Below are 57,671 nucleotides of genomic sequence, written 5' to 3'. Positions count from 1 at the left end.
CCGTGCTGCTCGATGAAGTCATCGCCATCTCACAAGAGCATCAGCGGCAGCCGCTACACATTGCCATTGCCTGGCTGCGACAGAAAGCGGCCCATTCCAGCACCAGTCTGATCCCGATTCTGGGCTCCCGTACCCTGAATCAGTTGGATGATACTCTGGCGGCTCTGGAGGTGACGCTCACTGATGAGCAGATGGCGCGCCTTGATAGCGCCAGCGCCATCTCACCCGGCACGCCGCACGATCAGATAGCAGGCAGTCTGCCCCGCGCTCAGGGCGGTGACAGCGCGCGCATCGCCGCGCTACGCCCGCCACGCGCCTGAGCCGTTTGATCATTATTGATGAAAGGCATCATCTATTGAGTCCGGTATTTTCATGCCCTAAGATGATGCCTGCCTAAGATAAGGAGAAAGCAATGGCCCGTGTATCAAAACAGCAGATGGCGCGAAACCGCGAAGAAATCATCCAGGTTTCGTCGCAGCTCTTTCGTGAACGTGGCCTGAATGGCGTTAGCGTGAATGACTTGATGGCGGCAGCGGGATTAACCCACGGTGGTTTCTATGGCCACTTTACCTCCAAGGATGAACTGGCCGCTATCGCCAGTAACAAGGCGTTCGAAGATATCGATAGCCACTGGCAGGCGCTCGGTCAACAGCCGGGGCAAAACAGCCTGTCTGCGCTGGTGGAAAACTACCTGTCTGCCCGCCACCGTGATGCCGTCAAGGACGGGTGCGCCATCACCGCCTTAGCCGGTGACGTTGCCCGGGAAAGTGCAGAAAAACCGGTACGTGAGGTATATCTCAATGGTGTGAAAGCCATGCTGAGCAGACTGGAGTCCCTTTGCGACACACAAGACGATGAACAGCGCAGGCAGCAGGCGTTGACGCAAACCGTCCTGCTCGTCGGCGCACTGATGCTGTCGCGCGCGACGGCCGGAGATCCGCTGTCGGATGCCTTTCTCGCCGCCGCCCAAACAGCGCTACTGAGCGAAGCGTAGTACATCGGGCCGTTACATTAACGCGAGCGTATACTGCGTATCCCGCAGCGTAAAATGGCAGTGGCGCTGCGAAGAGAGAATAATGCGTTGGTCGTGGGTGACGAAAATCGCCTCTATTTCCGGGTGCTGCGACAAATAGGCCAGCCCTTTTTCCACGCCCATGCCATACAGCAGCGTGGTGTAGATATCCCCCTCGATTGAGGCATCGGAAATAATGGTGACGCTGAGTAGTTCGTTATCCAGCGGGTAGCCGGTTCGCGGGTCAAAAATGTGGTGATAGCGCCGCCCGTCGCACTCGAAATAGCGCTCATAAATGCCGGACGTCACCACCGATTTATCCACAACCTGTATCACCCCGAGCAGTTCACCGTTCGCACCAAACGGTTTTTGCAGCCCAATCGACCAACCGGCCTGCATTGTATGGCGAGGGCGGCCAAGGGTTTGCACGTTGCCGCCCAGATTGAGCAGGGCATGGTAGCAGTGCTGCTGGTATAAAAACTGTTTGATGACATCCGCCACGTACCCCTTCGCTATCGCCCCTAAATCCAGCTCCATCCCCGTAAGCGCCAGAAAAACCGACGAGGCCTGCTCATTGAGCACTATCTGTCGCGGGTCGGTCAGCGCCAGCGCCGCGCTTAACGTCTCGGCTGCGGGCACCCGCTGCCCCTGAAAGCCGACTTTCCAGCACTTCACCACCGGCCCGATGGCGACATTAAAGGCGCTGTCGGCAAGCAGGCTGACGTCACGGGCGCGTTTTATCAGGTTAAACAGCCGTTGGCTCACCACCACCGGGTGCTGGCCCGCCGCCCGGTTAATCGCCATCACCTCGGAGTGTTCACGGTTCACCGTCAGCGCGTCCTCGAGCTGCGCGATGCGTGCAAAAACGCGCTGCGCCAATGCCGGGTCTGCTTGCGGTAACGTTAAGTGAATCGGCGACCCCATCAGCACCGTGGCATAGGTACAGGCACCGGCGTGGTGGCAAGACAGGTTATCCGGTGACATGGCAAGACCTCCTGATGGATGCGAAAACGGCGGCCTGCCTGTCGCGTGCAAACAGCCTTGCAGAGACGGCCCCTGACGCCGTTACGGTGCCAGGGGCCGAAGTCCGGCTTACAAACGGGCGTAAGAGGCGGCGTTACGGCCCGCCTGAATCCCGAATACGATGATATCCGCCACCGCATTGCCGCCAATACGGTTACCGCCGTGGATACCGCCGACCACCTCACCGGCGGCAAACGCGCCACGGATCACCCGCTTTTTGCTGTCCAGCACGGCGGTATCGCTGTTAATCACTACCCCGCCCATGGTGTGATGCACGCCCGGCGCAATACGAATGGCGTAAAACGGCCCCTGATTGAGCGGGTGGCGCAGCGCCGTCTTACGGCCAAAGTCACCGTCATGCTGCCCGGCAACAAAGCCGTTATAGCGCGCAAGCGTTGCCGATAACGTCTGTGCGTCCATTGCCAGTTTCTCAGCCAGTTCAGCGCAAGAGACCGCACTCACCACAAAGCCACGGGCCAGGTATTCGTCGGCCGCTTTATTCTTCAGCCTGACCTGCTCATCAAACACAATGTAGGCGTATTTTTCCGGCAGGCCGATAATGGCAGCCGACACCTTGTCGCGGGTTTCCATTTCGTTGAAAAAGCGCTGCCCTTGCTGATTCACCAAAATCGCCCCGCCGCCGCGAATCGACTCGGAGATAAGATAAGAGGTGCCTTGCTCCACCGTTGGGTGAATCTGAATTTCGCCCAAATCCACCGTATCCGCGCCGACTTTCCTGAGAATATGAATACCGCTGCCGGTCGCGCCCTGATGATTGGTGGTGACAAAACCGGCCAAGTCCGGGCGGTATTTCACTACCATATCGCGGTTAGCGCTAAAGCCACCGGTGGCAATCACCACGCCTTTGGCGGCAATCGTCAACTCATCATTATCTTCATTACGCACCCGCACGGCACAAATCGCGCCGTCGCGGTGTTCAATATCGATAAGCGACGTGTCCAGCATCACATCGATATTGCGCTGATTGATGTTTTTCACCAGCCCGCTTATCAAAAAGCCGCCGACCGCCGAGCCATCCGCCGGGCGGTGGGTTCTGTCCACGCTCATGCCGCCGGTGATGGTGATATCGTTCAGTTCGATGCCGCGCTCCGCCAGCCACTCAATCGCCATCGGCGCACCATCGACGAATCGTTTCAGCAATTCGGGATTATTTTTATGCTTACCGCCTTTCAGCGTCTCCTCGTAGAAGTGCGTGGGGTTATCGTCAATGCCTTTCATCTTCTGAAAACGCGTGCCCGCCGCATTCATCCCGACCGATGCCTTAATGGTGTTGCCGCCAATCGTTGACATTTTCTCGACGATCAGCACACTCGCGCCATCATCGCTGGCCTGAATCGCCGCCGCCAGACCTGCGCCACCGCTGCCGACCACCACCACATCATAACGGTGCATTTTTGAAGGGTTGCCGCCTTCGGCGAGGATGGCCGCCTTGGTCGATTTCGCCATGGCGCGGGACACCGCTTTTTTCACCGCTTCACTCTGGGTGGTCGCGCCGGACACGGCATCCACATGCGGGCTGTTGGCCTCAAGAATGCGCTGACGGATCACCGCAAAATGCTGGCGAAACGCCGGATCTTGCGCCGTGTCTTGTTGCAGTACGACATCGGCAATGCGATCGGTTTCCAGGCTGACGCTTATCACCATCTCATGGCTTTCATTCGCAACCGACTCCTCAAACACGCCTGCTTTGAACTTCTTCGCAGACAGGCTCATGTCGCGGATTAACGCTTCTAGCAGCGAAAAACGCCACAGCGGTTCAGGAATGGTCAGGGCTTCGCGTTGGGTGCTATCCATCACCAGCTCAAGCGTGTTGCCAGCGGCGATACGGGCTGCCCAATCCGGGTAGGCGATGCAGGCTTTACCCACCGCCACCAGCGAGTAGCCGTGCTCCAGCGCCACTTCAGCGTCAATTTTATTCACCACGCCACCCACGCCGACAACCGGCACCTGAGCCAGCGTATCTGAGCGCATGGCGCAATATTTTTTGATTAATGGCGTCGGGTCAGTGGTATCAACGATGGACGAGCGCAGCGTATGCCCCATTGAGAAGTGCAGGTAATCCAGGCCGCGCGCCGCCAGTTTTTCCAGCAAATAGAGCGTATCGTCAAAACGAATGCCCGGCACTTCCAGCTCTTCGGGGGAAAAACGGTAGCCGATAATAAAATCCTTCCCGGCATACTGGCGCGCCATCTGATGCGTGATATCCAGCACGGCCAGCGGAAAGCGGGCACGATTATCGCGGCTGCCGCCCCATTTATCGTCACGCTGATTAGAGTGTTCAGAATAGAACTGCTGGATAAGGTAAGTATTGGCACCGTGAATTTCCACCCCGTCAAACCCGGCGGCAATCGCCCGGCGCACGGCAGCGCCAAAGCGGGCGATGGTGGCCTCAACTTCGTCGCCACTGAGCGCACGCGGCACCACCGCGCCCTCGCGCGGTGCGGCAATGGCGCTTGGCGCAACCGGCGTGCGCCCGCCAATCAGCTTCGGCTCCACCATCCGGCCACCGTGATAGATTTGCACAATCGCTTTTGAGCCCTGGGCTTTAATCGCCGAGGCAATTCTGGCCAGGCCATCGATTTTGTTGTCGTTATCAATGCCAATCGCCCCCGGAAAGGCCAGCCCGCCGTCATCAATAAAGCAGCACTCCACAATCACCGCGCCCAGCTCACCGGCGCGTACCTGATAGTATTCCACCAACTCTTTGGTGACAGACCCATCATAAAAGCCGGTGCAGGTGGTCATCGGGGCCATCAGCAGGCGGTTTTTCAGCTCAACGCCGTTGGGCAAGATAAACGGGCTGAAGACCTGGTCATGATTCGTCATAAATAGACTCCGTAAATTAACAATGTTTTATAGGCTTGAAATGGGGTATCGGTTTATTGTTTTTGATTTTGCTTAGTGGGCCGATGTCATAACGTTAATATGAGTGTCTTTTTAGTTTATAAATAATCAAATTAGTTAATTAACTAATTATTCAGCACAATGTCACTATGTTGTTTAAATCGTGATTCAGTAAAAAATAACTTAGTCACATTCACTCAAAAGGGCGTAACGTTTTATTTACCTGAGATAATGGCGGGTATATACAGTGACGCGATAAAATCGGTCTTGTTATGCGAAGGTGCCGGGAAAAAACCTTAAAAAACGAGACACTACAGAAAAACCATCGTATTTATCATGACATAAATGACGAAAAATCGCGCAAGGCATATTCCGGTTAGACAGAAAATGAAGAGGGAAAATCAGCAAATAAAAAAGCAGCGTTAAAATAAAAAATAAAACACAGGTTTATATTTTAATTTACCGTACAATCATAAAAGAATCTGACAGATAAAAAGACCATAGGGGCGGCAGCCGATATTCTTTACCGCATGCGATTATTCGGCGCATGTTTTCCGATGCGCCTTCACCGTGAAGGTGAAGGCAAAACATCAGCAGAGAATACCCATCACGCCATATTGCCCGTTCTGCTCTCTCTAAGCGTGCAGTGCAACGATAGCTTATCAAGGCGACGGCAATAAGAACGCTTTAAACTGCGGCGTCATCATCGTTTCAAAGCCTTTATCGGTCTTGGTAATCAGGTAAACCGCCAGCCCCTGCTGTTTGGCCAGTTCCAGCGCTTTTTCCGGGCCCAGCACCATCAGGCCGGTGTCCCAGCCATCCGCTTCCAGCGCGGTGCGGGCGATCACCGTGGCTGAAACTAACTGATGGGTAATCGGCCGCCCGGTGGCCGGGTCTATCACATGAGAATAGCGTTTGCCGTCTTGCTCAAAGTAGTTGCGATAGCTGCCGGAGGTGCTGATGCCGTAACCCTGTAAGTCAACGGCGGCTTGTATCGCGTTCTCTTTATCGGTCGGTTTCTGAATGGCCACCCGCCAGGGTTGCCCCTGCCCGTTTACGCCACGGCTGGAAATGGCCCCGCCGACGGAGACCAGATAATGGCTGATGCCGTTGCGGGTCATCAATTGCGCCAGCAAGTCCGCGCCATAGCCTTCGCCAAGGGTGGACAAATCCACATACAGATCCGGCAAGTCTTTCTGGAGCCACTCCCCCTGGTGATTGCTGATAAGCCGCAGGTGCGCCAGCCCGACTTTACGCCGCGCCTCATCAATTTGCGCCTGTGTCGGGATAGTCACAGGTTGCTTTTGCGGGCCAAAGCCCCACAGGTTAACCAACGGCCCGACGGTAATATCCATCGCGCCGCCCGTCGCACGGCCAATACGTTGCGCCGCCAGAATGATATCCGCCATGCCGCTGGGAATTGGCTGCGGGTCGCTGCCGCTGTAGCGATTAAAACGCGATAGCACCGACTCACTGCGGTAGGTGGAGATATCGTTATTCGCCTGTTCCAGCACGGCATCGATATCATGCTGCAATTGCGCGCTTTGCACCGGCAACTCGCCGCTGATTTTCACGCTATAAAACGTACCCATCGTTTTACCTTCAAACACCGTCAATGGGCGTGATACTTCGGTGGTTGCCGGTTTACAGGCACTTAACAGGCCGATAACAGCACACAGCCATACCGATTTAAGGGCGCTCGTCGCCATGAGAAAAACTCCTGAATCACAATGACGCGCTATTGATAGAGCAAGCGGCAGCGATTGGAAAGTAACAAATGGCGAAAAGTTGTTTAAACGCAGAACAAAACAGGAAGGGAGAGCAAACGGGCGCGAATCAACGCGCCCGCACAGGGGGTCAGCGTCGGGTTTATTGCGCCGCTGGCGGGGTTTTCTCTTTCAGGCGTTTAGCAAAATTCTCGTTAAACTGCTTTTTCTGCTCCGGCGTCAGCACATTGTACATTTTATTCTGAATTTCCAGGTGTTTGAGCATTTGAGCTTTATTGGCCTGCGCCATTTGGTTAACCACGCTGTCAGCCTTGGCTTTATCGAAACTGTCCGAGGCAATCAGACTGTGCCATTCGCTGCGCTGTTCAGCCGAAGGACGGGAATTGTCTTTTTTAGCGTTTTCAACGATGTCTCGCATTTTCTGGCGTTGCTCGTCGCTCAGGTTCAGCCCTTTAAACATCATGTCATGTTCCATGCCACGCTCACCGCCGTGGTGTTTCATCATACGCCCGCCCTGTTCGGGTGGGGTGTTATCCTGAGCATAAGCCGCGCCAGCACTTCCCAACGCCAGAACAGAGGCCACCATAATCGCAGTTAATTTAGACATAAAACATTCCTTCACATTGCGGTTTTCGTTATCAATGCACGGCTGTGCATCAACCTTTGTGATGAGTATAGGCCGCTGAAGTTCAGTAAACCGGGGGCGTGGGTAAAGCTGTGCAAGGGCGATATTCACAATTCGGCCAATTGTGGAGAAGGTGACAATATTGCGTAAGCGCGGCGCGATGCGGGAATAAAAAAGGCCGTTGTCCTGCGCGGTTCGCCAGACAAACGGCCAGAGCAATAGCGGGCGTAGCGCCGGGCGGCATCAGCCTCACCCGGCGATAGCGGTTTCATTATGCTTGTTGTGCCTGCAACAGGCGTTTTTCACGCCGGATTTTGCGCTCTTCCATGATGGCAACCATCGCCATCAGGATGATGCACCCGATTGCGGCAGTATCGAGCGCGGCAAAGGTGCCCGCCCAGCCGGTCAGCCCAAAGATGGGCTTGCCATCGGCAATCATGCCAAGGCCGAGTTTGGCAAAGCTGTCGCCAATCAGGTAGGCGAAGGTGCCTTTGATGCCGTCAGCGGCGCTGATGGCTTTCTTCGGCACGAACCCGACCGCCGCCACACCAATCAACAACTGCGGGCCAAACACCAAAAAGCCGAGTGCAAACAGGGAAGCCAGATAGACATACTGATTGCTGGCATGTTGATACACCCCGAGCGTGGCGATAATCAGCGCCAGTGCGACACAGGCCACCAGCCCGCGACGACCATTGGCCAAATCAGACAGCCAGCCCCACAGTAACGTGCCCACCAGCGCACCGACTTCAAACAGGGTAAAGCCCTGAATGGCGACGTCTTTGGATAATTTCAGCACCTGATAGGCATACACGGTAGACCATTGATCGATACCGATGCGCACCACATACAGGAAAATATTGGAGAAGCATAGCAGCCAAATCACTTTGTTTTTCAGTACGTACTCAACGAAGATCTGCCATTTGCTCATGCTGGCGTCTTCGGCTTCCTGATCTTCTTCAGAAATGGCTTCATCAAACAGCTCTTCTGCTTTACCCAGCCCGTAAGATTCCGGCGAATCGCTGCCAAAGCGCAGGCCGATAAACCCGACAATCAACGCAATAATGGAGGGGAAAACGAACATGCCGATAACATGGCCGTTAAACAGGTAGTTGGCACCGAACAACGCGACGCCCGCCGCCCCGGCACCGCCCAGATTATGGGAGATGTTCCACAGCCCCAGATAGGTGCCCCGCTTGCGCCGCGGTGTCCATTTGGTAATGGTGGAGTAACTGCACGAGCCGCCGGTACTCTGAAAGAAGCCGCTCAGGGCATAGAACGCTATCATCAAAAACAGGCTGACCGAGCCGGTGCCCATGCTGGCGCTAAAACCCAGCATACAAATGGCGGAGAGGATCAGCATAAACGGCAGAAATTGTTTGGTATTTTTGCCATCGGCGTAATAAGACACCAGCGTTTTCCCCACCCCATAGGTGATAGAGAAACCAAGGCCAATCATGCCAAGCTGGGTCATGCTCAGGCCATAGGTACTGATCATGTCATTTTGAGCGATGTTGAAATTCTTGCGGATCAAGTACATGGTCAGGTAGCCAATGAACACCACCAGATAGGACTGCATGAAAGGCTTGAACCACATCTTGCGCCGCGCCTCGAGCGGCAGATCCAGCGTCGGCCGACGCACCTGGTTTAAAAAATTGAGCATGAGATTTCCCCTTACAGGACAGGCGCTGTTGTTGTTATAGCGAATCGAACGGTTGTCATGCGAAATTGTAAAAAACCGCGCGCTGCCAGGCCTGAGGGAACGTCCTGCTCCTGCTAGGAAATTTTCCCGGTTTTGGCGCTATTGACGGCAAACAGTGAAGCGAATCACGCCAGAGGGGGGACGGGCGTGGAGAGGAGGCGCGCAAGAATGGCAGCAGCAACAGCGCAGAAACACCGGCCGCCACCGCGATAACGGCAAAAAAACCCGTCCAGTGCCAGACTTCCATAATGCGCGCCAGCGGCCAGCCAGACAGCGATGCGCCCAGATACGCAAACAGCCCGACAAACCCGGTCGCAGCACCGGCGGCGTCTTTGTGCGAACACTCTGCCGCCGCCATGCCAATCAGCATTTGCGGGCCGAACACGAAAAATCCGGTAGTGAAAAAGCAGGCGGCCTGCATCACATAGCTGGCAAACGGCATCAGCCACAGCGACCCGACGGAGAGCAAAATACCCGCGGCAAAAATCAGGTTCATCGGCCCGCGATTGCCATTAAACAGCTTGTCAGAGCCCCAGCCCGCGACCAGTGCGCCGATAAACCCGCCCAGCTCGAACATGGTCACGGCTGAGTTTGCCGTCACCAGATCAACGCCAAGCGTTTCCGACATATACAGATTGCCCCAGTCGTTGATGGCCGCGCGCACCACGTACACCAGCACGTAGCAGCAAGCCAGCAGCCAAATATAGGGGTTGGTAAACACATATTTGCGCAGGATCTCGCGCCGGGATAACCCTAGGCCTTCTTGCTGCTGGGTTATCTCCAGCGCATCACGACGCCACTCGCCCACGCTTGGCAAACCGAGCGTCTGCGGGCGGTCGCGCAGCCGCCAGCACAAAAACAGCCCGGCGACGATGGCAAGCCCACCCGCTATCATCATGCCCGCACGCCAGCCGTAGTGCAGTGCCGCAGCACCAATCATCATCGGGATAAGCGCTCCGCCGACGTTATGCGCCGTGTTCCAGACAGCCCACCAGCCGCCGCGCTCCGTGCGTGAGTACCAGCTGGTCAACAAGCGGGCGCACACCGGCGCGCCCCAGCCCTGAAAAAAGGCATTCACCATCCACAAGATGGCAAACGACCACAGCGAAGAGGAAAAGCCGAACAGAATATTGACCACGCCGGTTGCCAGCAAACCGATCCCCATAAAATAACGGGCGTTCGAGCGATCGCTGACGATGCCTGAGACAAATTTTGATACCCCGTAGGTGACGTAGAACAGCGTCGCCAGCAAACCGATATCGGTACGCGCCATCAGCCCGCTGGCGAGAATTTCCGGTACGGCGGCATTAAAACTCTTACGCGTGAAGTAGAACAACGCATAGCCGAGATAGAGCGTAATCAGAATATGGCGTCGCCAGTAGCGATAGGTGGACTCGATCGCCGCCGGGTCGCGCAGCGCGGGCGCACTGGCTGGAATGTTCAAAAAACCGCGCATCAGGACACCCCGGTATCAGGCAGTGGCAGTGTGACCGTCAGGCGGGTGCCGTGCGTACACGAGAGCTGTAACGTGCCGCCCAGCGCGGTGACGCGCTCGCGCATGCCAAGCAAGCCAAATCCGTGTGCGCCGGAGCCCGGCGGCAACCCGCAACCATCATCTTCAATCACCAGCGTCAGCCACTGCCCGTCCTGCTGCACCTGTAGCGTCACCGCACTGGCATTGGCGTGTTTGACAATGTTGTTTAACCCTTCCTGACAGACGCGAAACAGCGTCACCCTCACCCCTTCACTGAGTGAGGTTTCATCAATTTGCCAACGCAGGTGGCTGACGATGCCATAGGCTTCCAGCTCCATTTCACGCAGCAATGAGCGCACCGCCTGCTCCAGCGTCAGGTCATCAAGCTGGCGCGGGCGCAGGCGTCCCATCAGGCGGCGCACCGAGTCATAGACACTGAGCGAGAGTTTTTCTATCAACGCCCCGCTTTGCCGGGCGCTGGGGTGTACCGGCGTCAGGCGCAGCAAAATACCGGCCTGGGTGCGAATTGCCGTGATCGTTTGACCGATATCGTCATGCAGCTCGCGCGCCACATCCCGGCGCACGCTCTCCTCGGTTTCCAGCAGCCGCTCCGCCAGCCGGCGGTTACGCAGCAGTTGGTTTTGCAGCGACAGGTTTAGCTCGCGCAGGCGCTGAATGCCCGCGCCCAGCAAGAGCCCGGTGAGACTCTGGGCCAGCAGCGAAAGCAGTAAATCCACCGGGTGTTCATGCCAGGTCTGGCTGGCTATCAGGGCAATGGCATTCATCAGCGTGGCGATGAGCGCCCCTTGCCAGCCGTAGTGCCAGGCCAGCGCGATAATAGGCAACGCCAGACAAAACGGCGTAAAGCGCGACAGTTCGGCCGGTAAACCCAGTTGCAGCCACAGGCTGATGACAAACAGCAGCAAATACCACAGCAGATGACGCCCGCGCCAGTTCACCGGCTGGGAAACCAGCGCCGGGCCGAGCGGCAGCCAGGTGGCACTGGACAGGTAGTGCCAGATAAGCAGGCAGGCCGGTGACAGCGTTAACCCGCCGGTCAGCGTCAGCAGCAGGACGGTAAACGTCTCCTCACCCCGGCCAAGCCACGGCAGCGACTGCAACAGCGCCGCCGTCACCAGCGCGCCGCCTTGCCACAACAGCGTATGCCAGTCATCCCGACGCGGCAGGCGCGATACCAGCAACACCGGCAGCAAGGTCAACAGGCTACCGAGCAGCAGCAGCGACGAGTGCGCCAGTTTCACTTCCGTCACCAGCCAGGCAGTAAGCCCCCACTCGCTGGCCAGCAACACCGGCCAGAAACGGCGCGGCGCTTGCAGCATCAGCCCGAGGCGCAAGCCAAACGGAAATAGCAATATCGCCAGATCCGGGCGCACCACCAAATGCAGGCTGATGCTCCACAAACAAAACCAGGCGGCGGAAAAGGTAAAACCACTGGCCAGTGCGGCGATAAGTCCGGTGACAAACACGCCCGTCACCACCCCTCAAACATACGGCGCGCCAGCTCGACATCATTGCTGACACCCAGTTTTTCCATCAGATTCGCCCGATGGACATGCACGGTTTTCGGCGACAGCCCAAGCTCGGCGGCGATGGTTTTCACCGCCATGCCTTGCGCCAGTTTTTCCGCCACCTGCCGCTCACGCCGGGTCAGCGGGTCTTGGCGGCCAGACGCCAGTTTCAGTGCGATGTCCGGCGTGAGGTAGCAGCCGCCACCGGCCACGGTTCGCACCGCCGCCACCAGCTCATCAGGGCTGCACCGTTTCGAGAGAAAGCCGCGCGCGCCGGTATTGAGCGCCTGCTCAATCAGCGCCGGGCTGTCGTGTACGGAGAGCATGATCACCGCCATGCCTTTGGGCAGTTGGCCGAGCAGTTCAAGGCCCGACATATCCGGCATGGAAATATCACAAATACACACCTGCACACCGCGCCCCGGCAAACCGGCCAGCGCCTCACGCGCGCAGCCGAATTCGCCTACCACCTGCATATCTGGCTCAAGCCCCAGCAACTGGGCAAAGCCAGAGCGCACAATGAGATGATCGTCAATCAGGGCGAGGGTAATCATGATGTAACCAGGACAAGCAAAGAGGCGCTTACCTTAGCGTTAAGCCCGCATGTGTTCAAGCGCTGAGCAATGGTCAACCCTCGTTCTGTGAGCCTGTGCGCGAACCCAGCGCGAAAAACCGGCACCAGCGCGTATTTCGCCATCCTGCTGCCACGCTTGCCGTGCAATCAGGGCACCGTCAGGTCACAGCAAGGAACGGTGAAAGGCAGCGGCTTCGGCCGCTAACGCCTCAATATGGGCGCGGATCAGGCTAACTTTCTGCAACAGCGGATTGCGCTCGGGCGAGACATCCATCAGGTTGACCCGGCTCACCAGCTCGTTAAGACGCGCGCATAACTCCGCCTCTCGCTGGCGCGCCTGAACCAATTGCAGATGAAGATGCTGATAATCACGTTGCCAGACCTGTTGCTGGCGGCCCACACTGACTTCCAGCGCCTGCAATGCACTCTCCAGCCGTGCCTGCAACTCGTCAATACACATAACCCTTCCTTCGCTGATATACCCTGCGGATTATACTGGCAGGCCCGTATGACAACAAATGCCCGACGGACGTGCCGGGCCAGCCCGCGCTTAGCGTGAGCCTGACGCAGTTTTTACCGCGCGCAGCACCACAAACTTCGCATTGCTGGCCACATTCTCACAGTTGCCAAACAGGCGCTTGAGCTTGTGGAAATAATCCAGATGACGATTGCCGACAATGCGCAGTTCCCCCCCGGTCATCAGGCAGCGGCGCGCATCGAGAAACATTTGCCAGGCGACATCATCGGTCAGCGCCTGTTGTTGATGAAACGGCGGGTTGCATAGCACCGCCTGGAGGCTCTCTTTCGCCACACCGGCCAGCGCGTGGTTGACCACAAAGCTGCTGCGCGCCCTATCCTGTGGCCGATTTTCCTCTACATTAAGGCGGCTGGAGGCGATCGCCATATAGGATTCATCGAAAAAGCTGACATACGCCAGTGGGTTAAGTGCCAGTGCCGCCAGACCGATGACGCCGTTACCACAGCCCAAATCGGCGATTTTGCCCTCGATCTGGGTTGGCAGATGCTGCATAAAAAAACGGGCACCGATATCCAGACCGCTGCGGGCAAACACATTGGCATGGTTGTTGATGCAATAACCGCTGTCATCAAGCGTCCAACGGGTGATAACGGGCGTGGCCCTGGCGCTATCGGCCTGCGGCTGACAGTGAATCAACCGCGCTTTCTTCCAGGCCAGCGACGTGCGCGTCGGCCCCAGAATCTGCTCGAACAGTTCAAGCGTAGAGGTGTGAATATCGCGCGCTTTGGCTGCCGCTATCACCACCGTGTGCGCTGTCACCACTGCGCACAGCTGGCGCAACTGGTGCTCAAGCAGCGCCAGCGTTTTGGGCACCTTTATCACCACCAAGGATGGCGCATCCGGCAGGGCACAGAGGCTATCTTGCAGCGTGACCGACTCTTCAGGATAGCCATTGAGGGCCAGATTATGGCGTGTCGCCAGTTGGCTGAGATAGGAATCGCTGATGCTATACGGCGCTTGCGCCTGTAACGCACAGGCCAGCGCGCCGAACGCATCGTTAAAAATCAGCGTCGGCCCCGGCCCGGAAGGGATGGTCGAAAGCTCCCGTAACAGATATTCATCCGCGGCGTCCCACGCCTGTAGCGTCGCCTGACGCTCCTCGTGCGGGTAGCGCACCAGCGTCAGTGAGGATGTTTCCAGAAATAGTTGGCTCATGGCCGCTCCTGCAAAGCAAAATCTGGCGCTGTTTATCCCTTAAAACGACGCCACAGTAAATGATTTTTCTGCCTTGATGCCACCGCACCCGCTCAGGCTACCGTTTTCCCCACACCAGCGACGATAACAAACCAAAAAGCACACGTCTTTTTAGCCAGGGGGTTGCCCTGCGCAATAGTTGACCCTATGGCGTAACTCACCTATCTTTAATCATGCAAAGGGGAGTAACTTCTCGCTGGTTAATCGTCATTACAGTGCGGCTGCACTCGGTTACCAGGCAACCTTAATGACGCTGTTCACATTAAGTTGTAAGTAAGACCTTGCCAGAAGGCGAGGTTCATTTGCAGCATAGTCATCGCAAACGGCCTGTGCCTTCTGACACAGGCCGTTTTGTTTTCTGATAAGACGGTTTTCTGATAACAACATGTTCTGATAACGACATGCTCTGACGACAACATGATTGATGAAAACGCTCACCGGCTGGCATGCGCCGCTGGAATACGGGCTAAGGGAGAGTGCTATGGTAACGATAGGAACCCCCCTGATGTGGGGTAGTTTTGCGATTATTGTGTTGATAATGCTGGCTATTGATTTGCTTTACCAAGGCAAAAAAGGCTCAACGGTGATGAGCTTCAAACAGGCGGCGGTCTGGTCGCTGGTGTGGGTGACGCTCACGGTGGCGTTTAACGCCGGTTTTTGGTGGTATCTCACCCACACGGCCGGGCGTGAGGTGGCTGATGCCCAGGCGCTGGCCTTCTTTACCGGCTACCTGATTGAGAAAGCGCTGGCGGTCGATAACGTTTTTGTCTGGCTGATGCTGTTTAGCTATTTCGCCATTCCGGCCCAGTATCAGCGCCGGGTGTTGATTTATGGGGTGCTGGGCGCGATTGTGCTGCGCACGATAATGGTGTTTGCCGGAAGCTGGCTGGTGTCGCAGTTTCAGTGGCTGCTGTACCTGTTCGGCGCGTTCTTGCTCCTCACCGGTATCAAAATGGCGCTGGCGAAAGAGGACGGCACCGCCGTGGGTGAAAAACCCGTCGTGCGCTTTTTACGCAGCCGCCTGCGCATGACGGACAGCCTGCACGGCGAGCGCTTTTTCATCCGTCAGAATGGATTGCTGTATGCCACCCCGCTGTTTCTGGTGCTGGTGATGGTGGAAATCAGCGATGTTATTTTCGCGGTAGACAGCATTCCGGCTATTTTCGCCGTCACCACCGACCCGTTTATTGTGTTGACCTCAAACCTGTTTGCCATTCTGGGGCTGCGCGCCATGTACTTCCTGCTGGCCGGTGTGGCGCAGAAGTTCTCGATGCTGAAATACGGGCTGGCGGTGATCCTTATCTTTATCGGTATCAAAATGATGCTGATAGACCTGTTCCACATTCCTGTCGCCATTTCACTCAGCGTGGTGGCGGCGATTTTGCTGGTAACTATCCTGCTCAATATCTGGGTTAACCGCCGCGCCGGGCGCTAACGCCTGCTGACAACATCCTGCGTAAAAATACGCCCCGCCTGTGGCGGCGGGGCGATGTCTCAGGCGCTTTTGGTCGATGACTGCGGGTCTTCAACCCGAAACGGGTCGATGCCGTTACGCTGCATCCGCCAGAAACGCATGATATTAAAGCCGTTTATCACCAGAAAGCTCGCTTCAATCAACGACCCGCCAATCGACCCCAGCCAAATATTATGTGCGACCCACAGCGCCGTGGAGCACCAGATGATGCAACGGGTGGTCAAACCATGGGCGCGAAACAGTGCCCAGGTACTGCACACGGTGCCGATAATCGGCAACAGTTCCATCGGGTGTTTCACGCCCGGCAGGCCGAGTGCCAGCGTCAGCGCAATAAACACAAACATCACCGCGATATTGCTGGTTTTCAGGGTGATCAGGGTACGCCCGGAGTTCAGCATGGCGCTCATGCCCGCAGCATTCGCTCCCATCAGAAAGAAGTGACAGGCAATCACCGCGCTATAAACGGAAAGCTGTATTTTGAATTTTTTGTCATTGCGGTTAAAAAACATGGTGATACCGACCATAAAGGCCAGTACGCCAACTGCCTGGGCAAATACATAAGAAGTCATGATCCCCGCCTTAAAGTAGGGCCGTAAAAAAACGGCGCTCATAAAAAATGAAACACCGTTTTATTTTATTTGGAACCATGCGGATTTTCAACGCAAGAATACCGAATACCGACATTCCCGCGTTTTCAGTCTTAAAACGTCAGGCCTTATAACATTATTATTTATAAGGCCATTGGCGATGGGCGACAGCAAACCCCCGATAGCCCAACCCGCTTACAGCGTGACACCGCTTTTGAAGATAGCCAGCTCACGGAAATCATTGATCTCGTTTTTCGCCAGTTTGCCGTTGGCAATCTCGACAATCAGGTCAACGAATTGCGCGAGCAGGTCATCCATCGGCACATCGTGAATCAGGCGACCGGCATCAAAATCAATCCAGTGCGGTTTCTTCTTCGCCAGCTCCGTGTTGGTTGCCAGTTTGACCGTCGGCACAAAACCACCGTAAGGCGTGCCACGGCCGGTGCTGAACAGCACCATATGACAACCGGCCCCGGCCAGCGCGCTGGTGGCAACCGCATCGTTACCTGGCGCACTCAGCAGGTTCAGCCCCGGCGTGTGCAGGCGCTCACCGTATTTGAGTACGTCCACCACTTTGCTCTGGCCCGCTTTCTGGGTGCAACCGAGGGATTTCTCCTCCAGCGTGGTGATGCCACCGGCTTTGTTGCCCGGCGACGGGTTCTCATAAATTGGCTGGTTATGTTCAATGAAATACTGTTTGAAATCATTGACCATGTGCACGGTTTTCTCGAATGTGGCCTCATCGCGGCAGCGGCTCATCAGAATGCGCTCGGCACCAAACATTTCCGGCACTTCGGTCAGCACCGTGGTGCCACCGTTGGCAATCAGATAATCCGAGAAGCGCCCCAGCAACGGGTTCGCCGTGATACCAGACAGGCCATCCGAGCCGCCGCATTCCAGACCAAACTTCAGTTCGCTCAGTTTACCCGGCTCGCGCGCGTCATTGCGCATCGCCTGATACAACTGATGTAAACGTTCCAGACCGGCTTCGACTTCATCTTCCTGCTGCTGGCAAATCATAAAGTTGACGCGCTCGGCATCAAACTCACCCAGCGTGTCACGAAAGGCAGACACCTGATTGTTTTCGCAGCCCAGACCAATCACCAATACCGCACCCGCATTCGGATGGCGCACCATGTTTTGCAGCATGGTACGGGTGTTCTCATGATCTTCACCCAGTTGCGAGCAGCCAAATGGATGAGTGAACAGGTATACTCCGTCGATCCCTTCCGCGTTGTTGGTTTCTTTCAGGAAACGCTGCTGGATCTGGCGGGCAATCCCGTTGACGCAACCGACCGTCGGCAGGATCCACAGCTCGTTACGAATGCCCACATCACCATTATGGCGGCGATAGATCTGCACCTCACGATCGGCCATCTGTGCGGGCAGGCTGATGAATTCCGGCTGGTACTGATACTCATCCAGATCGCTCAGGTTGGTTTTGGCGTTCTGAGAGTGAATGTGCTCACCGGCGGCGATATCAACCAGCGCATGGCCGATAGGCAAACCGTACTTGACGACCATCGCCCCGGCGGCGATCGGTTGCAGGGCAAATTTATGCCCGCGAGCTACCGGCTGCGGCAATGTCAGCGAGACATCACCTGCGAAGACAGTTTCATCCTGCGCCAAATCGCGCAGGGCCACGGCCACATTGTCCAGTGAATGAATTTTGATAATGCTCTGCATAGATAGCACCTTCGCGATTAGCAGTAGTTCACTAGCGCATCACGCATACCGCGCTCAACGATAGCCTGCAATTGTGCCGTCACCTGTTCAGCCAGACCAGGCACCTGGGTCAAGTCCTGCTCCCAGTGTTCGGCATCCGCCAATACGGTGTTCACCAGTTGCGCAAGCGTGGTGCTGCCTGCCGCAACACCGCCCCACAGCGTGGCATAACGTTCCAGCCAGTGCGCATCATCCTGCAACGGATAACGCTCGCCATGACGCTCGCCACGGTAGAAGGCGATGAGCGCCGCCAGCGCAAACGTCAGGCGCTGTGGCAGCTCGCCTTTGCTTTCGCGGTAGGCCAGTAACTGCGGCAGGATGCGGGTGCGGAATTTGGTCATGCCGTTAAGCGCGATAGACAGCAACTGATGCTGGATGAACGGGTTTCTGAAACGGCTTAATACCGCCTGAGCAAACGACACCAGTTCATCATGCGGCAAGTCCAGTACCGGGACGATTTCATTGGCAATGGTGGTTTCTACAAACTGGCTAACCTGCGCGTCATTCATTGACTCGCCGACCGTATCCAGCCCGGCCAGAAACGCCACCGGTACCAGCGCCGTATGGGCACCGTTCAGAATCGCCACTTTGCGCTCTTTGTACGGTTTGATGTCATCAACGATACGGATATTCAAATCCAGCTCATTAAGGTGCAGCTCGTTTGCCAGCCACTGCGGCCCCTGGATCACAAACAGGTAGAAGTATTCGGCGGTATCCAGAAAGCCGTCCTGATAGCCCAATTCCTGTTGCAGCGTCTCGACTTCGGCACGCGGATACCCGGTTACGATGCGGTCAACCAGCGTCGAGCAGAAAGTATTGTGCTCATTTAGCCAGGTCGTAAAGGCGGCAGGCAGTGCCCACTGTGCGGCATAACGCAGCACCAGCTCTTTGAGTTTTTCGCCGTTGTAGTCAATCAGCTCGCACGGCAACAGCACCCAGCCTTTATCGGCGGCACCGTTAAAATGGTTGAAACGCTCAAACAGCAAGCGGGTCAGTTTCGCCGGGAAGCTGGCCGGTGGCGTATCCGTCAGTTGGTCATCGGCGTGGTAGCTAATACCGGCTTCGGTGGTGTTGGAAAACACAAAGCGAATATTGGCGTCGTGTGCCAGCGCCAGATAGTCGTCAAACTGACGGTACACATTGATTTCACGGTTCACCGAGCGAATCAGGCGCGGCTCGCGTACCGCTTCGCCCTGCTCGTTCAACCCACGAATAATGGTGGTGTACAACCCGTCTTGCGTATCCAGCGCAGGCGGGAAGTCGGTATCAATCGGGCGAACAATAACAATACCGGCATCCAAAGCGGTATGTTCATTGAGCAGATCTAACTGCCAGTCAACAAAAGCGCGCAGGAAATTACCTTCACCAAACTGGATAACACGGTCAGGATGATGACGGCCAGGAAAATCACGACGATTCAGCGTTTGCATTAACAAGCTACCTCAGAACACGACAATTCGGGACAAACGCCAGTCGGTACAACCATCAGATAATGAAAACAGCGTCTGGTCAGCACGACAGCGTCAGGGCGGTGGATTGAGCACCCTGCGCCAGCCCGAAATCACAACATTGACAAACGGGCCCGTCGTGGCACCCGCTCTCCCTTTTTTCTTATAACTCGATGCCGAAATAGTTTTTGGCATTATCAAAACAGATGTTTTTCACCATCTCGCCCAGCAGCGGTAAATCGGCTGGCGCTTCGCCATCGGCAACCCAGCGGCCAATCATCTGGCACAGGATGCGACGGAAATATTCGTGGCGGGTGTAAGACAGGAAGCTGCGGCTGTCCGTCAGCATACCGACAAAACGGCTCAGCAGACCGAGCTGCGCCAGCTGTGTCATCTGACGTTGCATACCGTCTTTCTGGTCGTTAAACCACCAGCCTGAACCGAACTGCATCTTGCCCGGCATCCCTTCGCCCTGGAAGTTACCGATCATGGTGCCCAGCACTTCGTTATCACGCGGGTTCAGGCAGTAAAGGATGGTTTTCGGCAGCAGATTCTCTTCATTCTGCTTGCTCAACAGGCGTGACAGTTCTTGCGCCATCGGGCGGTCGTTGATGGAGTCAAAGCCCACATCCGGCCCCAGCAGCTTGAACTGACGCTGGTTATTGTTGCGCAGTGCACCAATGTGATACTGCTGCACCCAGCCGCGACGCGCGTATTCCGCCCCCAGCCATACCAGCACCGCTGTTTTGAACTGCGCGACTTCCAGCTCGACAAGGCTTTCACCAGACAGGCGACGCGCCAGAATGCTGTCTAGCGTGCTTTCATCCGCTTCAGCAAACAGCACCACGTCCAGCGCATGGTCAGACACTTTACAGCCGTGTGCGGCAAAGTGATCGAGACGTTTGGCCAGCGCGGCTTGCAGGTCGCTAAAGCGGCGGATATCGGTATCGGAGACTTCGCCCAGCTTCGCCATGTAATCGTTAAAGCTGTCGAGTTCGATATTGAACGCTTTATCAGGACGCCAGCTCGGCAGCACCTTGACAGAGAAGGTTTTATCCTGAGCCACGGCTTTGTGATGTTGCAGGTCGTCAATCGGGTCATCGGTGGTGCCGACCATTTTCACGTTCATCTGCTGCATGATGCCGCGGGCAGAAAATTCATCACGCTCCAGCAAGGCATTGGTGCGATCCCAAATCTCTTTAGCGGTAGACGGCGACAGCACCGTGCCAGTGATGCCGAACGGGCGGCGCAGTTCCAGATGCGTCCAGTGGTACAGCGGATTACCAATGGTATGCGGCACCGTGGCAGCCCAGGCTTCAAATTTTTCCCAGTCGCTGGCATCGCCGGTACAGAAACGTTCTGGTACACCATTGGTGCGCATGGCACGCCACTTGTAGTGATCGCCTTTCAGCCAGATGTCATACAAGTTTTTGAAGCGATAATTTTCAGCGATCTGCGCAGGAGGCAAATGGCAGTGGTAGTCAAAAATGGGCTGATCCGCAGCAAAATCATGATACAGACGACGGGCGAATTCAGTATCCAACAAAAAATCTTCACTTAAAAACTGGGGCATGTTTGTTTCCTCACACGACATTTGCCAATCAAACACGGTCACGCTTACAAAGATATCACACCAATTATCGACGATAACTGACACCATTAGTGAGGTCATGATCGCAAAAATGGCAGAAACCACTTCCAATTCCGGCTTTTTTACGCTTACACCCGGTCACAGAGCCCTTTTTACCGCCCGATTTCGTTTATTCCCCAGCAAATTCGTGGTTTTGTGATATCACTCAACTTTTAAATTGGTATGACAAATTATTGTAGCGCTGCCTGATGAGGGGATTCAATCTCAATATCGTCAACAGAGTTGATGTTCCCGCTGGAAAACAATAAACGCGCGCGGCGGGATTGCCGTCGCGGCCCGCCCGTCAGCCGTATCCGGCGGCAGGGCAACCAGTCAGGCGGCAACTCCCGCTGAGGTGACCAAGACATTCGTCTCTTGTCACGCTCAGTGTGGTCTATACCTATCGCAGCAGACGACTGACAGGTTTGCCGCGATACTTACACTCGGAGAGATATTTAACATGCTCAAGATCAAAGGCTTGCGCTGGTACATGATCGGACTGGTGACCGTCGGTACCGTTCTGGGTTACCTGACGCGTAACGCAATTGCCGCCGCAGCGCCCACGTTGCAAGAACAACTTCATATCAGCACTCAACAGTATTCCTATATCATTGCCGCCTATTCCGCCTGCTATACCATCATGCAGCCGGTAGCCGGTTATGTACTGGACTTACTCGGCACCAAAGTGGGTTATGCCATGTTCGCCGTGTTGTGGGCTGTCTTCTGTGCCGCCACGGCGCTGGCGAACAGCTGGGGAGGCCTGGCTATCGCGCGTGGTGCGGTAGGGATGGCGGAAGCCGCCATGATCCCGGCCGGCCTGAAAGCGACCAGCGAGTGGTTCCCGGCCAAAGAACGTTCTGTTGCCGTGGGTTACTTCAACGTCGGTTCCTCTATCGGTGGTATGTTGGCTCCGCCGCTGGTGGTGTGGGCAATTATGGCGCACAGCTGGCAGATGGCCTTTGTCATCACCGGTGTGCTGAGCCTGATGTGGGCAATTGGCTGGTTGTATTTCTACAAACACCCGAAAGATCAGGACAAACTGAGTGATGAAGAGCGTGACTACATCCTGAGTGGCCAGGAAGCGCATCATCAGGTCGGGAATGCCAAGAAGATGTCTGCCTTGCAGATCCTGCGTAACCGCCAGTTCTGGGGCATCGCGCTGCCGCGTTTTCTGGCTGAGCCCGCCTGGGGCACATTTAATGCGTGGATCCCGCTGTTTATGTTCAAGGCTTATGGCTTTAACCTGAAAGAAATCGCCATGTTCGCCTGGATGCCGATGCTGTTCGCTGACCTTGGCTGTATCGTTGGCGGCTATCTGCCGATGCTGTTTCAGAAACACTTCAAAGTGAACCTGATTGTGTCGCGTAAAATGGTGGTGACCATGGGCGCACTGCTGATGATCGGCCCCGGCACCATCGGCCTGTTCACCAGCCCTTATGTGGCGATCGCCCTGCTGTGTGTCGGTGGCTTCGCCCACCAGTCGCTGTCTGGCGCGCTGATTACGCTCTCGTCTGACGTGTTTGGTCGTAATGAAGTGGCCACCGCAAACGGCCTGACCGGTATGGCCGCCTGGACGGCGAGCACCCTGTTTGCCCTGGTTGTGGGCGCGCTGGCTGATACCATCGGCTTTAGCCCGCTGTTTGCTGTACTGGCTGTATTTGACGTACTGGGCGCTATCGTTATCTGGACGGTACTGAAAAACCACTCCGCCAATGACGAAAACAGCAACCATTCTGAGCTGAAAACCGCACAACAGAACTAAGCCTGTCGGTGACAAGGGTGCACATTTGCGTACCCTGATAAGACAAATTTCTGCTTCACCCTGTTCATCCGGTATCATGAGATACTGGATGAACACATTCTCCCGGTTGTTATACCCAAAATCATCATACCGTGCAGGAAGACGGTGACATGGCGCAGCCAGGCTTCTATCCTGATAATGGCCGTCAGATGGCGCACTCGTATCCATTACTCACAACGCCTGCCTATCAGTAAGCGGGGATTCCGGGCTGAAAACTGTTAACTGTGACAGACATGTGGGTTACGGCGTACCGCAAGTGGTATAACAACTCTATTCCAGAGATACCATCTACATTTTAACAAGATAATCTAACGAGATAGTTGTAGTGACGCACATGGCCTTAGGGAGCGTCCATTATCTTAAGAGCAGGCATCATGGCACTGACAGAATCCAGGCGACTCTACCAACAGTTAGCCGCAGAATTGAAACAACGTATTGAGGGCGGCGTTTATCCGGTGGGTGATAAGTTACCGGCCGAACGCAATATTTCCGAAGAGATGAACGTCAGCCGTACCGTGGTACGCGAGGCTATCATCATGCTGGAAGTGGAAGGTTACGTGGAGGTGCGCAAAGGTTCGGGCATCCATGTGATTTCCAACCAGCAACGTCACCTGCTGGCAGTGAACAGCAGCGATGCTGACTTTCTGACCGCCGGGCCGTTTGAGTTATTGCAGGCCCGCCAGTTAATAGAAAGCAATATCGCGGAATTCGCCGCCACCCAGGTGACGCGGCAAGACATCGTTCAGCTAATGGAAATTCAGGAAAATGCCCGTCAGGAAGACCGCTTTCGTGATTCTGAGTGGGATCTTAAATTTCATGTCCAGGTAGCCCTGGCGACGCAGAACTCAGCGATGGCGACCATCGTGGAAAAAATGTGGAGTCAGCGAATTCACAATCCCTACTGGCGAAAATTGCACGAACACATCGATGACAAGTCGATTGAGAGCTGGTGCGAAGACCATGACCAGATTCTCAAAGCGTTAATTCGCAAAGACCCTTACGCGGCCAAGCTGGCAATGTGGCAACATCTGGAAAACACCAAGCAAATGCTGTTTCGCGCCACGACGGATGATTTCGAATTCAATGTTGACCGCTATATGTTTGCAGAAAATCCGGTCGTTCACCTCGATCATCTGGCTAACAGTAAATCCTGACAACCTGTGTGTGATCACGTACTTTTGCCTCCCGGTTTCGGGGCAAATAGCGTGATTCACTGTCGAGTTCTGTCAACAAGTGTAAAATATGACAGAAATCACAATCTCCCCTAAAAAAACAGGTCGTTATACGTTTTTAGAACGTGATATTTTCCTATCTCACCTGCGGTGCTTTTGTTACAGTTAGAGCACTTTTTTTACGTTTAACCGCTCGCAGTACACCTTATCTGGTAAAACGACCAAAAAGTCATGTTTTACAGCAGAAAAAGACGCTGCAAAGCCGCCCGCTTTTATCAGGTTATACGCTGAATTATCTCCCAGGCAGCGGGTTAAACGAATGGCATTGCAGGTTTGCCAGAGACAGCGTGACCTCATCCTTCGCCCTGTGCGTACTGCGCGCAGTTAGCGAGGGGTTTAGCCTCATCGTACAAACACATAACGATGTATGCGCGTGAAGGAATACGCACCCGAAAAACAGCAATAACCGCTCTGTTTACCGGGCCTCAGCGTTACTAATCCGTCGCTGTAGTGGTTACGCCAGTGACATCGACGCTGCCAGCAGGTTCTCAGCGAGGTTCTTCCAACGCCGTAGTACAGGAATACCAGATGGATATAATGAAAGAACTTTTGTATGCGCTCTGGCACCAGAACTTTGATGTCCTCGCCGATCCCAAAATGGTGGGGGTGATTTACATCACATTGTTTTTAATCCTGTTTCTTGAAAATGGCCTGCTGCCTGCTGCCTTTTTACCCGGCGACAGCCTGCTCATTCTGGTTGGGGTAGTGATAACCAAAGGCACCATGAGTTATCCGCTGACGATCGTACTACTGACTACAGCCGCCAGCCTTGGGTGTTGGGCCAGTTACCTGCAAGGCAAGTGGCTTGGCAACACCCGCACGGTGCAAAGCTGGCTGTCACACCTGCCTTCCCACTACCACCAGCGGGCACATCAGTTATTCCATCGTCATGGCTTATCAGCACTGTTGATTGGTCGTTTTCTGGCGTTTGTCCGTACTCTGCTGCCCACGCTTGCTGGGCTTTCCGGGCTGGACAATACGCGTTTTCAGTTCTTCAACTGGATGAGCGGCTTTCTCTGGGTGATCATTCTGGTTTCTTTTGGTTTTGGGCTGGGCAGCTCGCCGCTGTTTCTTCAATATGAAGACCGGCTGATGTCTTGCCTGATGTTATTGCCACTGGTGCTGCTGTGTGTTGGCCTGGTAGGGTCATTGTGGGTAGTCTGGCGCAAAAAACGTGCAGCGGCGGGAAAAGGAATAAAATAATGCCCTTTCCTCGAATAAAGCTACGGCCGCTCTGGCGGCTGTTACTGTTGCTGTTACCTTTGGTGGTCTTACTCACCACCTCTTCACAACAGCGGCCTGATGAAGTCATGCTCCACATCAGTGCTCGTCATCAGGGCACGCCACTGCCGGATGGTTTTTACATTTATCAACAGCTCAACGAACGCGGCATCGCCATTAAAAGCATTACGCCGGGGCACGACAGCATTATTGTGCGCCTGTCATCGCCGGAGCAAAGCGGGGCCGCACGGGAAGTGTTAAGCGTAGTGCTACCCCAGGCACTGGTCATTGCCCAGCGCCTAAATATGCCTAAACCAGAGGCGCGCAGCTAAGCCTCCCATCGCGGCGGCATGATACGCAACCATTCCCCATCACACGCTTCGTTGGCTAATACCGCCCGCCGCGGGCATAGACATATGCCATAACGTCAATTTTTCTGACAGAAAACAACAATTTTACTTGCTGTCATCCAGGCATTTTCCTCTCTAGTATGCCTCTTATCGGTGACGCACTTTTACCTTAGATAAACCTTTAAACAGTATGCCGGGTGCGCTTGTAGCGACGTTGCGCCGGCCACGAACACACAACTGGAGAGATGATGAAAAGTTTTGAAAATGCCCTGCTGATGATTGCCCGTATCCTGCTACCTATTCTGTTTATCGCTGCCGGTTATGGCAAGCTGGGCGCATCGTATGCCGCTACCCAGCAATACATGCAGGCGATGGGTGTTCCCGGTGTGCTGCTACCGCTGACCATCCTGCTGGAGCTGGGGGGGGTCCTGGCTGTGCTGTTTGGCTTACTGACCCGTACGACTGCCATCATCACCGCGATTTTTACCCTGTTAACCGCGTTTATCTTCCACAGTGATTTCGCGCAGGGTGCCAACCAGTTGATGTTCATGAAGAACCTGTCTATCGCGGGTGGGTATGTTCTGTTGTTTGTTACCGGGCCGGGTGCATTCAGTCTCGACCGCCTGCTGAACAAAAAATGGTAAGCATCAGGTCAGGCACAGCCTGACTATTTCATGGCAGTCAACAGCCCGCTGTTGGCTGCCATTGTCGTTATTCTGGGAGGAGACCGTTATGGGATTGTTGGTTGAAGGCGTATGGCACGATACATGGTATGAAACCCAGTCCTCGGGCGGGCATTTCAAACGACCAGAGACCTTTTTCCGCAACTGGGTGACTGCCGATGGCAAACCTGGCCCAACGGGCACCGGTGGCTTCAACGCAGAGCCCGGTCGCTACCACCTGTATGTTTCATTGGCTTGCCCCTGGGCCCACCGCACCTTGCTGATGAGAAAACTCAAAGGGCTGGAGCAACACATCGGCGTCAGCGTGGTACACCCACTGATGTTAGAGCATGGCTGGACATTCGAAACCGATTTTCCACAGGCCACTGGCGACACACTTTACCAACACGACTTCCTGTATCAGTTGTATTTACATGCCAAAGCCGATTACAGCGGACGCGTTACTGTCCCTGTGCTGTGGGATACCAGACAGCACACCATCGTCAGCAATGAGTCTGCGGATATTATCCGTATGTTTAACAGCGCGTTCGATGCATGCGGAGCCACTCCCGGCGACTATTACCCGTCCGCACTCAAAGCACAGCTCGATGAACTCAACGCATGGATTTACCATCAGCTTAACAACGGTGTCTATAAAGCAGGCTTCGCCACCACCCAGCAGGCCTATGACGAATCGGTCAGTCAGGTGTTTCATGCGCTCGAAAGTCTTGAAGCACGTCTGAGCCAGTATCGTTATCTGACCGGCGATCGTCTGACCGAAGCGGATATCCGGTTATGGACAACCTTGATCCGTTTTGATCCGGTCTACCACACGCATTTTAAGTGTGACAAACGCCGCTTAAGCGACTACCCAAACCTCTATGGCTATCTGCGTGACATTTATCAACTGCCAGGCATTGCTGATACCGTCGCGATGGATCATATTCGCCATCACTACTATTGCAGCCATGCCAGCCTCAACCCACATGGCATTATTTCCGCCGGGCCTCAGGCCGATTTAACCACTGCGCACGGCCGCGATAAACGCAACTAAAAAGCATCTATCGCGCATATCAGCTGCATCTGGGCACCCTCCCCGGCAATCACGCCGGTGACGTGGTGCTCTGTCAATCCGCGGTTATCATGAAGACGAGGTGTTAAAAACACGCGGGATCTCACGTAAAAACCACGCTTTGGCTTCACCCATACTGTCACGCCGCCAGGCCATGATTATCTGCCCTTCCAGAATATTTTCCGGGCTAACCACCCGCAGTCGGCCTTCGGCAATATCCTTTGCCACCATGTCATAAGGCATCGTGGCAACACCTAACCCCGCCAGCAGCGCACGTCGTTTATCATCCAGCGAGCTGACGGTAAGTCGTGGCTGTTTATCCAGCAGTTGCACGGTGAGTACCGGGCGTTCACGGGCGGTATCGGCAATGGCAATCCCCCGATATTTAATACGGCTGACTTCTGATAAAGGTTCCGGCTCGTCATGAATAGGATGATCCGGGCTGGCAACATAGACATTCTTGATGGTGTAAAGCTTGCGGGTATTAATTTCAGAAGAGGAGCGAAAATGCATATCCGGGGCAATCACAATATCCGCTCGCCCCTGCTCCAGCCGCTCCCAGGCTCCCGCCAGCACTTCTGTCAATAATGACACCTGTGTGTTAGCTTTCAGCGACAGTTTATCGAGCAGCGGAAACAGGCGATCAACAGGCACCAGTGCCTCGAATACAATCGTAAGATGGGTTTCCCACCCTCTCGCCAGCGCCTCGGCATCTGTCGTCAGTTTATCCGCCGCCTCCAGCAGGATACGACCACGCTCCAGCAGCATGCGCCCGACATTGGTAAATTTGGTACGATGACCGGAACGGTCAAACAGCACCACATCCAGCTCATCTTCCAGTTTTTGCATGGTATAACTCAGCGCAGAAGGCACCCGCCCCAGTTCATCCGCCGCGGCCGCAAAGCTTCCACGGCGGTCAATCGCATCCATGACGCGTAATGCTTCTAGTGTTAATGCCCGTTCCTTTGCCATGTTTCACTCATTCAGGATTTTTGAACGTGCCGACCAGATTAACTGGCTAACAATCCATCGTCCAGACAATTACTATCGCGTTATCAATAATTCTCAGGATTGAATACCATGATCATTAGCAGAGCAGCGCAACAGTGCGGCCAGGCTGACTATGGCTGGTTACAGGCTCGTTATACCTTTTCTTTCGGCCACTATTTCGATCCTGAGCTACTGGGGTTTGCCTCGCTGCGCGTGCTCAATCAGGAAGTGCTGGCTCCGGGTGCAGCCTTTCAGCCCCGCACGTATCCGCGCGTAGACGTGCTGAATATTTTGCTGCAAGGTGAGGCGGAATACCGTGACAGCAACGGCAACCATGTCAGGGCTAAAGCCGGTGAAGCCTTGTTACTTGCCACGCAACCGCATGTCAGCTACAGCGAACATAATATCAGTGAAGACACATCCCTGACGCGGATCCAGTTGTGGCTGGATGCCTGCCCGATGCGGGAAAATCAGTGCGTGCAGCGCACCAGCTTAGTCGATACCCCTCACCAGTTGCTGGCCTCACCGGAGGAAACAGACACCGGGCTTCATCTGCGCCAGCAGGTATGGATACACCATCTGAACCTGGCAGCGGATACCGAACATACCCTGACACTGCATGGCAGCCGGGCCTATCTGCAATCTATCTACGGTACCGTCCGTATTCAGGGTAACGAGACATCAGATAACGATTCCCCCGCGCAGCCAGACTCCTGTTCAAACCTGCTCCATTGTGGTGATGGCGCATTTGTAAAACAAGAAAACACCCTCACTCTTAAAGCACAAACTGAGGCACGGCTGTTATTGATAGACCTTGCCGCCTGATAACAGCTATCGGCAAAGCAGTGTTCAGACTCTGCGCACCACCGCGCTCAGGCTGCTTTTCCTTGCACTGAGGGTGGTATCTCGGTGTTTTAATTCAGTCATGGTAAGATAGCGAATTATCTCAAACTCGCTTCAGGGTTACTGCTATGGATTCAACCAATCCGGACACTCTCCTTGCCCAGGCTGAACAGCTTTGCCAGCAACGTAATGTACGCCTGACACCACAGCGGCAGGAGGTGTTACGCTTGATGGCCCTGCAAAGCGGTGCGATCAGTGCCTATGACTTACTGGATCTGCTGCGTCTCTCGGAGCCGCAGGCCAAACCCCCGACCGTTTACCGCGCGCTGGATTTTCTGCTGGAGCAAGGATTCATCCACAAAGTAGAATCCACGAACAGTTATGTCCTGTGCCATCATTTCGAAGAGCACAGCCACACCTCTGCACTGTTCATTTGTGACCGCTGTGGTCACGTCACAGAACGCCAGACACAAGGCGTTGAAGAAACATTGCAACAGTTAGCCAGGCAGTCAGGATTCGCACTGCGCCACAGTATTGTGGAAGCGCATGGGTTATGTGACGAGTGTCAAAAAGTGGAGTCATGTGAGCACCGGGACAGTTGCACCCACGATCACAGCATTGTGGTGAAAAAACGCTGACGTATCCGCTCCGCTTGTCATGATGAAGCTGGCGTGACGTGGCGACATGCGTGTGAAGTAACGCGATGCTTCACACGGTTTTTCCGCTCTATCACGATATTGCTGAAATGCCCCTGCCCGCTACATTCACTTCTGACATTCTGCCGTTTCCTGCACCGTTTCCTTTACTTTCAGCTTTGCCTTCGCTTGCTTAATGTCGGCCGATGAATCTGCGTGGGGTTTACCCCCAGTCACTGTTACGAATCACGCCAACAGCCAACCCTTCAATCGAGAAAGCCTGCTCGCGCAAATCAACCACTATTGGCGCAAAATCCTTGTTTTCCGCCAGCAACTGCACCACATTGCCTTGTTTCTTCAAGCGCTTAACCGTGACCTCATCCTCAATACGTGCCACAACGACCTGCCCGTTGTGTACATCCTGTGTTTTATGCACTGCCAGTAAGTCACCATCAAGAATACCAATGTCTTTCATAGACATACCGCTAACGCGCAGCAAAAAATCAGCGCTGGGTTTAAACATGGCAGGGTCAACCTGATAGTGACATTCAATATGCTGCTGTGCCAGCAACGGTTCACCGGCTGCAACGCGCCCAATAAGCGGCAAACCGAGATCCTCTTCTTCCATCAGCAAGCGGATGCCACGAGACGCCCCGGTAACAATCTCGATAACCCCTTTGCGTGCCAGCGCTTTGAGATGTTCTTCCGCCGCATTCGGTGAGCGGAAACCAAGCTGACTGGCAATTTCTGCCCGGGTGGGCGGCATACCGCTCTGCGCGATATGATCACGAATCAGGTCATAAACCTGTTGCTGTCTGGTGGTTAAGGTTTTCATTCCGCCCCCTGTTTGTTTATACAGTTTTGCTGTGAGTATATACAGGGAAAGTGCCAATGGGAACCGTGATATCGCTATTGCACGGATTTTTCGACGATTATGCAAACCGTCACGCAAAACGGCTCCATAACAGTGATACCCAGACGATCGCGGCCAAGACACAGGCGACAAAGACCGCCGCAGAACCAATATCTTTTGCCCGCCCCGACAGTTCGTGATAGTCCAGACCAACGCGGTCTACCACCGCTTCAATAGCGCTGTTTACCAGCTCAAACAGCACTATCAACACCACCGACCCGACCAGCAACAGCCGCTCTATGGTTGAAACAGGCAAGACACTCGCCACAAGCACCGCAACAAGCAGCAAAACCGACTCCTGTCGAAAGGCTGCTTCATGTTGCCACGCCTGCCTCAGGCCCTGTAGCGAATACCCTGCGGCTTTGACAATGCGGGTAATTCCTGTTGTCTTATTCATGATGACTCCACCTGTAATTTGTGATTGGCCGCAATTTTAACGCGTCCACATGATTGCATCACCACAGATATCCTGTTGGGTTTCTGGTATCCTTGGCGCGCGTTGCTAACAAGAGGCTTCTGGTTGTTATGTCAGGTTGGCGTAAAATTTACTACAAGTTACTGAATTTCCCTCTAAAACTCTTAGTAAAGAGTAAGGTTATTCCGCAGGATCCCGTTAACGAACAACGTCTGGATCCCTCAAGACCGATATTTTATGTGCTGCCTTATAGCTCTAAGGCAGACCTGCTGACGTTGCGCACCAAGTGTCTGGAATTACATTTGCCAGACCCATTGCAACCGCAGCAAATCGATGGCAAAACCCTGCCGAGCTACGTTTTTGTTAACGATGGCCCACGCCTGTTTCGCTACTACGTGCCGAAACAGCAGTCGATCAAACTGTTTCATGACTATCTGGATTTGCATCGCAACAACCCAGAGCTGGATATACAAATGGTGCCTGTCGCGGTTATGTTTGGCCGCTCGCCGGGTCGTGAAGGCCAGCATCAGGACGCGCCGCACCTGCGCCTGCTGAACGGTATCGAGAAGTTTTTCGCCGTTTTGTGGCTGGGGCGTGACAGCTTCGTGCGTTTTTCGGTGCCGGTATCACTGCGCTATATGGCGACAGAGCATGGTACTGACAAGACGATTGCCCACAAGCTGGCACGCGTCGCTCGCATGCACTTCTCCCGCCTGCGGCTGGCAGCCGTCGGCCCAAGACTGCCAGTGCGTCAGGCGTTGTTTAATCAGTTGCTTACCTCTCGTGCCATTGCCAAGGCGATTGATGATGAAGCACGGGTGAAGAAAATCTCCCACGACAAAGCGCAGCAAAACGCGATTGCGTTACTCGAAGAGATAGCGGCTGATTTCTCTTATGAAGCGGTCAGGCTCTCTGACCGGGTGCTGAGCTGGACGTGGAACCGGCTGTATCAAGGCATCAACGTTCATAATGCCGAACGTGTGCGTCAACTCGCTCAGGATGGCCATGAGATTGTCTATGTGCCTTGCCATCGCAGCCACATGGATTACCTGCTGTTGTCCTATGTGCTCTATCATCAGGGGCTGGTTCCCCCGCACATTGCCGCAGGCATCAACCTCAATTTCTGGCCTGCCGGCCCGATATTCCGCCGCCTCGGTGCCTTCTTTATCCGCCGTACCTTCAAAGGGAACAAGCTCTACTCCACGCTGTTTCGTGAATATCTGGGCGAGTTGTTTACCCGCGGCTACTCGGTAGAGTATTTCGTCGAAGGCGGGCGCTCACGCACAGGCCGACTGCTGGAGCCGAAAACCGGTACACTGGCGATGACCATTCAGGCGATGCTGCGCGGCGGCACTCGCCCGATTACGCTAGTGCCAGTGTATATCGGCTACGAACATGTGATGGAAGTCGGCACCTATGCCAAGGAGTTACGTGGTGCGACCAAAGAGAAAGAGGGATTCCTGCAAATGGTGCGTGGGCTGCGTAAGCTGCGCAACCTCGGCCAGGGCTATGTCAACATCGGTGAGCCGCTGACGTTGACGACCTATCTCAATCATCATGTGCCGCAATGGCGCGATGCGATTGACCCTATCGACCCGCAACGCCCGGCATGGCTTACGCCAACCGTACAGCACATTGCCGATGATATTATGGTTCGCATCAATAATGCGGCAGCGGCCAATGCGATGAACCTGTGCTGTACCGCGTTGCTGGCTTCACGCCAGCGGGCGTTGACGCGCGAGCAAATGGAAGAGCAGTTAGCGTGTTATTTGCAGCTACTGCGCAACGTGCCTTATAGCAGTGATGTTACGGTACCGAACAAAACGGCAGCGGAACTGCTGGAACATGCGCTGGGCATGAACAAGTTTGAGGTAGAAAAGGATAATGTTGGCGACATCATCATTCTGCCGCGCGAGCAAGCGGTCTTGATGACCTACTACCGCAATAACATTCATCATTTGTTGGTGCTGCCGTCATTGATTGCCAGTATCGTCATGCACCGTAGGCGCATTAGCACATCCGCGCTGTTGCACCAACTGACCTTAATCTATCCGCTGTTGCAGGCAGAGCTGTTTTTGCACCATGACAAAGCCGACCTGTCAGGCATTCTCGATAAACTGGTAACCGAGCTTGTCAGCCAGCGCCTGATTATCAACAACGCCGGTGAGCTGGAATTAAACCCGGCGCGCATTCGTACCCTGCAATTACTGGCCGCGGGTATCCGCGAAACCTTGCAGCGCTATACCATCACGCTGGCACTGCTGCATGCCAACCCGTCCATCAGTCGCGGTGCGCTGGAAAAAGAGAGCCGCAGCATGGCGCAACGCCTTTCTGTACTGCATGGTATTAATGCACCCGAGTTCTTTGACAAGGCCGTGTTCTCAACGCTGGTCAATACACTGCGTAATGAAGGGTATTTCAGCGACAGTGGCGAAGCGGTGCAAGAGCAAGTCCAGGCCATGTATACCATGCTGGGCGATCTCATCACACCGGAAGTGAGGCTGACCATAGAAAGTGCCAGTCTGGCGCAGGACAGTGGCGCATCATCGCCAGAGGAAGAGCAGGCCGAAGTACGAGAAGAGAAAGAAGACGCGCAATAAGCATGATGCCCTGCGGAAACATGACCGCAGGGCATTTTTGACGTTGATTACAAACTGAATAAAATACCGAAAAACAACACCATACCAACGTAGTTATTGTTCCTGAATGCGCGAAAGCAGTTATCGCGCTCACGTCCGGCAATCAATTTCTGTTGATAGGCAAACAACGCCGCCGCCACCAGTACCGACCAGTAAAAAACCTGCCCCAGCGCCATCATTCGGCCCAGTGCCAGCATTGCGGCTAATGTCATGAGTTGCAGTACACCAATGATCAGCGTGTCATGGCTGCCAAATAAAATGGCGGTAGACTTCACGCCAATTTTTAAATCATCATCCCGGTCAACCATCGCGTATTCCGTGTCATAGGCCACCGTCCAGCAAATGTAGGCAAAAAATATCAGCCAGCAGGTTGCCGGTAGCGACTCACTGACAGCAGCATACGCCATCGGAATTGACCAGCCGAAGGCCGCGCCCAAAACCAGTTGCGGTAAATGACTGACTCGCTTCATAAACGGGTAGACCCAGGCCAGCGCGAGGGCGGCCACAGACAGCCAGATGGTCATCGGATTCATGGTCAGCACCAGGCCAAACGCCAGCAGGACCAGAACCACAAACAACACCTTGGCTGATTGCTCACTCACCAGCCCAGAAGGTAACGGGCGCGATGCGGTGCGTTTCACATGCCCGTCAAAATGACGATCGGCATAATCATTGATAACGCACCCGGCCGCTCGCATCAAAAAAACGCCCGCCACAAACACCAGCAGTGTCCAGACTGCCGGTGTTCCACGCCCGGCCAGCCATAATGCCCAGAGTGTCGGCCACAATAACAACAGTGAGCCAATCGGCTTGTCGATACGCATCAAACGGCAATATGCCCCCCAGCGTCCTGACATAAACAGTCTTTCCAACGCCTGATTCTCCTTCTGCACTCAGCTCTGATAACGATCGGGGAAATAAAGGGGAGCCTGCGGTAAAAACAGCTCGGTAATCAACAGAGGATTACCCGATAACCGCAAGCGCGAGCGCCGTACCCATAGCGCGTCACATCGTCCCATCTGAATCACATCGCGCGGCGGTGGCCCCTGCAAGAACAGGTAACGCCCTAATGGCGTGGTGCCAACCTGGGTTAAATCAATGTCAGCCTCTTGCAGCGTCTGCTCGGGTATCACCGTACGACCAAACAACCAGGGCTCACCGTCTCCCAACAAGATAACCTCACGTAACCAATAGCGCTCACTCGGTGGCAACAGGGCGGACTCACCGGCAACATCCGGTGAAGAGATAAACCGCTCCTGACTAACCTGAACACTCAGTTTCAGGCAATAGCGCTCCAGACGACGCGTCATCGAATCCTGATAAACCAGCCAGTCGGCCGCCCGCGCAGGGACATCCTCTGGCGCACACCACGTAGCCGAGCGCAGGCTAGCTAACGCCTTGTCAGACATGTCTCCCCTTCCACCCGGTGTTTAATAAATAAAATAAGCGAACTTATTGTAGCGCAGACGTGCCTTGCCGCGAAGATATGCCGTGCCGCAAACAAGAATACCTTGGTAACAGCTCACGAACGTTATGTTAACGCTGTGGGTTGTTTTCATTCACGTCAACGGCAAGCCATGGCGATAGCGACAGACGAAAAAAAACGACCCGGCATGGATACCGGGTCGTCTCTTACTCTACAACGGCAAGGGGACGATAATCGTCACCTGCATGCGGCAATTACATCATGCCGCCCATACCACCCATGCCGCCCATACCACCAGCAGCACCTAAATCAGGTGCATCGCCTTTCGGCAGCTCGGTCACCATACATTCGGTGGTGATCATCAGGCCCGCGACAGATGCAGCGTACTGCAACGCAGAACGGGTCACTTTGGTTGGATCCAGAATACCCATGTCTATCATGTTGCCATACTGCTCGGTCGCGGCGTTGTAACCGTAGTTACCTTCGCCCGCTTTCACATTGTTGGCAACCACAGACGGCTCTTCACCGGCGTTGGAGACTATCTGGCGCAGAGGCGCTTCCATCGCACGCTGAGCAACTTTGATACCTACGTTCTGCTCTTCGTTATCGCCTTTCAGGCCATTGATAGCAGTCGCAACGCGGATCAGCGCCACGCCGCCACCGGCAACCACACCTTCTTCAACGGCAGCACGGGTCGCGTGCAGCGCATCTTCAACGCGGGCTTTCTTCTCTTTCATTTCCACTTCAGTGGCTGCGCCGACTTTGATAACCGCAACGCCGCCTGCCAGTTTGGCTACGCGCTCTTGCAGTTTTTCACGATCGTAATCAGACGTGGCTTCTTCGATCTGCTGACGAATCTGAGTCACACGGCCCTGAATAGTGGCTTCATCGCCCACACCGTCAATGATGGTGGTGGTGTCTTTGTTAATAACCACACGCTTGGCCTGACCCAGATCTTCCAGCGTGGCTTTTTCCAGCTCCAGACCGATCTCTTCAGAGATAACGGTACCAGCAGTCAGGGTCGCGATATCTTGCAGCATCGCTTTACGGCGATCGCCAAAGCCCGGTGCTTTAACGGCAGCCACTTTCACGATACCACGCATGGTGTTGACCACCAGCGTTGCCAGCGCTTCGCCTTCTACGTCTTCGGCGATGATCAGCAGCGGTTTACCCGCTTTGGCAACAGCTTCCAGCACCGGCAGCATTTCGCGGATGTTGGAGATTTTTTTGTCCGCCAGCAGAATGAACGGGCTTTCCAGTTCAACAGAACCGGTTTCCGGTTTGTTGATGAAGTACGGAGACAGGTAGCCACGGTCAAACTGCATACCTTCTACTACGTCCAGCTCGTCTTGCAGGCCAGAACCTTCTTCAACGGTGATAACGCCTTCTTTACCCACTTTCTCCATCGCTTCGGCAATCAGCTTGCCCACGGTTTCGTCGGAGTTGGCAGAGATGGTGCCTACCTGAGCAATCGCTTTGGTGTCAGCGCACGGTACAGACAGTTTTTTCAGTTCTTCAACCGCAGCGACAACCGCTTTGTCGATACCACGTTTCAGATCCATCGGGTTCATACCCGCAGCAACGGCTTTCAGACCTTCGTTAACAATAGCCTGAGCCAGTACGGTCGCGGTGGTGGTACCGTCACCCGCAGCGTCGTTCGCTTTTGAGGCAACTTCTTTGACCATCTGTGCGCCCATGTTTTCGAACTTGTCTTCCAGTTCGATTTCACGCGCTACGGACACGCCGTCTTTGGTGATGGTCGGAGAGCCGAAGGACTTGTCCAGCACTACGTTACGACCTTTCGGGCCCAGCGTGACTTTAACTGCATCAGCCAGCACGTTTACGCCACGCAACATTTTTACCCGAGCGTCATTACCGAATTTTACGTCTTTAGCTGCCATTGGTAGTTTCCCTTGAATTCGTTTCGTTCAGTTCAGAAGATTACGTGAGATTAGGCTTCAACAATCGCCAGGATGTCGCTTTCAGACATGATCAACACTTCTTCATTGTCGATCTTCTCGGTCTTCACACCGTAGCCATCATTGAAAATAACGATATCGCCTACTTTCACGTCCAGCGCTTTAACGTCGCCGTTCTCCAGAATGCGGCCATGGCCAACAGCCAGCACTTCACCACGGGTAGATTTACCCGCCGCAGAACCGGTCAGAACGATGCCGCCAGCAGATTTTGACTCAACTTCTTTGCGCTTGACGATCACGCGGTCATGCAATGGACGAATTTTCATTGATAGCTCTCCTTTGAGAAAGTCCATATCAGTTTAGGTAAAACGCCGGTCATCCTCTGACAACCGGCCTTGTGGTGAACTAAGTGGGGACGTTTGATGGCGCTTCAAGGGAGGAAAACATTTTTTTTTGCATTAAAGCGCAATTTTTTTGCCAACTCCACGCAGTCCGCGCGAATCAGCGGGGCGCAGAGTCATCCGGTGGTGTGCCATCACGGCTATCGCCACGCGGATGATTCAGGCGATCATGCTCATCTTTACGTTGAAACTCGCCGTCAAACACATTGCCAGACTTGCCGGAACCCGTGGTGCCCGGCTGACCTCGCCAGATTTGCAAATGCGGCATCAGTTTCAGCGTCAGGTGTTTTTGCACCGGTGGCAGCAACAGCAGTAACCCGAGAAAGTCGGTAAAAAAGCCGGGCAACACCAGTAAAAAACCCGACAGAATCAGCGACACACTCTTGACCATTTCTGCTGCCGGGCTTTCTCCTGCCTGCAAACGCTGCTGCATCAGCATAATGTTCTTCAACCCCTGATTGCGCACCATCGAGATACCGATACCGGACGTCAGCACCACCAGTAATAGCGTCACCGCCACCCCCAGCACTTCAGCCACGCGAATAAAAATGGAGATTTCGATATAGACGAACAAGAAAATCAGCAAAAACGGTAGCCAGCGCACCCAGAACTCCTGTGGTTACATTAACCTATTGATAAAAATACACTCACGCCCCTATTCACACCGGCACCGGTCATCATGAACGGGTATGAAAAGACGCCCTGTTTGCGTGATACAGTACCTGTACATCACGGCATCAGGCAGCCCATATCGGCGAAGACTGATCAGGAGATGGGAGTGACAACGCCTTTTTTCAACCCGGAGAGGGCGATATCATTGGGTGCCACAATCAGGGTCATGACCCTCATCACACTTCATACAGCAAGGGGGAGAACACCGCCCAGATGTGATCGGGGCAACGGAAATCCTGCATAACTACAGAATATCATAACAACAACGGCGAGCGTGATGGTTAAACATTCTGCTGCCGTCCTCCACGGTAAGACGATACATCCTATAAATTCTAATCGATAGAAGTAAAAGAGAAGGCTCTCATGTCAGATAACATTCGTATTGAAGAAGATCTGTTAGGTACGCGGGAAGTTCCGGCTGATGCTTACTACGGTGTCCATACCCTGCGCGCGATAGAAAATTTTTATATCAGCAACCAGAAAATCAGTGACATTCCAGACTTCGTGCGTGGCATGGTGATGGTGAAAAAAGCCGCTGCCATGGCAAACCGTGAACTTCAGACCATACCGCGTAAGATTGCCGACACCATCATCAAAGCCTGTGACGAAGTGCTGGTCAATGGCAAATGTCTCGATCAATTCCCGGTGGATGTGTTCCAGGGTGGCGCAGGTACCTCGGTGAACATGAACACCAATGAAGTGCTGGCCAACATTGGTCTGGAACTGATGGGGCACCAGAAAGGGGAATACCAGTACCTGAACCCGAACGACCATGTGAATAAATGCCAGTCCACCAACGATGCCTACCCGACCGGTTTTCGTATTGCGGTGTATACCTGCATTTTGAAACTGGTTGATGCCGTTACCGTACTGGCAGAAGGGTTTGATAAAAAAGCCAAAGAATTTGAAAACATTCTGAAAATGGGCCGCACCCAGTTACAGGATGCCGTGCCGATGACGCTGGGCCAGGAGTTCCATGCGTTCAATGTGCTGTTAAAAGAAGAGAACAAAAACCTGCTGCGCACAGCAGAATTGCTGTTGGAAGTTAACCTTGGGGCTACCGCTATCGGCACACGCCTCAACACTCCCGATGGCTATCAGCAACTGGCCGTACAGAAGCTGGCTGAAGTGAGCAAACTGCCATGCGTACCGGCAGAAGACCTGATTGAAGCCACCTCCGACTGCGGTGCTTACGTGATGGTACACAGCTCGCTGAAACGTCTGGCGGTGAAACTGTCTAAAATCTGTAACGACCTGCGTCTGCTCTCCTCCGGGCCGCGTGCGGGCTTAAATGAAATCAACCTGCCGGAATTGCAGGCCGGTTCATCGATTATGCCAGCCAAGGTCAACCCGGTGGTGCCGGAAGTGGTCAATCAGGTGTGTTTCAAAGTCATTGGTAATGACACCTGTGTCACCATGGCGGCGGAAGCCGGTCAGTTGCAGTTGAACGTGATGGAGCCAGTTATCGGCCAGGCGATGTTTGAATCCACCCAGATTCTGACCAATGCCTGCTACAACCTGCTGGAAAAATGCGTCGAAGGCATCACCGCCAATAAAGAGGTCTGTGAGGACTACGTTTTCAACTCTATTGGTATTGTCACCTATCTCAACCCGTTTATCGGCCACCACAATGGCGACATCGTGGGCAAAATTTGTGCGGAAACCGGTAAAAGTGTGCGTGAAGTGGTGCTGGAGCGCGGTCTGCTGACCGAATCCGAACTGGATGACATTTTCTCAGTACAAAACCTGATGCACCCGTCTTACAAGGCCAAACGCTACACCGAAGACCAAGACGCGTCCTAATTCCGCACTGTCTTCTCTGTAAGGCACGTCAGCCCGTTAGGGTTGCGTGCCTTTGTTCTATTCACTATTTTTCTATCCACTATTTTTTCCACGCCGCAAAAGGCCAACCTTTAGCTACAACCATAAGAAAAAAATATGGAAAGACGTTTTGCGATGTTACGGGCAACAAAATCAAAAGGAACATCAACATGATTATTCTGGAACTGTTTATCGTTCTTCTCGCTATTTATTTGGGTGCCAGGCTTGGCGGTATCGGCATCGGGTTTGCTGGTGGGCTGGGTGTGCTGGTACTCACGCTGGGATTTCATATCAAGCCGGGCGCAATTCCGTTTGACGTGATTGAAATCATCATGGCGGTGATTGCCGCTATCGCTGCCATGCAAATAGCCGGCGGAATGGATTATCTGGTCAGTCTGGCGGAAAAACTGCTACGTCGGCAGCCACGGTACGTCACCTTTCTCGCACCGCTGGTGACTTACTTCATGACGCTGCTGGCAGGCACCGGCCATACCGCTTTTTCCACGCTGCCGGTTATCGCCGAGGTCGCCAAAGAGCAAGGTATACGGCCCTCTCGCCCGCTGTCGATTGCCGTCGTCGCCTCGCAAATTGCCATTACCGCGTCGCCAATTTCTGCGGCCGTGGTGTTCGTTGCAGGCTTGCTTGAACCCAAAGGGGTCAGCTATCTGGCGCTGCTGGGGATCTGCATTCCCAGCACGCTGGCGGCGATTTTACTGACTGCCGTCATGACGAACTTTCTGGGTAAAGAGTTGAAAGACGATGAAATTTACCAGGAACGTCTGCGCAAAGGCGAAGTGTCGCTACGCGGCCAGGGCCAGCAAGTGCTAAAACCGGGAGCCAAACGCTCTGTCGGGTTATTTCTGGTCGGAATTATTGCCGTCGTGCTGTACGCCACTGCCATCAGCGACACCGTAGGGCTTATCCACAACCCGGTGCTGCCTCGCAATGAAGCGATTGTGGTGTTCATGCTGACCATCGCCACGCTGATTTGCCTGAGCTGTCGCGTCGATACCGCGCAAATCCTCAGCGCCAGCACCTTTAAATCTGGCATGAGTGCGTGCATCTGCGTGATGGGCGTCGCCTGGCTGGGTGATACCTTCGTCAAAGCACATATCACCGATATTCAGAGTACCGCGGGTACACTGTTACAAAGTCATCCGTGGATGCTGGCGGTTGTGTTGTTCTTTGCCGCCACCCTGCTCTATTCACAGGCGGCAACGGCCAAAGCATTGATGCCGGCGGCGCTGCTGCTGGGTGTAAGCCCCATCACTGCGATCGCCTCATTTGCGGCGGTATCGGCACTGTTTGTGCTGCCAACCTACCCCACACTGCTGGCGGCGGTGGAAATGGATGACACCGGTTCAACACGCATCGGCAAATACGTATTTAACCACGCGTTTCTCATTCCGGGTGTTGTGGCGATTTCACTGTCTGTGGCATTTGGCTTTGTTATCGGCCATCTGGTGCTCTGAGATCTCTGACTTCCGCCCCTATTATTGGAAGCCGGATCGTAAAGTTTTTCGGGATCGACCCTATCAGGGCGATCCCGCCTTACTATCCCCCGCCTTGCACGCTATAGTATCTCAACCGTTACCGTTATCGAGGTCACGATGTCCGATTCAACACCCCCATCCGCACCGCACAACGCGGTGGTGGTACTGTGTACCGCACCGGATGAAGCCTGTGCCCGGCAACTCGCCCGGTCAGCGTTAGATGCGCGGCTGGCCGCCTGTGTCACTCTATTGCCGGGGGCAACCTCTCTCTACTACTGGGAGGGAAAACTGGAACAGCAGACGGAGATTCAACTGCTGCTTAAAAGCGACAGGGAACACCAGTCCGCCTTGCTGACTCACCTGAAACAACAACATCCCTACCAAACACCGGAGTTGCTGGTGCTTGCGGTTGAGGATGGTGACAGCGATTATCTCTCATGGCTCAACGCATCCTTGCTGTAATCATGTTTTGTCTTGGCGTACTACTGAGTACGCCGGGTGTGGCGCAAAACCCTTTCGGTCGCACCAGTCAGCCCCAGTTTGTTCCTGTTGATCAAGCCTTTGCGCTGGATTTCCAGCAACGAGATCATCATCTTACCGTGAGCTGGCAAATTCGCCCCGGCTACTATCTTTATCGCCAGCAGATTGTGCTGGAAAGCCCTTTTATCGAGGGCGGAGCGGTCAGTTTGCCGCCCGGTGAGCCGCATGAAGATGAGTTTTTCGGCAAGGTAGACGTCTATCGTCAGTCGCTGACACTGAGCGTCCCTCTGCGTGACATTCCTGCCGACGCCACACTGCGGGTCAGCTATCAGGGGTGTGCCGAAATGGGGCTTTGCTACCCGCCGGAAACCCGCGAACTACCGCTGAGTGCCACAACCACCAACGTGCCCCCCCCTACTCAGGCAACCGCTCGCCCCCCTCACTCTTCGGCCACAGCGGTGCAACCGGTGCCATCCGTGGAGCCTGCGACACTGCCCTTTTCCCCACTTTGGGCTTTGCTTATCGGTATCGGTGTCGCCTTCACGCCCTGCGTGTTACCCATGTACCCGCTGATTTCGGGGCTGATTTTGGGCCAGCGTCAGCGCCTGTCTGCTGCACGCACCCTGTTGTTAACGCTGCTGTATGTACAAGGGATGGCGCTGACCTACACCCTGCTAGGCCTGATCGTCGCGGCCGCAGGTCTGCGCTTTCAGGCGGCACTGCAACATCCGTATGTGTTGATCGGGCTTTCCGTGATGTTTGCCGCGCTGGCGCTATCGATGTTTGGTGTCTACACCTTGCAACTGCCCTCCGCCCTGCAAACCCGGCTCACGCTCTGGAGTAACCGCCAGCAAGGCGGGTCTGCCGTCGGCGTCTTTGCCATGGGGGCGCTGGCCGGGCTGATTTGTTCGCCCTGCACCACAGCACCACTCAGCGCGCTGCTGCTGTATATTGCTCAAAGTGGCAACCTGCTGGCCGGCGGCGGTACGCTGTATCTGTATGCGCTGGGCATGGGGCTGCCGCTGGTGGGCGTAACCCTGTTTGGCAACCGGCTGCTGCCCAAACGCGGCCCCTGGATGGGCCATATCAAGGAAGGGTTTGGCTTTGTGATTCTGGCGCTGCCAGTGTTCCTGCTGGGAAGGGTGCTGGGAGAGCACTGGGAATGGCGTTTATGGGGGCTGCTCGGCGTGGCCTTTTTCGGTTGGGCATTTAGCCTCAGTTTGCGCAGCCAAACTGGGGGAATGCGCATCGTACAGGTGCTGTTATTACTCGGCGCACTACTGGCAGCCCGGCCATTGCAAGATTGGGTATTTGGTGCAACCATGCCAGAGACATCGGCCCGGCTGTCATTTACCCCTGTTGGCTCGCTCAGTGAACTGACTCATGCACTTGAACGTAGCGATGGGCGCATCACCATGCTCGATCTCTATGCTGACTGGTGTGTGGCCTGTAAAGAGTTTGAAAAATATACTTTTAGCGATGCCACGGTTCAGGTATCACTCTCAACGCTACAGCGGCTGCAAGCCGATGTGACCCGCAATAACGACACCCAGCGTGTACTGTTGCAGCATTTACAGGTTTTAGGGCTCCCCTCTATCCTGTTTTTTGATGCAGACGGGCGCGAAATTCCTGGCTCACGGGTGACAGGGTTGATGGATGCCCAAACCTTTGCGGCCCATATCAGGCAATTACCACACTAACCCCATCGTTCACCGCTGTCAGGGGTATTGGTCAATCAGGCTCGCAACACAGGCAACACCGGAGAAACATCATGCAACGGGAACACGTACTGGAACAGGCTCTGGTACTACTGGAACAGAGCGGCTTTGCCAACATGACACCAGAGAAACTGGCACAGCACCAGGGCATCAGCATTGAAGCGCTTACCCCCTTCTGGCCCGATCGCGATGCCCTGCTCTATGACTGCCTGCGCTACCACAGCCAGCAGATCAACATCTGGCGTAAGCAAGTGCAACTTGACACACAGCTCAGCACCAGCCAAAAGCTCCTGATACGCTATCAGCGCTTACAGGATGCGGTGCGCCAGCAGCGGTTTCCTGGCTGTCTGTTTATTGCCGCATGCAGCGCCTACCCAGACCCAACACACCCGATTCATCAACTTGCCGACCAGCAAAAGCAGGCCTCTTATCAATACACCAAAACCTTGCTTGACGAACTGGGAACCGATGATGCTGACATGGTGGCACAACAACTAGAGCTCATTCTGGAAGGCTGCCTGAGCCGGTTGCTGGTAAAACGCCAGTTGTCTGACGTCAGTGTGGCAAAACGATTAGCAGAGGATGTATTACACATGGCGATGTGCCGCCAGCATGGCGCACTGGCATAGCCATCGACACAACGCTCACACATTCATTAACCCCAAGCGCCGATTATTTACGCAAAAAATGCAGGAATGCCGAAAAAGCAGGCAAACTCACCATAAACCAACGAATTCACGTTGACGAGATCGCCCGAATCCGGTTTAATGCGCCACGTTGCCCGGATAGCTCAGTCGGTAGAGCAGGGGATTGAAAATCCCCGTGTCCTTGGTTCGATTCCGAGTCCGGGCACCACTTATTCAAAGAACCCGCCAAAAAGGCGGGTTTTTGCTTTTCTGCACAGTCACTCATCTCAGTGGCTCGCAAGGCCTGCCCCTCACGGTATCCACCAGCGGCGCTAAGCTATGGTGCTTCCGCTATCGCCGCGGCGGTAAAGAAAGCCGTCTGGCCTTTGGCCCCTATTCTTAAACTACGCTGGCAAAAGCCCGCGAAAAGCGCGATGCAGCACGTAAGCTACTGGCGTCTGGACTCTGCCCTTCTCAGCTTCGTAAATCGAACAACCCCGCCGTTGAGGAATCCCGCACCTTTCAGTATGTCACGATGGCGTGGCACACCAGTTCTCTAAAACTCTGGTCAGACGTGCACGCCGATAAAATTCTTACCTGCCTGAAACGCTACGTTTTCCCCGCGATTGGCGCGATGGATATCGCTCAGGTTAAAACCCGCCATCTGGCGCAGTTAGTTAAGGCGATTGACGACAAAGGCGTGCATGACGTCGCCGGACGGGTACGCCAGCATCTGACCAAAATTATGCGCCATGCCGTACAGCAGGGCGTAATCAAATACAATCCGGCTTACGATTTGGATGGCGTCGTGACCCCGGGCGTGACCTAACATCGCCCCGCCCGGCCGCTTAAACGCCTTCCTGAACTGCTGGCGAAGATGGAGAACTACAAAGGCCGGATGCTGACTCGTCTGGCGCTGGAGCTGAATCTGCATGTTTTTCTGCGCTCCAGTGAACTCCGTTTTGCCCGCTGGGATGAATTCAACCTCAAAGCGCATATCTGGAGCGTTACCCGCCCAGCGTGAGACGGTAAACGGCGTGCGATTTTCAGCGCGTGGCGCAAAGATGAAGGATGAACATCTGGTGCCGCTGTCACGGCCTCTGTCAGCAGCTTGTTCCTGCCACGTAGTGCAATGACATAATAAGGTTCGGAAATCAAAGTCTGCTCTTTTAGCGCTGGCGGGAAATAGTCTATGACTGACTGGCTAAAAGGTTCGTCACTACTTTCGGAGGAAAGTAATATATAAGGGGTAAAAAAATTAGCGATTTTTATACCGTCACCCACGCTCAGTGCACCACTGGCAACCGCAGAGTTAATAATCCCGAAACTTTCTCCACTATATGCAATAAAATGAAGAGACTGACCTTGCTGCTGCGCCCGCACACTTAACTGGGCAGCCAGAGCGAGGTTATGGGTAAGGAAACTTGCACCGATAAATCCCTGTCGTTCCATTTTTCCTTCTGGGAGCGTTACCGGATTAATCAGCATTTTTTCGGGGTGGTCGCCGTACCCCATTGCCATTGCAGCTTCGCTGTATATCTGCTCAATAACTTTATTTCCAGATTTCAACAAGTCTTCGCCAATATTCTGATATACAGCCCGGCTGCCTAATCCTGGAAAGAAACCTATAACATTATTTTCACTTACCACACACCTTTTTTCCATCTCGAAATATTTCATCTCTTTACCCAATTTATATTGATTTTTTAAGGCAGGTGTATCTATCCCAGAAAGATTAAAACATCTAGAAATCGTTTAATTAAAAATAATTTTATAATTATCACCGAATACATTTCACTTAAAAGAGTCAGGATTAAGCGAGTGAAAAAACATTTAATTCATTTTCACCGGCTTTATATCCTGACAGATACTAAATAGCTTCGCAAAATAGTAGATCACTTGAAGGGAACTCAGTCCGAATTGAGCGATCTGATCAATCGCCAAATATCCCAAATCACCAACCGGACTGAGCGATGCCGATCATAGCAGCAATCCCTGATGAAGAACGACAACTGATGTGCAAAGAAGCCCAACAAACACGCGATAAAAATTATGCCAGACGACTCATTGCCATGTTGATGTTGCATCGGGGAATGACCGTCACCGACGTCGCCAGACTGCTCTGTGCTGCGCGTTCATCCGTCGGAAGATGGATAAACTGGTTTACTTTACAAGGTGTTGAATGACTCAAGAGCCTCAGGCCCGGTCGTGCGCCTTGCTGGCCCGTCGCCGATATCCAGCGTGTGCTTCCCTTGCTGGTTCAACGTTCACCGAAGGATTTCGGCTGGCTGCGCTCCCGCTGGAGTACAGAGTTACTGACCCGCATCGTCAACCGGCTTTTTGACGTGACGCTTCACCGCTCCACCCTGCACCGATACCTCAAACAGGCCGGTATGGTCTGGCGCAGGGCCGCACCGACGCTGAAAATCAGGGACCCGTATTATGATGAAAAGCGGCTTGCCATCGAGCAGGCGCTGGCTCAGGGCTCAGCGGCTAATCCCGTGTTTTATCAGGATGAAGTCGATATCGACCTGAACCCGAAAATCGGTGCCGACTGGATGCCCAAAGGGCAGCAGAAACGTATCGCCACGCCGGGACAGAACCAGAAACATTATCTGGCTGGCGCACTGCATTCGGTGACGGGCCGAGTCTCCTACGTTAGTGGCAACAGCAAGAGCTCTGATTTATTTATCCAACTGTTAGAGGCATTACGACGCATATACCGGCGGGCGAAAACCATTACGTTGGTGGTTGATAACGACATCATCCATAAAAGCCACAAAGTGGCGCGCTGGCTGTCGGAGAACAGTAAGTTCCGGCTACTGTTTCTGCCGACCTATTCGCCGTGGCTGAATCCAATTGAACGGTTGTGGCTGTCGTTACACGAAACGATAACGCGAAATCATCAGTGCCGGTACATGTGGCAGTTACTGAAACAGGTAGCGCAATTTATGAATGCAGCTTCACCATTTCCCGGCAACCAACCTGGCCTGGCTAAAGTGGAGCGGTAATATGAGAAGCTATTTAGGTATTACAATGGATAATCTCAAAAGACTGGATCTGAATCTTCTACTGACACTGGATGCTTTGCTAAAGGATCCGAACGTGACACGCGCCGCCCGAATGCTGAATCTTTCCCAGCCAACCGTTAGCGTGCAGTTGGCGAAGCTGCGAAAAAGTTTTGACGATCCACTCTTTTTACCCGGCCCGCGTGGTATGCGCCCTACAGCACGAGCAGAGCTACTGCGCACACCACTCAGCCAGGCACTAGCGCTACTGGATAAAGCTATCTCTTCCCCTGACCCATTTATTCCCAGCAAATCCACCCATATCTGGCGTGTGATAGCGGCAGATTATTGTGAAAACACGGTGCTGCTACCGGTGCTGAAAAATTTACGTCGCGAAGCGCCCGGCACTCGACTGGCGGTGCTGGAAAATGCCAACTCACAGATTGCGAAGGTCGCGGGACAGGACAATGTTGATCTGTTCTTTCATATTCGCGAGGAGTCGCCGCAGGGGCTGCGCTGCCGTATGCTGTTCAGCGAACGCTATGTACTTGTCTGCCGTATTGGTCATCCATGGCTGAAATCAGCACCGACGCTCAGGCAGTTTCTCAAACTGGATTTTGTGATGATTTCGCCGGACGGCGGTGGTTTTTGGGGAAATACGGACAAGGCGCTGTCGGAAATGGGGTTAAGCAGAAACGTCGTGCTGTCAGTCCCGCACTTTATGTTTGCTGTATTCACCATCGCCACCACCGATCTGGTCGGCGTGCTACCGTTACGGCTGGTAAGAGACAATCCGCAATTACAATATTTCGCACCGCCAATGGATATACCTGGCTTTGAGATGAACATGCTCTGGCACGAACATCTGCACCGTGAACCTGCTCACAAGTGGCTGCGGGATCTGATTATACAGTCGCTCGAAGATGATGCAGAAATATGATGCCCTCAATAATTATCTGCGCAGAATGCCCGCCTTTTCGAGAGGTGCTCAAGTGGTATTTATTTAAACCAGCAGGACACATCCTCCCCCGCCAGAATCGCCATAGACAGGTTTTCATAAAATGAACCGCAATATCTGAGATTAAACCTGAAATAATACGGATACATATTTATTTTGTACCGTTGTCAGCGTCCAGATAACACTCTGTTATGATCTGTTTTTACCTGATTACAACGACCTCTTCACTCTCATCGTTGCCTGGCAAGCAGGCTCAACTCTACGTTGCTGATAGTTATCACCACTGATGACAGCCACAAGATTGCCCGTCAAAGATGCGTGTGAGAGGTGTCTTCCCCGTCCAGCTCCAGCGTGGAAATGCCCTGCAAAATACCGCAATCATCGACAGATTGAACAGACTGGCAGCGCTGACGTAACGCTGCCAGTTGCGCCTTGAGCTGTTGTAATTGCGCGATGCGCACCTCCACATGCCCGATGTGTTCTTCCAGCAGGTTATTGACGCCCTGGCAACTGGCGGCAGGCTGTTCGCCTAACGCAAGCAGTTCGCGAATTTCATCGTGGTTCATGTCTAGCGAGCGGCAGTTACGAATAAACCGCAGCCGCTCTATGTGCTGCGCCGCATAGTGGCGGTAATTGCCCTCGGTGCGATGAGGCGCGGGCAGTAGCCCTTTTTTCTCGTAAAAACGGATGGTTTCCGGGGTGGTATGGGTGAGTTTTGCCAGATCGCCAATTTTCATGTGATGCCCTCTTGACCCTGTAGCGGCTATAGGGTTTTTACTACAGCAAAACATCGAACAGGATGCAATCATGGCAGAAAAATATGCTCATCGCCCGTTACAGGTGCTAAAACCCATCGGGGCCAGTGCCAGCAAGCCTGGCAGTGCGCTGCGGCGGCCACGGGCGCATACGGCACAGGGGCAACAGCACGATGCCTCACAGGCAGCGTGCTGTACTCATCACCCGGCAGCCCCGCTCTCGGCATTGACCGACGCACAACGCGACGGTGACTGGCAGCATACCCCTATTCGTATCATGCAGATGGATTGCCCGACCGAAGAAGCGCTATTACGTAAAAAACTGGGGGGATTAGCGCAGGTTAAGGCACTGGAATTTAACCTGATGCAACGGGTCATGACCGTTACCCATCGCCATGATGCGCTGGATGAAGTGCTGGCGGCTGTGCGTGCCGTTGGCTTCGAGCCTGAAATTCACCCGCCGCAGGGGGCGCAATCCATGCCGCCGGCTGAGAAAAAAGCCTGGTGGCCGCTCGCGCTGGCGATAGCGGTTGCCGCGCTGGCTGAGGTGGCGGACTGGATGCAGTGGCCGGTCTGGTCTGCTGCCGGGCTTGCCATCATCGCCGTGGCGCTCAGTGGCCTTGGCACCTACCGTAAAGGCTGGATAGCGTTACGTACCGGCAACCTGAATATTAATGCACTGATGAGCATTGCCGTCACCGGTGCGCTCATTCTGCAACAATGGCCGGAAGCCGCCATGGTGATGGTGTTATTTACGCTGGCAGAGCGTATCGAGGCTCGCTCTCTTGACCGGGCGCGCAACGCCATTGCCGGGCTGATGAACCTGGCACCGCAGAGCGCGACTGTGCAACAGCCGGACGGCCGCTGGCAGGAGGCCGAAGCAAGTCAGATTCTGCCAGGCAGTATTGTGCGGGTGCGCCCTGGTGAACGTATTGCGCTGGATGGCGACATTATCAGCGGCCAGTCGGCCGTCAATCAGGCACCGATTACCGGCGAAAGCCTGCCGGTGGACAAAGGCGTCGGCGACCGTGTCTTTGCCGGTACCATTAATGAAAATGGTGCATTTGAGTACCGGGTGACGGCCGCCGCCAGCGACACGACGCTCGCCCGCATTATTCATGCCGTCGAGCAGGCTCAAGGCGCAAAAGCCCCGACACAGCGTTTCGTTGACCAGTTTGCCCGCGTCTACACGCCGCTGGTCTTTGCCGCCGCCCTGCTGGTGGCAACGCTGCCGCCGCTGTTCGGGGCCGGTGAGTGGCTGGCATGGATTTACAAAGCGCTGGTGTTGCTGGTGATTGCCTGCCCCTGTGCGCTGGTTATCTCAACGCCCGTGACGATTGTCAGCGGGCTGGCAGCGGCAGCGCGACGCGGTATTTTGATTAAAGGCGGAGTATTTTTGGAAAAAGGCCACGCGCTGCGCTGGCTGGCGCTGGATAAAACCGGCACGCTGACGCAGGGCAAGCCGGTGCAGACCGGTTTTTATGCCCTCAATGAGACTGAAGATGCCCGCTGTCGCCAGCTGGCGGCAAGCCTGGCAGCCCGTTCAGACCATCCCGTGTCACGCGCCATTGCCGAGGCAGCCACAGACGCCGCAACGCCATTACTGGAGGTGGCAACGTTCAGCGCCGTTGCAGGGCAAGGGGTTATCGGTACGCTGGAGAATCAGCGTTATTTTTTAGGCAACCTGCGCCTGGCGCGTGAGTGGCTGGGGGCGGAAACCGCTGATGCGTTCACCGACCGGCTTGCCGCGCTGGAGCAGGCAGGTAACACCACGCTGGTGCTGGGCAATACCCAACAGGTTTTGGCTCTGATAGCCGTCGCCGATAGCGTGAAACCCTCCAGCCAGCAGGCGATCACCGCCCTGCATCAACTGGGGATCCGCACGCTGATGCTCACCGGCGATAACACCACGGTGGCAAACGCGATTGCACAGCAGGTTGGTGTGGATGAAGCGCACGGTAATCTGTTACCGCAAGACAAGCTTGCTCACGTTGAACGGCTGTGCGCACAAGGGATGGTCGGTATGGTGGGCGACGGGATTAATGACACCCCGGCGCTGGCCCGCGCCGATATTGGTTTTGCGATGGGAGCCATGGGCACCGGCAGCGCCATAGAAACCGCTGATGTCGCGTTGATGAATGATGATCTGCGCAAAATCCCCGAATTTGTGCGCATCTCAACGGCAACCCGCGCCATTTTGATACAAAACATCGCGCTGGCTCTCGGCATCAAAGCGCTGTTTCTGGCGCTGACGCTGCTGGGTATGGGCACAATGTGGATGGCAGTGTTTGCCGATGTCGGAGCCAGCCTGCTGGTAGTCGGCAATGGCCTGCGCCTGTTGCGCCAGCCTGCGGCCAATGGCTGGCAATAGATGCCCGCAACGCAGGCATGAAGAGTAAGCGCTCACTTGTTTTTCAGGGGCAGTATTCGCCATGCCCCCCCGCCAGAAGGGCCTCGGCAAACGCCTGCCGGGGCCACAGAACACCCCGCACGTCATCACGCGCCAAACGCACGTTGTACCGGCACAGGCCCGTTTTATGCCATCACCCTGTCTTTGCAAGTAAATACTCACTCAGGCGGGCCCTTCATGAGCATGCTGCCGCCCCAATGGGCAGCCTGACACCACATGCACCATCACAGGGCAAACCGATGCGCCAGAATGAACCGACTGTATGCCAGCAGCTACACCTGTTTCTGACCTGCTGGTCAAACAATCACTGGCACGGTAGTTGCTAGAAACCGGAGGGGTAAGCAGATTATGGCAAATCCCAGTCGGGAAGGTGAAACCTTATCCTGCAAACCGGGGTGATAACAGGGATCTACACCCTATAGCATTCAGGCAACCGAACAAGGAGAGACAATGATCACGTTGGAACAGTTTAACCTGCTCAGTGTCAGTGAAGCTGTAGCGTTATTGACACCCTGCGTGGCGCTACCAGGTTTTGCAAAACACGTTACCGCCGGTCGCCCTTACGGCAACCGGGCGGCACTGTTGGCCGCCGGACTGCAAGCCACCCAAGGCTGGCAAGGCGAGGAGCTGGCGCAGGCATTGCGTAACCACCCGCACATCGGCGCGCTGGCCGCAGGCGTAGTGTCACCTCAGCAGCAGGGCGAAGGACAGCGCGAAACCCTCTCGCTGTCGCAGGCGCTGCGCACGGCCAACGCCAGTTATGAATCGCGTTTTGGCCGGGTATTTTTAATTCGCGCCAAGGGCCGTAGCGGTGAGGAAATTTTGCACATTCTGCATCGCCGGTTACAAAATAACGAACAGCAGGAAACCGCCGAGGCGCTGGAGCAACTGCGCCAGATTACGCTGTTACGGCTGGAAAGCATGGTGGGCGAATAAATGCACCCTGTCCTCACGTCTGACACCTGCGTCGCGGCAAGGACACATCCAGCGCCTCATCCTGCTATCGGGTGATGGCAACCCTGAGTGATACCTCACTGATGCCCGCGAGCCGGTAGGCCCCACCGACAGCACACTCACCGGAATATCATCACCTTTCGCGCCAAAGGCCTGATTTTACCGCTCAGCATGTGATAATAAGCCATAAAAAAACCCCTTTAGAGCGGCTAAAGGGGTAGGGTCGCCGCAAGCGACCAGGTGGAGCATGAGGGTAGAGAATGACCTCTGTGCAGGAGGTCTGCCGTACTCACCCGGCTTGAGCGAAAGACATGCGGAGAGTGTCGTGTCGGGCTTTTGTCATTGTGCTCGTATCAAATAATCGAACGCACTCAGTGACGCTTTCGCCCCTTCACCGGTGGCGATAATAATCTGTTTATAGGGCACCGTCGTGCAGTCTCCGGCAGCAAACACCCCTTTCACGCTGGTTTCGCAACGGGCATCTATCTCGATTTCACCGATACGATTGCGGTTAACCGCGCCTTCCAGCCAGCCGGTATTCGGCAACAGACCGATTTGCACGAAAATGCCTTCCAGCGCCAGCTTATGGACGTTATCCGTGAGGCGGTCTTTATATTCCAGACTGGTCACTTTCTGGCCGTCGCCCAGCACTTCGGTCGTCTGTGCATTCACAATCACATCGACATTCGGCAGGCTGCGCAGTTTTTGCTGCAACACCGAGTCGGCTTTCAGTTCTGGTGCAAATTCCAGCAGGGTAACGTGTTTCACCACACCGGCCAGATCGATGGCGGCTTCCACGCCAGAGTTACCGCCGCCTATCACCGCCACATGCTTGCCCTTAAACAGCGGGCCGTCACAGTGCGGGCAATAAGTCACACCACGGGTGCGGTATTGATCTTCGCCCGGCACGTTCATGTTGCGCCAGCGCGCACCGGTGGCAATGATGATGCTGCGTGATTTCAGCACCGCACCAGAGGCCGTTTCAATCTGGTGTGGCTGGCCGGGTTGCGTCGCCGGGATCAGTTTTTGTGCACTTTGCACATCAATCACATCCACGTCGTAATCATCGACATGGGCTTTCAGTGCACCGGCCAGCTTCGCGCCTTCGGTTTTCGGCACAGAAATGTAGTTTTCGATATCGACGGTATCGAGAATTTGCCCGCCGAAACGCTCGCCCATCAAACCGGTGCGGATGCCTTTACGGGCGGCGTACACCGCAGCGGCGGCTCCCGCCGGGCCGCTGCCGACGATCAGCACGTCATACACCGGGCGGCTATTGAGCTTATCCACTACGCGAGCGGTCGCACCGGTATCCACCTTGCCGACGATCTCCGCCAGGCTCATGCGGCCCTGACTAAAGTGTTCACCGTTCAGGAATACCGTCGGCACGCCCATGATATTGCGGTCTTTGATCTCATCCTGAAACACGCCGCCATCAATTGCGGTGTGGGTTACATTCGGGTTCAGGATGGCCATTAAATTCAGCGCCTGCACCACATCCGGGCAGTTGTGGCAGGTCAGCGAATAATAGGTTTCGAAGTGAAACGTACCGTCCAGGTCGCGGATTTGGTCGAGCAACTCCTGCGCCTCTTTTGACGGGTGTCCGCCAGTCTGGAGCAGAGCCAGCACCAGCGAGGTAAATTCATGCCCCATCGGTGCACCGGCAAAACGCGGGCCGCTGGCCGAGCCGGGGTTCGTCACCAGAAATGAAGGTTTGCGTACCGGCAGGTCATTATTTTCAAAGAAACTGACTTTTTCAGATAAACCGGCAATTTGCGTCAGCAGTGTGCGAACGTCTGCTGATTTGGCCGAATCGTCCAGCGTTGCCACCAGCTCAACCGGCTTAGTCAATTTTTCCAGGTAGGCTTTCAACTGGAGTTGCATGTTATTGTCGAGCATAGATTATCCTTGGCATTGGCGTAAAAATCGGGTGCAACGCACCCGATAAACGAATTGAAGCGCTGGGGAAACGTGATAGTTAGATTTTGCCGACCAGATCCAAAGACGGAGCCAGTGTCGCATCGCCTTCTTTCCATTTTGCCGGGCACACTTCGCCGGGGTGAGAGGCCACGTACTGGGCGGCTTTCACTTTGCGCAGCAGGTCAGATGCATCACGGCCAATGCCTTCTGCCGTAATTTCCACCGCCTGAATAATACCTTGCGGGTCAACGATAAACGTACCACGGTCAGCCAGGCCCTGATCTTCGCGCATGTTTTCGAAGTTGCGGGTCAGCGCACCGGTCGGGTCGCCAATCATCGCGTATTTGATTTTGGCGATGGTTTCAGAGCTGCTGTGCCAGGCTTTGTGGGTAAAGTGGGTGTCAGTGGAGACAGAGTAAATATCAACGCCGATTTTCTGGAATTCGTCGTAGTAATCCGCCACGTCGCCCAGTTCAGTTGGGCAAACGAAGGTAAAGTCAGCCGGATAGAAGAAGAACACGCTCCATTTACCTTCGATGTTCTGCTCGGTCACCTCGATGAACTGACCATCTTTAAAGGCCTGGTTTTTAAACGGTTTAACTTTAGTATTGATAACGGACATTTGTGTTTCCTCATGTGTTCCAATGTGTTTGGCTTGGGATGTAAGGTACAAAAATGTGACTGATGTCGCTAATGCGTTGTCCGTATCGAATCAATAAGTAATACCTAACGTTTCGCCAGCAGGCTGATGACAAACAGCCCGCCGAGCCCGGCGGTCACAATTCCCACTGGTAACTCCTGAGAAGGCAGCAACACCCGGCTCAGGGTGTCGCCACCACATAGTAATATCGCCCCCAGCAGGCCACAGAGCGGGATCAACCTGCGATGGCGCACCCCGGCGAGCGGTCGGCATAGATGCGGCACCATCAGCCCGACAAAGCCAATCACCCCGGTCAGGGAAACCAGTAGCGCAGTAGCGAGCGCACACCCGATAAACACTTCGATACGCAGGCGGTTAACATGAACTCCCATCGAGAGCGCGGTTTGCTCTCCGGCCAGCAAGCTGTCGAGCGCGCGCCAGCGCGTCACCACCAGGACAACAAGCAGCAGCAGGCTGCACAGTGCCAGCGGCAAATTATCCCAGCGCGCCAGCCCAAGCCCCCCTAACGACCAAAACAGCACCGAACTGGCGGCTCGCTGGTCGCCGGAGAACACCAGATAGCTGGTGACGGCACCAAACAGAAACGACATCGCCAGCCCGCACATCACCAGATGCTCGGCCTGCCGGCCTCGCCGCAAAAAAAACAGCAGCATCACGCAGAGAGCCGAACAGATCCCGCCACCAAATGCCGCCACCGGCAACGTGAACAGGCCAAACCATTCGCCAAAGCGGGTTATCACCAGCACCGCACCGGCAGATGCGCCAGAAGAGAGGCCAAACAGGAAAGGGTCCGCCAGTTCGTTGCGGGTGGTGGTTTGCAACAGTGCGCCGACAATCGCCAGGCCCGCACCGGTGAGCACTGCCAGCAGGGTACGCGGCAGGCGCAACGCCAGCACGATACGCCGCACGCCGTCCGGCACACTGCCTTCATCGGGTATCAGCGCGGCCACGACCTGTGCCAGTGGAATGCGGGTCGCGCCGATGGCGGTACTCAGTGCCATCACCACCAGCAGCAGGCCAGCCAGCAGCAGGCCGGACAGCACATAATATCGCTGCATCGTGTGCCATTGCTTCTGTTGCGCTAGCGGGAGACTCATGAAGCCGGTGTATCCGGGTAGAGCACGCGGGAGAGCTTCTCAATCGCGCGAATATTGGCAGGCCCCGGCGTCAGTTCGGCGTACTGCAACCGCAGATAACGCTGGTTCTTGACCGCCGGGGTGTATTTCATCAGCGGATGCACTTGCAGGAAGTGCTGTAACGCCGCGGCTCCGCCACCGTTTTGGTAATCCAGCAAGATAATCACATCCGGCTCCGCGGCAGAGACGGTTTCCCAAGAGGTGGTGGCCCAGCTCGCCTGCATGGTTTCCATCACATTGCGCCCGCCTGCGGCCTCAATCATCGCCGTCGGCATCGCATACACACCGCTGGTAAAGGGTTTATCCTCACCGGAGTCATACACAAATACCTTTTGCGCAGCGTGGCCCTGCGGGGGTTTAGGCAGTGCAGCGAGTTGCGCCTGCCAGTGTGCAACCAGCGCCTGCGCCTGCTCTGCACGCCCGAAAATACGCCCCAGCGTTAGCATATCGTCATACAGTAATGCCATGCTGGCGCGCGGGCGTTTCCTGTCTTCAAAAATACAGCTTTCACTGAGTACCAGCGTTTGGATGCCATAGGTTGCCAGCGTCTGCGGTGTCACCTCTCCGCCCACTTTCATACCGTAGTTCCAGCCAGCGAAAAAGAAATCCGGGCTCGCGTTCAGTAACGACTCAAGTGACGGGTATTTCGGTGAAAGCTCAGGAATATTTCCCATTTTCTCACGAAATTCCGCTGTCATTTTGTACCAGCCGCTGATCCCGGTCAGGCCGATTATCTGCGGCTGTAAATTCAGGGCAAAAGCCATTTCAGACATATTCAGGTCATTGATGATGGCGCGCGAGGGAGCCTGGGTGAAGGTCAATGGCTTGCCACAGCTTTGCACCGTGACAGGAAAACCCGAGGCTTGCGCCATACCGCCTAAAAAACCCAATAATACGCCTGCGTTCAAAAGCCAGCTGGCCACAGCTGACGCGAACTTACGTGATCGTTTAGCGCTTAACACCTGTTTCATGCTTATCCTCTGAGGGTGAAAACGATGGCCCTGTCGGCACATCAAAAAAACGCAAAGGCTGACCGGTTTGTGGATGCGTCAGCAAAAAACTCTGGATACCAAACACTGGGTAGAGACTCTCGCTGGCCAGTGCGCGCGATGGCGTGTCCCAACACACCTGACGCCCCTGAGACAGCACCAGTACCCGATCGGCAAAAGACTCCACCAGCGACAGGTCATGCAGTACCGCAATCACCGTCATGCCTGCATGTTTGACTCGCGCCAGCATCGCCGCCCGACCGACCGGGTCGAGATGGTTGGTCGGCTCATCGAGCAGCAACACCTGTGGACGCTGCGCCAGAGCCCGCGCCAGAAAAGCCCGCTGCCGTTCACCACCGGACAACGCTGCCAGTGGCCGCTGTCGCAGTTCCGACAACCCGGTATCCGCCAGTGCTTGCGCTAT

The 57,671-nt window shown here is 54.7% G+C and carries 50 protein-coding genes, 1 tRNA gene and 2 pseudogenes (2 of these 53 only partly in view); 23 read left to right on the top strand and 30 right to left on the bottom strand.

Annotated features, from left to right (window positions below; all coding sequences use genetic code 11):
* Together DAQ1742_RS02890 and DAQ1742_RS02885 are read left to right on the top strand one after the other, a co-directional pair.
* A protein-coding gene (locus DAQ1742_RS02890; protein ID WP_067486572.1) for an aldo/keto reductase crosses the window boundary here: on the top strand, positions 1-320 show its final stretch. 730 nt of this gene lie to the left of the window's left edge; the window shows 320 of its 1,050 coding nt (coding positions 731-1,050); the start codon falls outside the window, past its left edge; it ends in the stop codon at positions 318-320.
* Between the two features lie 92 nt (positions 321-412).
* On the top strand, positions 413-994 hold the full coding sequence (locus tag DAQ1742_RS02885) for a TetR/AcrR family transcriptional regulator (protein ID WP_067486569.1): 582 nt from the start codon (positions 413-415) through the stop codon (positions 992-994).
* A gap of 12 nt (positions 995-1,006) precedes the next feature.
* Here DAQ1742_RS02885 and DAQ1742_RS02880 read toward each other — a convergent pair whose 3' ends face one another.
* The 11 genes from DAQ1742_RS02880 to rlmG form a co-directional block, all read right to left on the bottom strand.
* A complete protein-coding gene (locus tag DAQ1742_RS02880; RefSeq protein WP_067486567.1) occupies positions 1,007-1,996 on the bottom strand; it encodes an FAD:protein FMN transferase in 990 nt (329 codons plus the stop codon).
* Between the two features lie 108 nt (positions 1,997-2,104).
* Positions 2,105-4,882 (bottom strand): flavocytochrome c, encoded by a 2,778-nt coding sequence (locus DAQ1742_RS02875; RefSeq protein WP_035339717.1) that lies wholly within the window; start codon positions 4,880-4,882, stop codon positions 2,105-2,107.
* 680 nt (positions 4,883-5,562) lie between these two features.
* Positions 5,563-6,609, bottom strand: coding sequence for an FAD:protein FMN transferase ApbE (gene apbE / locus DAQ1742_RS02870; protein ID WP_035339715.1), 1,047 nt, complete (start codon positions 6,607-6,609; stop codon positions 5,563-5,565).
* Between the two features lie 160 nt (positions 6,610-6,769).
* Complete coding sequence (spy, locus tag DAQ1742_RS02865) at positions 6,770-7,234, bottom strand: ATP-independent periplasmic protein-refolding chaperone Spy (protein WP_035345713.1); 465 nt, start codon at positions 7,232-7,234, stop codon at positions 6,770-6,772.
* Positions 7,235-7,359: 125 nt separating this feature from the next.
* Positions 7,360-7,524, bottom strand: coding sequence for a hypothetical protein (locus DAQ1742_RS02860; protein ID WP_158513802.1), 165 nt, complete (start codon positions 7,522-7,524; stop codon positions 7,360-7,362).
* Complete coding sequence (gene uhpT / locus DAQ1742_RS02855) at positions 7,524-8,915, bottom strand: hexose-6-phosphate:phosphate antiporter (RefSeq protein ID WP_035339713.1); 1,392 nt, start codon at positions 8,913-8,915, stop codon at positions 7,524-7,526. The genes DAQ1742_RS02860 and uhpT overlap by 1 nt, the downstream gene beginning before the upstream one ends.
* 55 nt (positions 8,916-8,970) lie before the next feature.
* Positions 8,971-10,410, bottom strand: coding sequence for an MFS transporter (gene uhpC / locus DAQ1742_RS02850; protein WP_408609428.1), 1,440 nt, complete (start codon positions 10,408-10,410; stop codon positions 8,971-8,973).
* Positions 10,410-11,915, bottom strand: a complete 1,506-nt coding sequence (gene uhpB / locus DAQ1742_RS02845; RefSeq protein ID WP_035345709.1) for a signal transduction histidine-protein kinase/phosphatase UhpB — start codon at positions 11,913-11,915, stop codon at positions 10,410-10,412. The genes uhpC and uhpB overlap by 1 nt, the downstream gene beginning before the upstream one ends.
* Before the next feature lie 5 nt (positions 11,916-11,920).
* A complete protein-coding gene (uhpA, locus tag DAQ1742_RS02840) occupies positions 11,921-12,511 on the bottom strand; it encodes a transcriptional regulator UhpA (protein WP_035339711.1) in 591 nt (196 codons plus the stop codon).
* A 183-nt stretch (positions 12,512-12,694) separates the two neighbouring features.
* Entirely contained in the window at positions 12,695-12,991 is a 297-nt protein-coding gene (locus tag DAQ1742_RS02835; protein ID WP_035339709.1) for a hypothetical protein, read from the bottom strand.
* 90 nt (positions 12,992-13,081) lie between these two features.
* The gene (gene rlmG, locus DAQ1742_RS02830; protein WP_035339707.1) at positions 13,082-14,224 is read right to left on the bottom strand and encodes a 23S rRNA (guanine(1835)-N(2))-methyltransferase RlmG; all 1,143 of its coding nucleotides are present in this window, start codon (positions 14,222-14,224) and stop codon (positions 13,082-13,084) included.
* 520 nt (positions 14,225-14,744) lie between these two features.
* On the opposite strand from rlmG, the gene DAQ1742_RS02825 reads away from it, so the two are divergent.
* On the top strand, positions 14,745-15,698 hold the full coding sequence (locus DAQ1742_RS02825; RefSeq protein WP_035339705.1) for a TerC family protein: 954 nt from the start codon (positions 14,745-14,747) through the stop codon (positions 15,696-15,698).
* A 59-nt stretch (positions 15,699-15,757) separates the two neighbouring features.
* Here the strand turns inward: DAQ1742_RS02825 and DAQ1742_RS02820 are convergent, their stop codons facing one another.
* The 5 genes from DAQ1742_RS02820 to DAQ1742_RS20435 all read right to left on the bottom strand — a co-directional run bounded on the left by DAQ1742_RS02820 (position 15,758) and on the right by DAQ1742_RS20435 (position 21,495).
* The gene (locus DAQ1742_RS02820) at positions 15,758-16,306 is read right to left on the bottom strand and encodes a YgjV family protein (RefSeq protein ID WP_035339685.1); all 549 of its coding nucleotides are present in this window, start codon (positions 16,304-16,306) and stop codon (positions 15,758-15,760) included.
* A gap of 213 nt (positions 16,307-16,519) precedes the next feature.
* Positions 16,520-18,010, bottom strand: coding sequence for a UxaA family hydrolase (locus DAQ1742_RS02815; protein ID WP_035339684.1), 1,491 nt, complete (start codon positions 18,008-18,010; stop codon positions 16,520-16,522).
* Positions 18,011-18,027: 17 nt separating this feature from the next.
* Entirely contained in the window at positions 18,028-19,479 is a 1,452-nt protein-coding gene (locus tag DAQ1742_RS02810) for a tagaturonate reductase (protein ID WP_035339683.1), read from the bottom strand.
* Between the two features lie 181 nt (positions 19,480-19,660).
* A complete protein-coding gene (uxaC, locus tag DAQ1742_RS02805) occupies positions 19,661-21,070 on the bottom strand; it encodes a glucuronate isomerase (protein ID WP_035345707.1) in 1,410 nt (469 codons plus the stop codon).
* 248 nt (positions 21,071-21,318) lie between these two features.
* Positions 21,319-21,495, bottom strand: coding sequence for a hypothetical protein (locus DAQ1742_RS20435; protein ID WP_232046583.1), 177 nt, complete (start codon positions 21,493-21,495; stop codon positions 21,319-21,321).
* Positions 21,496-21,587: 92 nt separating this feature from the next.
* On the opposite strand from DAQ1742_RS20435, the gene DAQ1742_RS02800 reads away from it, so the two are divergent.
* The 6 genes from DAQ1742_RS02800 (at position 21,588) to DAQ1742_RS02775 (ending at position 27,447) form a co-directional block, all read left to right on the top strand.
* Positions 21,588-22,889, top strand: a complete 1,302-nt coding sequence (locus DAQ1742_RS02800; protein ID WP_035339682.1) for an MFS transporter — start codon at positions 21,588-21,590, stop codon at positions 22,887-22,889.
* A 413-nt stretch (positions 22,890-23,302) separates the two neighbouring features.
* Positions 23,303-24,082: a transcriptional regulator ExuR gene (gene exuR, locus DAQ1742_RS02795; RefSeq protein WP_035339681.1), complete on the top strand. Its 780-nt coding sequence runs from the start codon at positions 23,303-23,305 to the stop codon at positions 24,080-24,082.
* A 606-nt stretch (positions 24,083-24,688) separates the two neighbouring features.
* A complete protein-coding gene (locus DAQ1742_RS02790; RefSeq protein ID WP_035339677.1) occupies positions 24,689-25,363 on the top strand; it encodes a DedA family protein in 675 nt (224 codons plus the stop codon).
* On the top strand, positions 25,363-25,713 hold the full coding sequence (gene mzrA, locus DAQ1742_RS02785; protein WP_035339675.1) for an EnvZ/OmpR regulon moderator MzrA: 351 nt from the start codon (positions 25,363-25,365) through the stop codon (positions 25,711-25,713). The genes DAQ1742_RS02790 and mzrA overlap by 1 nt, the downstream gene beginning before the upstream one ends.
* A 266-nt stretch (positions 25,714-25,979) precedes the next feature.
* On the top strand, positions 25,980-26,375 hold the full coding sequence (locus DAQ1742_RS02780; RefSeq protein ID WP_180706310.1) for a DoxX family protein: 396 nt from the start codon (positions 25,980-25,982) through the stop codon (positions 26,373-26,375).
* Between the two features lie 88 nt (positions 26,376-26,463).
* Entirely contained in the window at positions 26,464-27,447 is a 984-nt protein-coding gene (locus DAQ1742_RS02775; protein WP_035339672.1) for a glutathione S-transferase family protein, read from the top strand.
* 87 nt (positions 27,448-27,534) lie between these two features.
* Here DAQ1742_RS02775 and DAQ1742_RS02770 read toward each other — a convergent pair whose 3' ends face one another.
* Entirely contained in the window at positions 27,535-28,437 is a 903-nt protein-coding gene (locus DAQ1742_RS02770; RefSeq protein WP_035339669.1) for a LysR family transcriptional regulator, read from the bottom strand.
* A gap of 108 nt (positions 28,438-28,545) precedes the next feature.
* On the opposite strand from DAQ1742_RS02770, the gene DAQ1742_RS02765 reads away from it, so the two are divergent.
* On the top strand, positions 28,546-29,280 hold the full coding sequence (locus DAQ1742_RS02765; protein WP_035339667.1) for a pirin family protein: 735 nt from the start codon (positions 28,546-28,548) through the stop codon (positions 29,278-29,280).
* 146 nt (positions 29,281-29,426) lie between these two features.
* Positions 29,427-29,936 (top strand): zinc uptake transcriptional repressor Zur, encoded by a 510-nt coding sequence (zur, locus tag DAQ1742_RS02760; protein ID WP_035339665.1) that lies wholly within the window; start codon positions 29,427-29,429, stop codon positions 29,934-29,936.
* Between the two features lie 220 nt (positions 29,937-30,156).
* Here zur and lexA read toward each other — a convergent pair whose 3' ends face one another.
* Together lexA and DAQ1742_RS02750 are read right to left on the bottom strand one after the other, a co-directional pair.
* Positions 30,157-30,768 carry a transcriptional repressor LexA gene (lexA, locus tag DAQ1742_RS02755; RefSeq protein WP_035339663.1) on the bottom strand — a complete coding sequence of 204 codons (612 nt, stop codon included), beginning with the start codon at positions 30,766-30,768 and terminating at the stop codon, positions 30,157-30,159.
* Between the two features lie 109 nt (positions 30,769-30,877).
* A complete protein-coding gene (locus DAQ1742_RS02750) occupies positions 30,878-31,243 on the bottom strand; it encodes a diacylglycerol kinase (RefSeq protein ID WP_035339661.1) in 366 nt (121 codons plus the stop codon).
* Between the two features lie 128 nt (positions 31,244-31,371).
* Between DAQ1742_RS02750 and plsB the strand changes: the two genes are divergently transcribed.
* Complete coding sequence (gene plsB, locus DAQ1742_RS02745) at positions 31,372-33,861, top strand: glycerol-3-phosphate 1-O-acyltransferase PlsB (protein WP_067486561.1); 2,490 nt, start codon at positions 31,372-31,374, stop codon at positions 33,859-33,861.
* 47 nt (positions 33,862-33,908) lie between these two features.
* On the opposite strand, the gene ubiA is transcribed toward plsB, so the two are convergent.
* The 5 genes from ubiA to DAQ1742_RS02720 all read right to left on the bottom strand — a co-directional run bounded on the left by ubiA (position 33,909) and on the right by DAQ1742_RS02720 (position 38,250).
* Complete coding sequence (gene ubiA / locus DAQ1742_RS02740) at positions 33,909-34,757, bottom strand: 4-hydroxybenzoate octaprenyltransferase (protein WP_051123999.1); 849 nt, start codon at positions 34,755-34,757, stop codon at positions 33,909-33,911.
* Positions 34,758-34,793: 36 nt separating this feature from the next.
* A complete protein-coding gene (gene ubiC, locus DAQ1742_RS02735; protein WP_035339654.1) occupies positions 34,794-35,309 on the bottom strand; it encodes a chorismate lyase in 516 nt (171 codons plus the stop codon).
* 271 nt (positions 35,310-35,580) lie between these two features.
* Positions 35,581-37,227 (bottom strand): chaperonin GroEL, encoded by a 1,647-nt coding sequence (gene groL, locus DAQ1742_RS02730; protein ID WP_012883281.1) that lies wholly within the window; start codon positions 37,225-37,227, stop codon positions 35,581-35,583.
* 50 nt (positions 37,228-37,277) lie between these two features.
* The gene (locus DAQ1742_RS02725) at positions 37,278-37,571 is read right to left on the bottom strand and encodes a co-chaperone GroES (RefSeq protein ID WP_035339652.1); all 294 of its coding nucleotides are present in this window, start codon (positions 37,569-37,571) and stop codon (positions 37,278-37,280) included.
* A gap of 175 nt (positions 37,572-37,746) precedes the next feature.
* The gene (locus DAQ1742_RS02720; RefSeq protein WP_035339650.1) at positions 37,747-38,250 is read right to left on the bottom strand and encodes an FxsA family protein; all 504 of its coding nucleotides are present in this window, start codon (positions 38,248-38,250) and stop codon (positions 37,747-37,749) included.
* Positions 38,251-38,681: 431 nt separating this feature from the next.
* Between DAQ1742_RS02720 and aspA the strand changes: the two genes are divergently transcribed.
* The 9 genes and pseudogenes from aspA (at position 38,682) to DAQ1742_RS02675 (ending at position 48,404) form a co-directional block, all read left to right on the top strand.
* Positions 38,682-40,121, top strand: a complete 1,440-nt coding sequence (gene aspA / locus DAQ1742_RS02715) for an aspartate ammonia-lyase (RefSeq protein ID WP_035339648.1) — start codon at positions 38,682-38,684, stop codon at positions 40,119-40,121.
* A gap of 188 nt (positions 40,122-40,309) precedes the next feature.
* Positions 40,310-41,611, top strand: a complete 1,302-nt coding sequence (locus DAQ1742_RS02710) for an anaerobic C4-dicarboxylate transporter (protein WP_035339646.1) — start codon at positions 40,310-40,312, stop codon at positions 41,609-41,611.
* 138 nt (positions 41,612-41,749) lie between these two features.
* Entirely contained in the window at positions 41,750-42,094 is a 345-nt protein-coding gene (cutA, locus tag DAQ1742_RS02705; protein WP_035339644.1) for a divalent cation tolerance protein CutA, read from the top strand.
* Entirely contained in the window at positions 42,070-43,812 is a 1,743-nt protein-coding gene (locus DAQ1742_RS02700) for a protein-disulfide reductase DsbD (protein ID WP_035339642.1), read from the top strand. Before cutA ends, DAQ1742_RS02700 begins: the two co-directional genes overlap by 25 nt.
* A gap of 71 nt (positions 43,813-43,883) precedes the next feature.
* A complete protein-coding gene (dicD, locus tag DAQ1742_RS02695; protein WP_035339640.1) occupies positions 43,884-44,459 on the top strand; it encodes a division control transcriptional repressor DicD in 576 nt (191 codons plus the stop codon).
* Between the two features lie 150 nt (positions 44,460-44,609).
* A tRNA-Phe gene (locus DAQ1742_RS02690) sits at positions 44,610-44,685 on the top strand.
* Positions 44,686-44,688: 3 nt separating this feature from the next.
* Positions 44,689-45,553: pseudogene (locus DAQ1742_RS02685) on the top strand (tyrosine-type recombinase/integrase); the annotation flags it as partial.
* A gap of 876 nt (positions 45,554-46,429) precedes the next feature.
* Positions 46,430-47,467, top strand: a pseudogene (locus tag DAQ1742_RS02680) (IS630 family transposase).
* Between the two features lie 25 nt (positions 47,468-47,492).
* On the top strand, positions 47,493-48,404 hold the full coding sequence (locus DAQ1742_RS02675; protein WP_035345699.1) for a LysR family transcriptional regulator: 912 nt from the start codon (positions 47,493-47,495) through the stop codon (positions 48,402-48,404).
* Positions 48,405-48,730: 326 nt separating this feature from the next.
* On the opposite strand, the gene cadR is transcribed toward DAQ1742_RS02675, so the two are convergent.
* On the bottom strand, positions 48,731-49,159 hold the full coding sequence (gene cadR / locus DAQ1742_RS02670; protein WP_035339624.1) for a Cd(II)/Pb(II)-responsive transcriptional regulator: 429 nt from the start codon (positions 49,157-49,159) through the stop codon (positions 48,731-48,733).
* Positions 49,160-49,229: 70 nt separating this feature from the next.
* On the opposite strand from cadR, the gene DAQ1742_RS02665 reads away from it, so the two are divergent.
* On the top strand, positions 49,230-51,548 hold the full coding sequence (locus tag DAQ1742_RS02665) for a heavy metal translocating P-type ATPase (RefSeq protein ID WP_035339621.1): 2,319 nt from the start codon (positions 49,230-49,232) through the stop codon (positions 51,546-51,548).
* A 489-nt stretch (positions 51,549-52,037) separates the two neighbouring features.
* Complete coding sequence (uraD, locus tag DAQ1742_RS02660) at positions 52,038-52,523, top strand: 2-oxo-4-hydroxy-4-carboxy-5-ureidoimidazoline decarboxylase (protein WP_035339619.1); 486 nt, start codon at positions 52,038-52,040, stop codon at positions 52,521-52,523.
* A 357-nt stretch (positions 52,524-52,880) separates the two neighbouring features.
* On the opposite strand, the gene ahpF is transcribed toward uraD, so the two are convergent.
* The 5 genes from ahpF to DAQ1742_RS02635 form a co-directional block, all read right to left on the bottom strand.
* A complete protein-coding gene (ahpF, locus tag DAQ1742_RS02655; protein WP_035339618.1) occupies positions 52,881-54,440 on the bottom strand; it encodes an alkyl hydroperoxide reductase subunit F in 1,560 nt (519 codons plus the stop codon).
* 79 nt (positions 54,441-54,519) lie between these two features.
* Complete coding sequence (gene ahpC / locus DAQ1742_RS02650) at positions 54,520-55,083, bottom strand: alkyl hydroperoxide reductase subunit C (protein ID WP_012883250.1); 564 nt, start codon at positions 55,081-55,083, stop codon at positions 54,520-54,522.
* A gap of 104 nt (positions 55,084-55,187) precedes the next feature.
* Positions 55,188-56,180: a FecCD family ABC transporter permease gene (locus tag DAQ1742_RS02645; RefSeq protein WP_035339615.1), complete on the bottom strand. Its 993-nt coding sequence runs from the start codon at positions 56,178-56,180 to the stop codon at positions 55,188-55,190.
* A 35-nt stretch (positions 56,181-56,215) separates the two neighbouring features.
* Positions 56,216-57,181: an ABC transporter substrate-binding protein gene (locus DAQ1742_RS02640; protein ID WP_035345697.1), complete on the bottom strand. Its 966-nt coding sequence runs from the start codon at positions 57,179-57,181 to the stop codon at positions 56,216-56,218.
* Between the two features lie 25 nt (positions 57,182-57,206).
* Positions 57,207-57,671, bottom strand: the 3' portion of a protein-coding gene (locus tag DAQ1742_RS02635) for an ABC transporter ATP-binding protein (protein ID WP_035339613.1). Its footprint extends 369 nt past the window's final position; 465 of the gene's 834 nt are visible here — the last part of the coding sequence; its start codon lies off the right edge, out of view — the gene reads right to left on this strand; the stop codon is at positions 57,207-57,209.

It is taken from the genome of Dickeya aquatica (genome assembly GCF_900095885.1).
GTDB classification, from domain to species: domain Bacteria; phylum Pseudomonadota; class Gammaproteobacteria; order Enterobacterales; family Enterobacteriaceae; genus Dickeya; species Dickeya aquatica.
This window is presented reverse-complemented; position numbering and strand designations above follow the sequence as displayed.

What these genes read in the sequence shown, in the direction of transcription:
- uxaC (WP_035345707.1), bottom strand. Translation starts at nt 21,070, where the DNA reads ATGCCCCAGTTTTTAAGTGAAGATTTTTTGTTGGATACTGAATTCGCC.
- uhpT (WP_035339713.1), bottom strand. Translation starts at nt 8,915, where the DNA reads ATGCTCAATTTTTTAAACCAGGTGCGTCGGCCGACGCTGGATCTGCCG.
- DAQ1742_RS02725 (WP_035339652.1), bottom strand. Translation starts at nt 37,571, where the DNA reads ATGAAAATTCGTCCATTGCATGACCGCGTGATCGTCAAGCGCAAAGAA.
- plsB (WP_067486561.1), top strand. Translation starts at nt 31,372, where the DNA reads ATGTCAGGTTGGCGTAAAATTTACTACAAGTTACTGAATTTCCCTCTA.
- aspA (WP_035339648.1), top strand. Translation starts at nt 38,682, where the DNA reads ATGTCAGATAACATTCGTATTGAAGAAGATCTGTTAGGTACGCGGGAA.
- ubiA (WP_051123999.1), bottom strand. Translation starts at nt 34,757, where the DNA reads ATGTCAGGACGCTGGGGGGCATATTGCCGTTTGATGCGTATCGACAAG.
- DAQ1742_RS02810 (WP_035339683.1), bottom strand. Translation starts at nt 19,479, where the DNA reads ATGCAAACGCTGAATCGTCGTGATTTTCCTGGCCGTCATCATCCTGAC.
- DAQ1742_RS02775 (WP_035339672.1), top strand. Translation starts at nt 26,464, where the DNA reads ATGGGATTGTTGGTTGAAGGCGTATGGCACGATACATGGTATGAAACC.
- mzrA (WP_035339675.1), top strand. Translation starts at nt 25,363, where the DNA reads ATGCCCTTTCCTCGAATAAAGCTACGGCCGCTCTGGCGGCTGTTACTG.
- DAQ1742_RS02675 (WP_035345699.1), top strand. Translation starts at nt 47,493, where the DNA reads ATGGATAATCTCAAAAGACTGGATCTGAATCTTCTACTGACACTGGAT.
- ahpC (WP_012883250.1), bottom strand. Translation starts at nt 55,083, where the DNA reads ATGTCCGTTATCAATACTAAAGTTAAACCGTTTAAAAACCAGGCCTTT.
- ahpF (WP_035339618.1), bottom strand. Translation starts at nt 54,440, where the DNA reads ATGCTCGACAATAACATGCAACTCCAGTTGAAAGCCTACCTGGAAAAA.
- DAQ1742_RS02770 (WP_035339669.1), bottom strand. Translation starts at nt 28,437, where the DNA reads ATGGCAAAGGAACGGGCATTAACACTAGAAGCATTACGCGTCATGGAT.
- uhpA (WP_035339711.1), bottom strand. Translation starts at nt 12,511, where the DNA reads ATGATTACCCTCGCCCTGATTGACGATCATCTCATTGTGCGCTCTGGC.
- DAQ1742_RS02780 (WP_180706310.1), top strand. Translation starts at nt 25,980, where the DNA reads ATGAAAAGTTTTGAAAATGCCCTGCTGATGATTGCCCGTATCCTGCTA.
- DAQ1742_RS02790 (WP_035339677.1), top strand. Translation starts at nt 24,689, where the DNA reads ATGGATATAATGAAAGAACTTTTGTATGCGCTCTGGCACCAGAACTTT.
- DAQ1742_RS02835 (WP_035339709.1), bottom strand. Translation starts at nt 12,991, where the DNA reads ATGTGTATTGACGAGTTGCAGGCACGGCTGGAGAGTGCATTGCAGGCG.
- lexA (WP_035339663.1), bottom strand. Translation starts at nt 30,768, where the DNA reads ATGAAAACCTTAACCACCAGACAGCAACAGGTTTATGACCTGATTCGT.
- dicD (WP_035339640.1), top strand. Translation starts at nt 43,884, where the DNA reads ATGCAACGGGAACACGTACTGGAACAGGCTCTGGTACTACTGGAACAG.
- DAQ1742_RS02880 (WP_067486567.1), bottom strand. Translation starts at nt 1,996, where the DNA reads ATGTCACCGGATAACCTGTCTTGCCACCACGCCGGTGCCTGTACCTAT.
- DAQ1742_RS02700 (WP_035339642.1), top strand. Translation starts at nt 42,070, where the DNA reads ATGGCTCAACGCATCCTTGCTGTAATCATGTTTTGTCTTGGCGTACTA.
- apbE (WP_035339715.1), bottom strand. Translation starts at nt 6,609, where the DNA reads ATGGCGACGAGCGCCCTTAAATCGGTATGGCTGTGTGCTGTTATCGGC.
- DAQ1742_RS20435 (WP_232046583.1), bottom strand. Translation starts at nt 21,495, where the DNA reads ATGTCTTGGTCACCTCAGCGGGAGTTGCCGCCTGACTGGTTGCCCTGC.
- cutA (WP_035339644.1), top strand. Translation starts at nt 41,750, where the DNA reads ATGTCCGATTCAACACCCCCATCCGCACCGCACAACGCGGTGGTGGTA.
- DAQ1742_RS02645 (WP_035339615.1), bottom strand. Translation starts at nt 56,180, where the DNA reads ATGCAGCGATATTATGTGCTGTCCGGCCTGCTGCTGGCTGGCCTGCTG.
- DAQ1742_RS02885 (WP_067486569.1), top strand. Translation starts at nt 413, where the DNA reads ATGGCCCGTGTATCAAAACAGCAGATGGCGCGAAACCGCGAAGAAATC.
- exuR (WP_035339681.1), top strand. Translation starts at nt 23,303, where the DNA reads ATGGCACTGACAGAATCCAGGCGACTCTACCAACAGTTAGCCGCAGAA.
- DAQ1742_RS02750 (WP_035339661.1), bottom strand. Translation starts at nt 31,243, where the DNA reads ATGAATAAGACAACAGGAATTACCCGCATTGTCAAAGCCGCAGGGTAT.
- DAQ1742_RS02665 (WP_035339621.1), top strand. Translation starts at nt 49,230, where the DNA reads ATGGCAGAAAAATATGCTCATCGCCCGTTACAGGTGCTAAAACCCATC.
- spy (WP_035345713.1), bottom strand. Translation starts at nt 7,234, where the DNA reads ATGTCTAAATTAACTGCGATTATGGTGGCCTCTGTTCTGGCGTTGGGA.
- rlmG (WP_035339707.1), bottom strand. Translation starts at nt 14,224, where the DNA reads ATGAGCCAACTATTTCTGGAAACATCCTCACTGACGCTGGTGCGCTAC.
- DAQ1742_RS02875 (WP_035339717.1), bottom strand. Translation starts at nt 4,882, where the DNA reads ATGACGAATCATGACCAGGTCTTCAGCCCGTTTATCTTGCCCAACGGC.
- zur (WP_035339665.1), top strand. Translation starts at nt 29,427, where the DNA reads ATGGATTCAACCAATCCGGACACTCTCCTTGCCCAGGCTGAACAGCTT.
- groL (WP_012883281.1), bottom strand. Translation starts at nt 37,227, where the DNA reads ATGGCAGCTAAAGACGTAAAATTCGGTAATGACGCTCGGGTAAAAATG.
- uhpC (WP_408609428.1), bottom strand. Translation starts at nt 10,410, where the DNA reads ATGCGCGGTTTTTTGAACATTCCAGCCAGTGCGCCCGCGCTGCGCGAC.
- DAQ1742_RS02710 (WP_035339646.1), top strand. Translation starts at nt 40,310, where the DNA reads ATGATTATTCTGGAACTGTTTATCGTTCTTCTCGCTATTTATTTGGGT.
- DAQ1742_RS02765 (WP_035339667.1), top strand. Translation starts at nt 28,546, where the DNA reads ATGATCATTAGCAGAGCAGCGCAACAGTGCGGCCAGGCTGACTATGGC.
- cadR (WP_035339624.1), bottom strand. Translation starts at nt 49,159, where the DNA reads ATGAAAATTGGCGATCTGGCAAAACTCACCCATACCACCCCGGAAACC.
- DAQ1742_RS02815 (WP_035339684.1), bottom strand. Translation starts at nt 18,010, where the DNA reads ATGCAGAGCATTATCAAAATTCATTCACTGGACAATGTGGCCGTGGCC.
- DAQ1742_RS02820 (WP_035339685.1), bottom strand. Translation starts at nt 16,306, where the DNA reads ATGACTTCTTATGTATTTGCCCAGGCAGTTGGCGTACTGGCCTTTATG.
- DAQ1742_RS02800 (WP_035339682.1), top strand. Translation starts at nt 21,588, where the DNA reads ATGCTCAAGATCAAAGGCTTGCGCTGGTACATGATCGGACTGGTGACC.
- DAQ1742_RS02825 (WP_035339705.1), top strand. Translation starts at nt 14,745, where the DNA reads ATGGTAACGATAGGAACCCCCCTGATGTGGGGTAGTTTTGCGATTATT.
- DAQ1742_RS02860 (WP_158513802.1), bottom strand. Translation starts at nt 7,524, where the DNA reads ATGAAACCGCTATCGCCGGGTGAGGCTGATGCCGCCCGGCGCTACGCC.
- uraD (WP_035339619.1), top strand. Translation starts at nt 52,038, where the DNA reads ATGATCACGTTGGAACAGTTTAACCTGCTCAGTGTCAGTGAAGCTGTA.
- ubiC (WP_035339654.1), bottom strand. Translation starts at nt 35,309, where the DNA reads ATGTCTGACAAGGCGTTAGCTAGCCTGCGCTCGGCTACGTGGTGTGCG.